Source organism: Pseudoalteromonas sp. SG43-7 (assembly GCF_014164295.1).
Taxonomy (GTDB): domain Bacteria; phylum Pseudomonadota; class Gammaproteobacteria; order Enterobacterales; family Alteromonadaceae; genus Pseudoalteromonas; species Pseudoalteromonas rhizosphaerae.
In genome coordinates, this window is record NZ_JACJEY010000005.1 from 1 (window position 1) to 57,671 (window position 57,671).

General features: G+C 40.8%; 50 protein-coding genes (1 of these 50 running past the window's edge). 24 read left to right on the forward strand and 26 right to left on the reverse strand.

The window, feature by feature from the left end:
• Nucleotides 1-208: 208 nt before the first annotated feature.
• On the reverse strand, nucleotides 209-1,501 hold the full coding sequence (locus tag H5200_RS03085) for a hypothetical protein (protein ID WP_182760923.1): 1,293 nt from the start codon (nucleotides 1,499-1,501) through the stop codon (nucleotides 209-211).
• Nucleotides 1,502-1,959: 458 nt separating this feature from the next.
• Between H5200_RS03085 and H5200_RS03090 the strand changes: the two genes are divergently transcribed.
• Nucleotides 1,960-2,631: an inovirus Gp2 family protein gene (locus tag H5200_RS03090; RefSeq protein ID WP_182760924.1), complete on the forward strand. Its 672-nt coding sequence runs from the start codon at nucleotides 1,960-1,962 to the stop codon at nucleotides 2,629-2,631.
• 174 nt (nucleotides 2,632-2,805) lie between these two features.
• Here the strand turns inward: H5200_RS03090 and H5200_RS03095 are convergent, their stop codons facing one another.
• Genes H5200_RS03095 through radC form a run of 4 tightly spaced genes read right to left on the reverse strand, consistent with a single transcriptional unit; the run spans nucleotide 2,806 to nucleotide 4,577 of the window.
• Entirely contained in the window at nucleotides 2,806-3,045 is a 240-nt protein-coding gene (locus H5200_RS03095) for a hypothetical protein (RefSeq protein ID WP_182760925.1), read from the reverse strand.
• Nucleotides 3,046-3,098: 53 nt separating this feature from the next.
• Complete coding sequence (locus H5200_RS03100; RefSeq protein ID WP_182760926.1) at nucleotides 3,099-3,659, reverse strand: tyrosine-type recombinase/integrase; 561 nt, start codon at nucleotides 3,657-3,659, stop codon at nucleotides 3,099-3,101.
• Between the two features lie 12 nt (nucleotides 3,660-3,671).
• A complete protein-coding gene (locus H5200_RS03105) occupies nucleotides 3,672-4,091 on the reverse strand; it encodes a DUF2787 domain-containing protein (protein WP_182760927.1) in 420 nt (139 codons plus the stop codon).
• Between the two features lie 12 nt (nucleotides 4,092-4,103).
• A complete protein-coding gene (radC, locus tag H5200_RS03110; RefSeq protein WP_024595466.1) occupies nucleotides 4,104-4,577 on the reverse strand; it encodes a DNA repair protein RadC in 474 nt (157 codons plus the stop codon).
• A 124-nt stretch (nucleotides 4,578-4,701) separates the two neighbouring features.
• Between radC and H5200_RS03115 the strand changes: the two genes are divergently transcribed.
• The 7 genes from H5200_RS03115 (at nucleotide 4,702) to H5200_RS03145 (ending at nucleotide 14,165) form a co-directional block, all read left to right on the forward strand.
• Entirely contained in the window at nucleotides 4,702-4,884 is a 183-nt protein-coding gene (locus tag H5200_RS03115; protein WP_024595467.1) for an AlpA family transcriptional regulator, read from the forward strand.
• A 165-nt stretch (nucleotides 4,885-5,049) separates the two neighbouring features.
• Nucleotides 5,050-6,615, forward strand: coding sequence for a type I restriction-modification system subunit M (locus H5200_RS03120; protein WP_182760928.1), 1,566 nt, complete (start codon nucleotides 5,050-5,052; stop codon nucleotides 6,613-6,615).
• Nucleotides 6,612-7,739: a restriction endonuclease subunit S gene (locus tag H5200_RS03125; RefSeq protein ID WP_182760929.1), complete on the forward strand. Its 1,128-nt coding sequence runs from the start codon at nucleotides 6,612-6,614 to the stop codon at nucleotides 7,737-7,739. The genes H5200_RS03120 and H5200_RS03125 overlap by 4 nt, the downstream gene beginning before the upstream one ends.
• Nucleotides 7,739-8,869 (forward strand): AAA family ATPase, encoded by a 1,131-nt coding sequence (locus H5200_RS03130; RefSeq protein WP_182760930.1) that lies wholly within the window; start codon nucleotides 7,739-7,741, stop codon nucleotides 8,867-8,869. Before H5200_RS03125 ends, H5200_RS03130 begins: the two co-directional genes overlap by 1 nt.
• Nucleotides 8,862-9,911 (forward strand): virulence RhuM family protein, encoded by a 1,050-nt coding sequence (locus H5200_RS03135; RefSeq protein ID WP_182760931.1) that lies wholly within the window; start codon nucleotides 8,862-8,864, stop codon nucleotides 9,909-9,911. The genes H5200_RS03130 and H5200_RS03135 overlap by 8 nt, the downstream gene beginning before the upstream one ends.
• The gene (locus H5200_RS03140) at nucleotides 9,908-13,021 is read left to right on the forward strand and encodes an HsdR family type I site-specific deoxyribonuclease (protein ID WP_182760932.1); all 3,114 of its coding nucleotides are present in this window, start codon (nucleotides 9,908-9,910) and stop codon (nucleotides 13,019-13,021) included. The genes H5200_RS03135 and H5200_RS03140 overlap by 4 nt, the downstream gene beginning before the upstream one ends.
• A 76-nt stretch (nucleotides 13,022-13,097) precedes the next feature.
• A complete protein-coding gene (locus H5200_RS03145; protein WP_182760933.1) occupies nucleotides 13,098-14,165 on the forward strand; it encodes a macro domain-containing protein in 1,068 nt (355 codons plus the stop codon).
• An 82-nt stretch (nucleotides 14,166-14,247) separates the two neighbouring features.
• On the opposite strand, the gene H5200_RS23870 is transcribed toward H5200_RS03145, so the two are convergent.
• The 3 genes from H5200_RS23870 to H5200_RS03155 form a co-directional block, all read right to left on the reverse strand.
• Nucleotides 14,248-14,886 (reverse strand): hypothetical protein, encoded by a 639-nt coding sequence (locus H5200_RS23870; RefSeq protein WP_225736606.1) that lies wholly within the window; start codon nucleotides 14,884-14,886, stop codon nucleotides 14,248-14,250.
• Nucleotides 14,843-15,271 (reverse strand): hypothetical protein, encoded by a 429-nt coding sequence (locus H5200_RS23875; protein WP_225736607.1) that lies wholly within the window; start codon nucleotides 15,269-15,271, stop codon nucleotides 14,843-14,845. Before H5200_RS23875 ends, H5200_RS23870 begins: the two co-directional genes overlap by 44 nt.
• 160 nt (nucleotides 15,272-15,431) lie before the next feature.
• Entirely contained in the window at nucleotides 15,432-16,298 is an 867-nt protein-coding gene (locus H5200_RS03155) for a DMT family transporter (protein WP_036973937.1), read from the reverse strand.
• 145 nt (nucleotides 16,299-16,443) lie between these two features.
• Here H5200_RS03155 and H5200_RS03160 point away from each other — a divergent pair, with 145 nt between their 5' ends.
• Nucleotides 16,444-17,349, forward strand: a complete 906-nt coding sequence (locus H5200_RS03160; protein ID WP_036973935.1) for a LysR substrate-binding domain-containing protein — start codon at nucleotides 16,444-16,446, stop codon at nucleotides 17,347-17,349.
• A gap of 104 nt (nucleotides 17,350-17,453) precedes the next feature.
• Here the strand turns inward: H5200_RS03160 and H5200_RS03165 are convergent, their stop codons facing one another.
• Nucleotides 17,454-17,633: a hypothetical protein gene (locus H5200_RS03165; protein ID WP_036973933.1), complete on the reverse strand. Its 180-nt coding sequence runs from the start codon at nucleotides 17,631-17,633 to the stop codon at nucleotides 17,454-17,456.
• Between the two features lie 194 nt (nucleotides 17,634-17,827).
• The gene (locus tag H5200_RS23880) at nucleotides 17,828-17,974 is read right to left on the reverse strand and encodes a hypothetical protein (protein WP_259399165.1); all 147 of its coding nucleotides are present in this window, start codon (nucleotides 17,972-17,974) and stop codon (nucleotides 17,828-17,830) included.
• Between the two features lie 199 nt (nucleotides 17,975-18,173).
• On the opposite strand from H5200_RS23880, the gene ylqF reads away from it, so the two are divergent.
• The gene (ylqF, locus tag H5200_RS03175; RefSeq protein WP_145240293.1) at nucleotides 18,174-19,127 is read left to right on the forward strand and encodes a ribosome biogenesis GTPase YlqF; all 954 of its coding nucleotides are present in this window, start codon (nucleotides 18,174-18,176) and stop codon (nucleotides 19,125-19,127) included.
• A 418-nt stretch (nucleotides 19,128-19,545) separates the two neighbouring features.
• Here the strand turns inward: ylqF and H5200_RS03180 are convergent, their stop codons facing one another.
• Complete coding sequence (locus H5200_RS03180) at nucleotides 19,546-22,494, reverse strand: DUF3857 domain-containing transglutaminase family protein (protein ID WP_182760934.1); 2,949 nt, start codon at nucleotides 22,492-22,494, stop codon at nucleotides 19,546-19,548.
• 88 nt (nucleotides 22,495-22,582) lie between these two features.
• Nucleotides 22,583-23,167 carry an ATP-binding protein gene (locus H5200_RS03185; protein WP_182760935.1) on the reverse strand — a complete coding sequence of 195 codons (585 nt, stop codon included), beginning with the start codon at nucleotides 23,165-23,167 and terminating at the stop codon, nucleotides 22,583-22,585.
• Nucleotides 23,168-23,470: 303 nt separating this feature from the next.
• On the opposite strand from H5200_RS03185, the gene H5200_RS03190 reads away from it, so the two are divergent.
• The 7 genes from H5200_RS03190 to H5200_RS03220 all read left to right on the forward strand — a co-directional run bounded on the left by H5200_RS03190 (nucleotide 23,471) and on the right by H5200_RS03220 (nucleotide 32,108).
• A complete protein-coding gene (locus H5200_RS03190) occupies nucleotides 23,471-25,117 on the forward strand; it encodes a methyl-accepting chemotaxis protein (protein WP_182717510.1) in 1,647 nt (548 codons plus the stop codon).
• Nucleotides 25,118-25,396: 279 nt separating this feature from the next.
• The gene (locus H5200_RS03195; protein WP_145240101.1) at nucleotides 25,397-26,638 is read left to right on the forward strand and encodes an OprO/OprP family phosphate-selective porin; all 1,242 of its coding nucleotides are present in this window, start codon (nucleotides 25,397-25,399) and stop codon (nucleotides 26,636-26,638) included.
• A gap of 12 nt (nucleotides 26,639-26,650) precedes the next feature.
• Nucleotides 26,651-27,634 (forward strand): tripartite tricarboxylate transporter substrate binding protein, encoded by a 984-nt coding sequence (locus H5200_RS03200; protein ID WP_145240099.1) that lies wholly within the window; start codon nucleotides 26,651-26,653, stop codon nucleotides 27,632-27,634.
• A gap of 11 nt (nucleotides 27,635-27,645) precedes the next feature.
• Entirely contained in the window at nucleotides 27,646-28,113 is a 468-nt protein-coding gene (locus tag H5200_RS03205) for a tripartite tricarboxylate transporter TctB family protein (protein ID WP_145240097.1), read from the forward strand.
• A gap of 3 nt (nucleotides 28,114-28,116) precedes the next feature.
• A complete protein-coding gene (locus H5200_RS03210) occupies nucleotides 28,117-29,658 on the forward strand; it encodes a tripartite tricarboxylate transporter permease (protein WP_182757888.1) in 1,542 nt (513 codons plus the stop codon).
• Nucleotides 29,659-29,670: 12 nt separating this feature from the next.
• A complete protein-coding gene (locus H5200_RS03215) occupies nucleotides 29,671-31,293 on the forward strand; it encodes a sensor histidine kinase (RefSeq protein WP_145240093.1) in 1,623 nt (540 codons plus the stop codon).
• A gap of 92 nt (nucleotides 31,294-31,385) precedes the next feature.
• Nucleotides 31,386-32,108, forward strand: a complete 723-nt coding sequence (locus H5200_RS03220; protein ID WP_149982231.1) for a response regulator — start codon at nucleotides 31,386-31,388, stop codon at nucleotides 32,106-32,108.
• On the opposite strand, the gene H5200_RS03225 is transcribed toward H5200_RS03220, so the two are convergent.
• The 3 genes from H5200_RS03225 to H5200_RS03235 form a co-directional block, all read right to left on the reverse strand.
• A complete protein-coding gene (locus H5200_RS03225; RefSeq protein WP_182735022.1) occupies nucleotides 32,105-33,397 on the reverse strand; it encodes a DUF3472 domain-containing protein in 1,293 nt (430 codons plus the stop codon). The two genes, H5200_RS03220 and H5200_RS03225, sit on opposite strands and share 4 nt — an antisense overlap.
• Before the next feature lie 105 nt (nucleotides 33,398-33,502).
• On the reverse strand, nucleotides 33,503-36,340 hold the full coding sequence (locus H5200_RS03230) for a TonB-dependent receptor (RefSeq protein WP_145240087.1): 2,838 nt from the start codon (nucleotides 36,338-36,340) through the stop codon (nucleotides 33,503-33,505).
• A 96-nt stretch (nucleotides 36,341-36,436) separates the two neighbouring features.
• Entirely contained in the window at nucleotides 36,437-37,810 is a 1,374-nt protein-coding gene (locus H5200_RS03235) for a Gfo/Idh/MocA family protein (protein ID WP_182760936.1), read from the reverse strand.
• Between the two features lie 263 nt (nucleotides 37,811-38,073).
• Here H5200_RS03235 and agaR point away from each other — a divergent pair, with 263 nt between their 5' ends.
• The 7 genes from agaR (at nucleotide 38,074) to H5200_RS03270 (ending at nucleotide 46,488) form a co-directional block, all read left to right on the forward strand.
• Nucleotides 38,074-38,844: a transcriptional repressor AgaR gene (gene agaR / locus H5200_RS03240; RefSeq protein WP_145240083.1), complete on the forward strand. Its 771-nt coding sequence runs from the start codon at nucleotides 38,074-38,076 to the stop codon at nucleotides 38,842-38,844.
• Nucleotides 38,845-38,886: 42 nt separating this feature from the next.
• The gene (locus H5200_RS03245; protein WP_182760937.1) at nucleotides 38,887-40,170 is read left to right on the forward strand and encodes a D-tagatose-bisphosphate aldolase, class II, non-catalytic subunit; all 1,284 of its coding nucleotides are present in this window, start codon (nucleotides 38,887-38,889) and stop codon (nucleotides 40,168-40,170) included.
• Between the two features lie 17 nt (nucleotides 40,171-40,187).
• Nucleotides 40,188-41,324, forward strand: coding sequence for an SIS domain-containing protein (locus H5200_RS03250; RefSeq protein WP_182760938.1), 1,137 nt, complete (start codon nucleotides 40,188-40,190; stop codon nucleotides 41,322-41,324).
• Entirely contained in the window at nucleotides 41,317-42,246 is a 930-nt protein-coding gene (locus H5200_RS03255; RefSeq protein WP_145240076.1) for an ROK family protein, read from the forward strand. Before H5200_RS03250 ends, H5200_RS03255 begins: the two co-directional genes overlap by 8 nt.
• On the forward strand, nucleotides 42,243-43,406 hold the full coding sequence (gene nagA / locus H5200_RS03260) for an N-acetylglucosamine-6-phosphate deacetylase (protein ID WP_182760939.1): 1,164 nt from the start codon (nucleotides 42,243-42,245) through the stop codon (nucleotides 43,404-43,406). The genes H5200_RS03255 and nagA overlap by 4 nt, the downstream gene beginning before the upstream one ends.
• Nucleotides 43,407-43,571: 165 nt before the next feature.
• The gene (gene fusA / locus H5200_RS03265; RefSeq protein WP_182760940.1) at nucleotides 43,572-45,656 is read left to right on the forward strand and encodes an elongation factor G; all 2,085 of its coding nucleotides are present in this window, start codon (nucleotides 43,572-43,574) and stop codon (nucleotides 45,654-45,656) included.
• Between the two features lie 400 nt (nucleotides 45,657-46,056).
• Complete coding sequence (locus H5200_RS03270) at nucleotides 46,057-46,488, forward strand: hypothetical protein (RefSeq protein ID WP_182760941.1); 432 nt, start codon at nucleotides 46,057-46,059, stop codon at nucleotides 46,486-46,488.
• A gap of 78 nt (nucleotides 46,489-46,566) precedes the next feature.
• Here the strand turns inward: H5200_RS03270 and H5200_RS03275 are convergent, their stop codons facing one another.
• The 11 genes from H5200_RS03275 to ubiE all read right to left on the reverse strand — a co-directional run.
• The gene (locus H5200_RS03275) at nucleotides 46,567-49,308 is read right to left on the reverse strand and encodes an ExeM/NucH family extracellular endonuclease (RefSeq protein WP_182760942.1); all 2,742 of its coding nucleotides are present in this window, start codon (nucleotides 49,306-49,308) and stop codon (nucleotides 46,567-46,569) included.
• A gap of 142 nt (nucleotides 49,309-49,450) precedes the next feature.
• The gene (gene hemB / locus H5200_RS03280; RefSeq protein ID WP_182717501.1) at nucleotides 49,451-50,458 is read right to left on the reverse strand and encodes a porphobilinogen synthase; all 1,008 of its coding nucleotides are present in this window, start codon (nucleotides 50,456-50,458) and stop codon (nucleotides 49,451-49,453) included.
• Between the two features lie 9 nt (nucleotides 50,459-50,467).
• Nucleotides 50,468-52,318, reverse strand: coding sequence for a diguanylate cyclase (locus H5200_RS03285; RefSeq protein ID WP_182717500.1), 1,851 nt, complete (start codon nucleotides 52,316-52,318; stop codon nucleotides 50,468-50,470).
• A gap of 2 nt (nucleotides 52,319-52,320) precedes the next feature.
• Nucleotides 52,321-53,103, reverse strand: a complete 783-nt coding sequence (locus tag H5200_RS03290; protein WP_182717499.1) for a TatD family hydrolase — start codon at nucleotides 53,101-53,103, stop codon at nucleotides 52,321-52,323.
• Complete coding sequence (locus H5200_RS03295; protein ID WP_182717498.1) at nucleotides 53,103-53,633, reverse strand: hypothetical protein; 531 nt, start codon at nucleotides 53,631-53,633, stop codon at nucleotides 53,103-53,105. The genes H5200_RS03290 and H5200_RS03295 overlap by 1 nt, the downstream gene beginning before the upstream one ends.
• Nucleotides 53,634-54,377: a twin-arginine translocase subunit TatC gene (tatC, locus tag H5200_RS03300; RefSeq protein ID WP_149982219.1), complete on the reverse strand. Its 744-nt coding sequence runs from the start codon at nucleotides 54,375-54,377 to the stop codon at nucleotides 53,634-53,636.
• A gap of 47 nt (nucleotides 54,378-54,424) precedes the next feature.
• Complete coding sequence (gene tatB / locus H5200_RS03305; RefSeq protein WP_145240057.1) at nucleotides 54,425-54,757, reverse strand: Sec-independent protein translocase protein TatB; 333 nt, start codon at nucleotides 54,755-54,757, stop codon at nucleotides 54,425-54,427.
• A gap of 5 nt (nucleotides 54,758-54,762) precedes the next feature.
• Entirely contained in the window at nucleotides 54,763-55,002 is a 240-nt protein-coding gene (tatA, locus tag H5200_RS03310; RefSeq protein WP_064666784.1) for a Sec-independent protein translocase subunit TatA, read from the reverse strand.
• 80 nt (nucleotides 55,003-55,082) lie between these two features.
• Nucleotides 55,083-56,687 (reverse strand): ubiquinone biosynthesis regulatory protein kinase UbiB, encoded by a 1,605-nt coding sequence (ubiB, locus tag H5200_RS03315; RefSeq protein WP_182760943.1) that lies wholly within the window; start codon nucleotides 56,685-56,687, stop codon nucleotides 55,083-55,085.
• A 17-nt stretch (nucleotides 56,688-56,704) separates the two neighbouring features.
• Nucleotides 56,705-57,310, reverse strand: coding sequence for an SCP2 domain-containing protein (locus H5200_RS03320; RefSeq protein ID WP_149982215.1), 606 nt, complete (start codon nucleotides 57,308-57,310; stop codon nucleotides 56,705-56,707).
• A 40-nt stretch (nucleotides 57,311-57,350) separates the two neighbouring features.
• Nucleotides 57,351-57,671, reverse strand: the final stretch of a protein-coding gene (ubiE, locus tag H5200_RS03325; RefSeq protein ID WP_145240051.1) for a bifunctional demethylmenaquinone methyltransferase/2-methoxy-6-polyprenyl-1,4-benzoquinol methylase UbiE. The gene runs 435 nt beyond the window's last position; only the last 321 of its 756 coding nucleotides appear in the window; the start codon falls outside the window, past its right edge; the stop codon is at nucleotides 57,351-57,353.

Consider the following 57,671-nt stretch of genomic DNA (forward strand, 5'->3'; position numbering starts at 1 on the left):
GCGACGGCGAGATTATTTGGAAGGACTAGCCTATTTCGTACAGGTAGTAGTGCAAATCGATTGGAAAAATATGGATGTGAGTGATGTAATTGAAACTTAATAATTATTTTTGGGGATCCCTTAGCGTTCTGACTATTTAGAGCAACGCAGGCCAATAATGGGCTGGTGGAGTGAGTTAATTGAGCAGGCTAGTCTCAAATAAATGTACTTAATCAAGTTTTGCTTTGACTATTTCATTGAGAGCTTTTCTCTCTGTAGTATTTAGTTTTTTAGCGTAGTTGGTTAGTTTTTTTTGGTTGGCTTTGGTTAAACCAAAGAGGTTATTATTCTTTTGGCGAAGTATATTTTGTTTGTGTGCGTTGTATAATGCTGTAGTTAGTTCACTTGTTGTTGGTAGCTTGTCTTTTTTTAAACCAACAAAAACTATATTTAATTTCAATGCATTAGAGTGAACGGGTATATCCTGATAAGTATTTATACCGTCTATTGTAAATCTTATACCGTTATATTTTCTTTCTACATATCCCATGATTGCGCTATTAGGATATGGATTAACTTTGTAATGTGCATATTGATCGCAGTTCAATGATTTTAATGAGGCTTTTTTAAGAGCAGCTTTGTCTTTGTTTTTTAATTCTAGATAATGCGAATATAATTCTAAAAAAGGTGTTTTATTTGTGACCTCAGAGCTGTTTTCTGTGTTCAGGTCGATGAAGGGCGCATTTCTCGCTGTAATATTTACGGTATTATTGTGATTAGAAACCTTCTTTTTAGAAAAGTACTTACTAACTAGAGTAATACTTGTTAGTGGTGCAGTGAAACGCTCTAAGTAGCGACCGTTTAAAAAATTCCAATTACTTATCAACGCAATAACAGACCAATAGATTGTCTCATTATCAATTGGTTTTATGAATTGGAGCGTATCTTTTTTCCCTGAAGCTACCTCTAGTTTCTCTATTAGATAACGCCAAACCCAGATACATGTTTTTTCATCTTTTATATCTAACCATGGAAGTGGTGTTTTACCTGTTACAAACTGTGAATAGCTGCGCTTCATAGTCAGTAAGTAGTCTTGTTTAACTTCTTCGCCGCAAAGTGTAGCATCAAAAATTCTAATGATTAGAGAGTAAATCTCTTTAACGTTACAAGCAAAATCTCGAAAGTACTTATTTGGGGGGGCGTAGTAATAGCGTTTAGGAGGATTAAATTTCAAGTAAAAAAATACCCAGCATAACTGTTTTGGCTCACTATCTGACAGCCAATTGAAACTCTCAATAGGTAGCATATTTGCAAAGTAACTCTTCATTAACTTTCTCAATTCATACTTGAGACGCCACCCTGTTTCATTAATGGATTCATTTTCCCAACACTGAATAATATAGCGAGCTTCTTTAATGTTTTTAGGGAGTTGATTTACCTGAAACAACTCAGTGTGATGAATATATTTAACTAACCACAAGAGTGATCTTTCATCATTTTTGAATGTGTTTAGCCATGACATTTTTGTAATTCCTTATTAAGTGAAGTTCATTTATAGCATAACTAAAGCATAATTTATAAGTGATTTATTCATAAAAAATCAAACTATATATAGTAAAAAATACGTAACTAAGATGCTTTTTATGGGCACGTTTTTACTGGGGTAAGCTGTTCTTTGGTGTTTATTTTCTTAGTTTTGATTTTATGATCTATCGCATGCCAGTTTTGAAAAAGCAAATATTAAGCTTTGTAGGTAGATGAATTGATCCCACATCGGTACTACTTTTCTCTTTTTTCTTTCTGTTAAATTCAACTCAACAGCCTATGGTTTTTTGATTCATACTACACAAATCTGATGGGTTGTTTTTCTGTATAGGTAATATATACACGGCACTATCTCTCCAAACATATTAAGGAATAATGGATAAATAATTACTAAGGAGACACCTCTTATGTGACTAATTAAATTAAGAGGAAATTATGAATAAACGTCATCCAGTTAATAGGAACTTAGTGATAAACAAAGTAGGGTTCTACAAAAATATTCCTGTATGGAATAAAGGAGACTTGATACAAAATTATTTAATATCTATTGAGCAGGTTCTAACTCAAAGCCTGAATGAACATCCTAGGACTTTGGCTATTAGATTTGATTTAAGATTTCCAGTTAGCTTTGGGATTATTGATCAAATCGCAAGTTTACAAACATCGCATATATCGAGCTTTTTTAAGAATCTTGATCTAGAAATAAAGCGTGACATTAAAGATAAAATTAAAAGAAACGGTAATGCTCACCATAGTAGTTTGAGATACATATGGGTTAAAGAGCAAGATAGCTCTTGCATGCCTCATTATCATGTTGCGATTTTTCTGAATAAAGACACTTATTATGGTTTAGGTAATTATCAAGGTAATGGTGATAATATGGCTTCTCGTATAATAAGGGCTTGGGCCAAGTCTATAGGGATTGAAACCTATGATGCAGGTAAGTGTGTAGAATTTCCTGATAATCATACATACAGGCTTAATAGGAACAGTGAAAACTTTGCAGAGGATTTTGAACAGCTATTCTTTAGAGTTAGTTATTTTGCAAAAGTTGATACAAAAGCTTTTGGTAGTAAAGATAATTACTTTGGTTGCAGCAGAAGGTAATCAACTTCCCATTAAGCTACTTAACAGTGTTTTGAGACCTTCAACTAGCTAAATAAGCTCAAACCCTTAGTATATAAGGGATGGCAAGTTCCCAAAATACCATTATGAGAACCTAAAAAATAAACGGTGTTATTACACTTTAAAAGAGTGCTCATATTGAGCACTCGTATTTAACTAATCAAACAAACTAGCAATGCCAGCAACGACTCCACCAGCTACCGCCAAAGGGATTGTAACAGGCGCAGAGGCAACGCCTGCACCAATTACTATTGCGCCAGATGTAAGCGCTCCAGCAGCTGCACCGGAGCCTATAGCCACAGCTGTTCTGCTTACGCTAGCATCAATACTGCCAGTTATCTGTTTAGATAGCTCATTACCAACCAAGCCGCACGAAACAGCTTTATCTAAAGACATAATACCTTCCTTTTAGTTAAGTAAAACAAGCGCCAGAATGACGCTAATAAGGGTTATAGCTCTAGTTCTTCAAAGTCTTTGTCTATTTCCTCCTGTGTTATGCCTATATAACGAAGTGTTGTTGCTTCGGAGCTATGGCGAAGCATTTTCATTACTCGGGCGATGTCGTGGGTTTTCTGATACAAGTGATAACCGCGTGTTTTACGCATTGAGTGAGTCCCCAAATGAATATTTAGTTCTTCACCAACGAGCGCAAATGCTTTTGTAACCGCTCTGCGTGATAGCGGCTTAGGCTTTGAGTTAATTGCTTGTTGATTTCGGTATGATTGAAATAAGTAGATGTGATGTGGATGAGTCAGTTTAATTTCGTTGATTAAGGTAAGCGCCTTATCATTTAGCTTTATTTCAGCTAATTTCGAGGTCTTTGACTCGTAAACAATCAACCTATTGTTACTTATGTCAGTAAACTTCACTGCAAGTAAGTCAGATATTCTAAGTGCGAGGTTTAAGCCAATGTTCCATATTTGGCTCATTTGTCCTGAGCAACGCTTTTCTAGTAAATAGCTAATGAGCCTTACTGTATCAAGATCTTTAACTGCTTGTACTTCAGCCATAAAAACCTCCCTTTATTCAGTTGTAACCGTAACCTGATAACAGCCAGTGTTGTAGTACTCAACAAAGTTTGAAATAAACAAGGCTAACAACACTTCACCTTCCCTAGCATTCAACCAACCAGCTAAAAAGTGATAAACCTGCTTAATACTAAAACACACATCAATTTCTTTTATCAGTTCAGGGGTATAACGGCCCTGATACGAAAAGTCAGTAATATAAACAAGCTGCCAGCTGGTGGCCTGCTTTTCTAACCTAACCTCTACAGGGTGAAAGCCTCCAGCTTCAGGGCTGTAATCTGGATCTCTAAAGTTAAGCGTCACCGCCTTGGCTTCCCCTACAGAATCACTTCGATTAGTAATTGCACTTACAATCACACTAATAAAAGAGTCAGGCACTTTTAAGCCTGATACTTGCTCTATTTTTAACGCCATATCTAATCCCTTTTAAATTAATCCATGTTCAGCAAATGAATACGTGCTTTCGCCAATGATGATGTGATCAAGCACAGATACATCAATTAGATTAAGTGCCTGCTGTAATTTGGTAGTAATAAGCTTGTCTGCTTGAGAGGGCGTAGTAACGCCCGAAGGGTGGTTATGCGCCAATATAACGGATGCCGCATTAAGCTCCAGCACCTCTTTAACAACTTCTCTAGGATAAACGCTAGCAGCGTTAATAGTGCCTCTAAATAGCTCTTTAAACTCCAGTATACGGTTCTGGCTATCTAAAAATAGTACGGCAAATACTTCATGTTCATGTATCGCGAGTTTATGTTTTAAGTACTCTTCGCAATCATTAGGGCTATTTAAAACGCCATCTCTAAACTGCTTCTTAGCGATTATGTATGCAGCAGCTTCAAGTATTTGCTCATCATTTACGGGGTGTTTAAATTCATATAACGACTGTTGACCTTGCATTGTAAATTCCTCTTAAGTGGTTCATGCAAGTTAGTGATGTATATGTGTAAGTTTTTTGTTTGAGGGCATAAAAAAATACTGGCCCCGGAAAGGTTATGTACTAATAGCCAACCGGAGAAATTCCATGCGTTTAATCAAATTAAAAGAAGTAATCGAAAAAACATCACTAGGCCGTTCAACAATTTATGAGTTTATGACTAAAGGCACATTTCCAAAGCAAGTATCGTTAGGTGCCAAATCTGTAGCCTGGCTTGAGTCAGAAGTGGATGATTGGATAATGGAAAGAATTGGTGAAAGGGAAGTGTAAAGACAATAAAACTATTTATAAACTGAAGCAGCAGATTGATTATATAGAATTTGTGGTAGTATTATTTGAATGAAAAGTAAGTCAGATAAAGCTCGTATTGGCTTTATCTGACTTACTAAAATATGCGGCTTAATATTAAATAACGTACTTTACGGGAATAAAGAAATGACAAGTAATCAACAACGTGCTGAGCTTCAACGACAAATATGGGCTATTGCTAACGATGTGCGAGGTTCAGTAGATGGCTGGGACTTCAAGCAGTACGTGTTGGGTACTTTGTTCTATCGTTTTATCAGTGAGAACTTTGAGCTTTACATTACTGGCGGTGATGAGAGTGTTAATTATGCTGCCATGGACGATGATGATGAAAACATTCTAGCTGCAAAAGATGATGCAGTTCGCACTAAAGGGTATTTTATCCTTCCAAGCCAGTTGTTTAGCAATGTGGCGGCTAATGCGCATAAGAACGAAAACTTAAATACTGATTTGGCGGCTATTTTTGCTGCAATCGAAAACTCAGCCAATGGCTATGATTCAGAAAAAGACATCAAAGGCCTGTTTGCTGATTTTGATACCACCAGTAATCGCTTAGGTAATACGGTAGAGGCAAAAAACAAACGCCTTGCTGCTGTATTAAAAGGCGTGGCTGGCTTAAATATCATTCAATTTGAAGACAACGAAAACGATCTGTTTGGTGATGCTTACGAGTTCCTTATTTCAAATTATGCAGCCAATGCGGGTAAATCAGGTGGCGAATTTTTCACGCCTCAGCATGTTTCAAAACTCATCGCGCAGCTGGCCATGCACGGACAAACTAGTGTGAATAAAATCTATGACCCTGCGGCGGGTTCTGGTTCGTTGCTGCTACAAGCCAAAAAGCATTTTGATGCGCATATCATTGAAGATGGTTTTTTTGGCCAAGAACTCAACCACACCACCTACAACTTAGCGCGTATGAACATGTTTTTGCACAACATTAACTACGACAAGTTCAATATTCAGTTGGGTGATACCTTAACCGAACCACACTTTTTAGATGACAAACCCTTTGATGCCATTGTCTCTAACCCGCCTTATTCGGTGAAATGGATTGGCAGTGACGACCCAACCCTAATCAACGATGACCGCTTTGCGCCCGCTGGCGTATTAGCGCCTAAATCAAAAGCCGACTTTGCTTTTGTATTGCATGCGCTGGGTTACCTATCAAGCAAAGGCCGCGCAGCCATTGTTTGCTTCCCCGGTATTTTTTACCGTGGTGGTGCTGAGCAAAAAATTCGCCAGTACTTGGTTGATAACAACTACGTTGAAACCGTGATTTCACTGGCATCAAACTTGTTCTTCGGCACCACTATTGCCGTGAATATTTTGGTGCTATCAAAACACAAGTCCGACACCACCATCCAGTTTATAGACGCTAGCAGCGAAGCCCACTTCAAAAAAGAAACCAATACTAATGTACTGACCGATAAACACATCGAAGACATCATGAAAGTGTTTGTCAATAAAGAGAACGTGGAGCATTTTGCACAATCTGTAGAATTGGATGACATAGCGAAAAATGACTACAACCTTTCGGTAAGCAGTTATGTGGAAGCCAAAGACACGCGCGAAGTGATAGACATCAACACACTCAACGCCGAGCTTAAAACCACTGTTGCAAAGATCGATCAGCTTCGCAGTGATATTGATGCCATAGTCGTGGAAATTGAAGGTGAGGAGGTTGACGCATGAGTCAGTTGAGCTACATGAAGAAACTCTTAGATGGGGTTGAGGTTCAGTGGGAAAGTTTAGGAAACCTTTGTGTCGGAATTTCTTCTGGTAGAAATAAGAAAAAAAGTGAAGGTGGATTGTATCCAGTTTTTGGATCGACTGGAGTGATCGGGAGAACGGATACCCTAATTTATAAACATGAGCAGATTTTAGTTGCAAGAGTAGGCGCTAATGCTGGGCGTGTAAATATTGCTCAAGGAGAGTACGACGTATCTGATAACACATTGATAATCAATACTAAAGAATGTATTAGCTTAAAGTACTTGTATTACTTCTTAGTAAATATAAATCTTAATAAGTTTTCCCAGGGGGCGGGGCAGCCGCTAATTACGGCCAAACAACTTAAATCTCTCCCAGTCCCCATCCCATGCCCAGATAACCCAGAAGAATCGCTGGCAATACAAGCTGAAATTGTGCGTATTCTGGATGGATTTAACGCTTTAATCGCCGAGCTTACTACCGAGCTTAACATGAGGAAAAAGCAATATAGTCATTATCAGTTTGAACTTTTGAAATTTACAGAAACGACTCAACAGATAAGTATCGGAGAATGCTGTGATATCAAAAAAGGTGCTACGCCAATAAAAAAAGCAACGCCGGGCAAATTTCCACTTGTTGCTACAACTGAAGAAAGGCAGTCATCTTCTGAATATCAATTTGATTGTCCTGCTGTATGCGTGCCATTAATATCATCTAGAGGGCATGGTGTAGCAAGTATAGACCGAATATACTACCAAAATGGTAAATTTGCTCTGGGTAATATCTTGTGTGCAATCATCCCGAATGACAGTGAAGTGTTATCTGCGAAGTTTCTAAGGTATTATCTATTTGACAAAAAAGATGTCATGCTAGTCCCTTTGATGAGAGGTGGTGCGAATGTTTCCTTAACGATGGATTCTCTCAAAAAAGTTAAAATCCCAATACCACCTATAGCAGATCAACAACGAATCGTCTGTGCCCTCGATAAGTTCGATGAATTTGTCAAAGCTCTCCCATGCGAAATAGAGCTACGCCAAAAGCAATACGAGTATTATCGTGACATGTTGTTGAGCTTCCCTCAATCTCATTCAGATGAGACCGCTTAATGAGTAAAACGCTAACGGAAATAGCAGAGTTGTTGCAAGCGACCGACAAAAAGGTGCAGTTGATCTATGCCTTTAACGGCACAGGTAAAACGCGTTTGTCGCGTGAATTTAAAGAGATCATTGCGCCGAAAGACGATGGGCAAGATGCGCTTATTGATGCAGAGCAAGCGCCTCTGTCGCGCCACAAGATCTTGTATTACAACGCGTTTACGGAAGACTTATTTTACTGGGATAACGATTTAGATGCTGATGCAGAGCCGAAGTTAAAAATCCAACCCAATACGTTTACCGATTGGATATTAAAAGTACAAGGTCAAGAGGCTAACATCACCAGTTTGTTTCAGCGTTATAGCAACGAGAAGTTGACGCCTCATTTTAATGAAGACTTTACTCAAGTAACGTTTTCATTTGAGCGAGGAAATGCTGAAAGGGCACAGCATGTAAAAATATCTAAGGGCGAAGAAAGTAACTTTGTCTGGAGTATTTTTCATGGGCTTCTAGAGCAAGTTGTTAGGGTCATGAATAACCCTGATGAAGAGGATGATGAGAGCTTCAATCAGCTAGAATATGTGTTCATTGATGACCCCGTCAGCTCATTAGATGAAAACCATTTAATTGAACTTGCAGTTAATTTGGCGGAACTAATCAAGTTAAGCAAATCTGAGAAGCTTAAATTTATCATATCGACACATAATCCACTATTTTACAATGTGTTACACAATGAGCTTAATGCGAAAATTTGTTACTTATTGCAACGATTTGAAGATGGGACCTTTGATCTAAAAGAAAAAAAAGGTGGCGCGAATACCAGTTTTTCATATCACTTGTATATCAAGCAATTGATTGAACAAGCTATTACGAACAATGAAATACAGCGTTTCCACTTCAATTTGCTGCGCAACCTTTATGAGAAAGTCGCAGCATTTTTGGGGTACGCAGATTGGACAGCGTTATTACCCGAAAGCCGCGAGCTATACGCCAAACGAGTGATGCACTTTTATAGTCATCGTTCATTATCAAACGAAGAAGTTGCAGAACCTACCGAACCTGAGAAGCAGATTGTTAAGTTTCTACTTGAACATTTATTAAATAACTATGGTTTCAAACTGCAAGGAGAAGCCAATGCCTAACATCAGCCTACAAGATCAAACCTCTGAATTTTTACTTTATACCGCGCCTAACGGTGATGTGAAAGTAGAAGTATTACTCAGTGGCGAAACCATTTGGCTGACCCAAAAGCGTATTGCTGAATTATTTGGTGTGGGTGTTCCTGCTATTTCTAAGCATTTGAAAAACATTTTTGAAAGTGGTGAATTACAAGAGGAACTGGTTATTTCCATTTTGGAAAATACCACTGCACATGGCGCTATTGCTGACAAAACTCAAACTAAACCGGTGAAATACTACAACCTAGATGCGGTGATTTCAGTTGGTTATCGGGTTAATTCAGCGCAAGCCACCCAGTTTAGGATTTGGGCAACACAGTTGATTAAAGACTACATCATCAAAGGCTTTGCCATGGATGATGAGCGACTTAAAAATGGTCGTTTCTTTGGTAAAGATTATTTTAAAGAGTTACTGGATCGCGTTCGCTCTATTCGTACCAGTGAGCGACGTATTTATCAGCAAATCACTGACATTTTTGCAGAATGTAGTATTGATTACGATGCAAAATCAGAAACTACGCGGCTGTTTTATGCTCATGTACAAGACAAGTTTCACTTTGCGATTACCGGCCATACTGCGGCTGAAATTATTGCACTTAAAGCTGACGCTAATAAGCCATTAATGGGCATGAGCACTTATAAAAATGCACCTGAGGGGCGGATACTTAAATCAGACACTACGGTTGCGAAAAACTATCTGGCAGAAGATGAAATTAAAAAGTTAGAGCGCGCAGTTTCAGCATTTTTTGATTACATAGAAGGTATTATTGAACGCCGTAATACTTTTACCATGGAAGCCTTCGCTGAAAGTGTGAATAAGTTTTTAGCATTTAATGAGTACCAAGTGTTAGAAGGCTATGGCAATGTAACCCGCAAGGCGGCTGAGCTAAAAGCCCATGAAGCTTATGAGCAATTTAACAAACAACAAAAAATAGAATCTGACTTTGACCGCGAGGTTAAAAAGCTACTTGGGCATGGAAGTAAGAAAAAGGATGTAAACGAATGACGACTTATAAAACAGTGGCAGAATCAAATAATTTTATTGTTTTAGATAAATACACTAAAGACTGGCAAGTTAATGAAAACTTTCAGAGCGAAGGTGATTTAGAGCGTGAGCTGATTCAGGATCTAAGCAATCAAGGCTATGAGTATTTACCCGCGATAACCACGCCCGATGCCATGCTGGCGAATGTGCGCAAGCAGCTACAAGCCCTTAATAAGGTCGAGTTTACCGATGCCGAATGGGTTCGCTTTTGCGATCAATACCTGAACACACCAAGCGACAATATTCTCGACAAAACCCGCAAGGTGCATAGTGACTATATCTTCGATTTTGTGTTTGATGATGGCCATATAGAAAACATCTACCTGTTCGACAAGAAGACCATTGCTCGTAACAAAGTGCAGGTGATTAAGCAGTTTGAACAAACGGGAAGCCATGCAAACCGTTATGATGTGACGATTTTGGTCAATGGTTTGCCTTTGGTGCAAATTGAACTGAAAAAACGGGGTGTGGCGATCCGCGAGGCGTTTAACCAATTACATAGGTACAGCAAAGAGAGTTTTAATGCCGATAACTCCTTGTACAAGTTCTTACAGCTGTTCGTGATCTCCAATGGCACCGACACGCGCTATTTTGCCAATACCACGAAACGTGACAAAAACAGCTTCGACTTTACGATGAACTGGGCAAAATCTGACAATACGCTTATTAAGGATTTAAAAGACTTTACCGCCACTTTTTTCCAGAAAGAGACGTTGCTTGAAGTGATATTGCGTTACTCGGTGTTTGATGTCAGCAATACTTTGTTGGTCATGCGCCCCTACCAGATTGCCGCCACTGAGCGCATTTTATGGAAGATAAAGAGCGCGTTTAACGCTAAAGATTGGGCTAAGCCTGAAAGTGGCGGATACATTTGGCACACCACGGGTTCAGGAAAAACACTCACCAGCTTTAAAGCGGCACGTTTAGCCACCGATTTAGACAGTATTGATAAAGTCTTTTTTGTGGTAGACAGAAAAGATCTCGATTTTCAAACTATGAAAGAATATCAGCGATTTTCGCCTGATAGTGTGAATGGTTCAGACAGTACCGCAGGGCTAAAAAGCAACCTGGATAAAGACGATAACAAGATTGTTGTTACCACTATTCAAAAGCTCAACAATTTAATAAAGAATGAGAGCGATTTAGCGATATACAACAAGCAAGTGGTGTTTATTTTTGATGAGTGCCACCGCAGCCAATTCGGTGAGGCGCAAAAAAACCTCAAGAAGAAATTCAAAAAGTACTACCAGTTTGGCTTTACCGGTACGCCAATTTTCCCTGAAAACGCCTTGGGTGCAGAAACCACGGGCGACGTGTTTGGCCAGCAGTTGCATACATATGTTATCACGGATGCCATTCGTGATGAAAAAGTACTTAAATTCAAAGTGGACTATAACGATGTTCGTCCGCAATTTAAGAGCATTGAGACTGAACAAGACGATAAAAAACTCAGTGCCGCTGAGAATAAGAAAGCGTTTTTACATCCCATGCGAATTAGTGAAATCTCGCGGTATATTCTGAGCCATTTTAACCAGAAAACTCATCGAGCCTATTCTGGTGCAAAAGGGTTTAACGCCATGTTTGCGGTAAGTAGTGTTGATGCAGCGAAAGCGTACTATGAAACCTTCAAAACATTGCAGGCCGAGGCAGAAAATAGCCCCACAAGTAAACCTCTGCGCATTGCGACTATCTTCTCATTTGCTGCTAATGAAGAGCAGGACGCCATTGGTGATATTTTAGATGAGAGCTTTGAAGTCAATGCCATGAATAGTAGTGCAAAAGAGTTTTTGAGCGCCGCGATTAACGATTACAACGCCATGTTTAAATCTAACTACGGCGTAGACAGTAATGGCTTTCAGAACTACTACCGTGACCTTGCCCAACGAGTTAAGAACCAAGAAATAGACTTGCTCATCGTGGTGGGTATGTTTTTAACGGGCTTTGATGCACCGACGCTCAACACCTTGTTTGTTGATAAGAATTTGCGTTATCACGGTTTGATGCAGGCGTTTTCTCGCACTAACCGCATTTATGATGCGACTAAGACCTTTGGCAATATTGTTACCTTTCGTGACTTGGAACAGGCGACCATTGATGCCATAACCCTGTTTGGTGACAAAAACACCAAAAACGTGGTGCTGGAGAAGAGCTACAAAGAATACATGGAAGGCTTTAACGATATTGCTACTGGCCAAGCGCGTCGAGGTTTTGTTGATATCGTAAAAGAGTTGCAAGAACGTTTTCCAAACCCAGAAAATATTGAAAAAGAACAAGATAAAAAAGAGTTTGCCAAGCTGTTTGGTGAATACCTAAAAGCAGAAAATATTTTACAAAACTACGATGAGTTTGCTGGATTAAAAGCACTGCAAAGCTTAGATATCAGTGATGAACAAGCTGTTAAAGAGTTCAAGTCAAAGTACTATCTGGATGATGCAGACATCGAGGCAATGCAAACCATCGATATGCCGAGCGAACGTGCTATTCAAGATTATCGCTCTACTTACAATGATACCCGTGACTGGTTGCGACGCGATAAAGAAGGTCAGGACAAAGATAAGTCAACGGTAGACTGGGACGATGTGGTTTTTGAAATTGATTTGCTTAAATCTCAAGAAATTAACCTTGATTACATTCTTGAACTGATTTTTGATCACAATAAGAAGAACAAGAGTAAAGAAGGCTTGATTGAAGAAGTTCGTCGCATGATTCGCGGTAGCCTTGGCAATAGAGCGAAAGAGAGCTTGGTGGTTGATTTTATTAACCAGACAAACCTAGATGAGATCAATGACAAAGCCAGCATTATCGACGCCTTCTTCAAGTTCGCCCAAGCGGAGCAGAAGCGCGAAGCCGATGTCATTATTGCCTCTGAAAAGCTCAATATCGATGCTGCCAAACGCTATATTGCGTCATCACTCAAACGTGAGTACGCCTCTGAAAATGGCACTGCACTGAATGAGGCGCTGCCCAAACTTAGCCCATTAAACCCACAGTACCGAACCCAGAAGCAAACGGTTTTTCAGAAAATTGCCGCTTTTGTTGAAAAATTCAAAGGTGTGGGTGGGCAGGTTTAGGGGCGTAAATATATACAAACCGTACAGCATAAACCTGAGGTCGTAGTTAGGCCGCAGTGGTACTACTGAGGTTAAGATGATTACTTATCAAACTGGCAATATTTTACATGATCAAGCTGATGCTATTATCAATACAGTTAACACTGTAGGGGTAATGGGTAAAGGGCTTGCTTTGCAATTTAAAAAGGCTTTTCCTGATAACTTTAAGGTATACAAAAAAGCCTGTGACGATAAAGAGCTGGTAACAGGTGAAGTGTTAACTGTTGAGCTTAACTCTATTAATGCACCATTTTATATTATTAACTTCCCCACTAAAGCGCATTGGAAAGGTAAGTCTAAGCTTGAATATATAGAGAAAGGGCTTAACAGCTTAAAAGCTGAGGTAAAACGATTAGGTCTTAAATCAGTTGCTTTACCAGCACTGGGAAGTGGCTTAGGTGGCTTAGATTGGAATGCTGTCGATTCATTAATACAGCGTTCTTTAAATGAATTGCCATACGTTGAGTGGCATGTATATCCACCACAAAATGCACCAACTGCCCAGGCGATGCCTAATAAAACTAAAAGACCTGAAATGACGCTAGGCAGAGCCGCAGTGCTGGGCTTGATAGAGCGTTATACCTCTACAGGGTTTGGTTATCGCTTATCGCTACTAGAAGTGCAAAAGCTTGTGTATTTTTTAACGGCAGCAGGTGAACCTTTAAACAAAGTGATATTCCAAAAACATCATTATGGCCCTTATGCCGATGTACTTCGCCATGTGTTAGATAAAATGGAAGGCCACTTTATTACTGGTTATGCAGATGGCATAAATAAGCCAGATACGCCAATTGAGCTTAAAGATGATGCGGCTATTGAGGCGCTAAACTATTTGCAAGCATGCCCAGAAACAAAACAACGATTTGATAAAGTAGCGAGGCTAATAGAAGGCTTTGAGTCGCAAAACGGTATGGAGTTACTTTCAACTGTACATTGGGTTGCAACGAATGAGCTAGAAGGCAATAACATTACTGATGAAGAGCTTGTTAATACAGTACATAGCTGGAATGCTAGAAAGTCGGAAATGAAGCCCGCTCATATTCTTGCTGCTTGGAACAAGCTAAAACAAGAAGACTGGCTAAATTTAAAAGCACAAACAGCTTAAAACTATTTTAAAGGGAAGCGCGATGCTTCCCTTTTGTGCCGTGCTTTGGCTAGGCTTTGAATATCAGATTAACTTACTTAGGTTATTCTTCGAAGAACTGATTACTTTGCGGATCTTTGTAAAAATACTTCAATTTTAAGTTTACATGTTTTTTAATTTCATTGAACCATGTTAACTCGTCAGTGAGTGGATAATTACCACCAACAACCCATATTTCACTACAATCTTCCGTGTTTGGATATAAAGCATATCGAAGTAACTGTCCTATCGCGGCTTCAATATCCTCTTTGGCATTTGATTTAAATTTTAGCTCAGCAATTAAAGTTGTGTTTGTTTCTTTACTTTTTAAAACTACATCACGAATGTGAGCTCGCCCTAGATCTTCGCTTTGACTTGAAATCGCATAGTGGCAATATTCAGAGTTATGCAACCACTGGATAAATTGCCTCTCTAACTCCGCTTCTCTAAATTGTATCTCTATAGACTCAACTTGCTTCCTAATAGCTGTTTTTAGAGTTATGTCACTTTCTCTCGATGCTAAATCACTTAAGTGTTTTTCTTCGTAAATTACCCAAAGTACTATATTTATTAGTAACTCATCGTAGTCATCGCCTAAGTTAGCATGGATAAATTCTTTTAATTTAATATTAGCGTCGAACCAGTTAGAGTATTTATATTTAACCCCCCCATTTTTGGGTGAAATATGAGCATATGTACTCAAATGCATCTTTGGTAACGGTAGTGGAAAAATGTTGGGGAGCAGCGACCGCAAAAACACGATTGAGTAGAGCTTTATGCAAATATTTTACCTTGCCATCGTCTTTCAGCTTTTGTAAGTCTTCTACACATTCTTGGTAAGTGACTAAAGATTGGCTACTAATTATTTTTTTAGTAATATTTTTTAAAGTACTCTTAGATAATTCAAACTCCTCTTTAGATAGTGCACCCTGTTTTAAGCTTGAGATATAATTGTCTCGGCTATACCAAAGATCCCATAATAGCTGTTCGCTTATATCAGTCTCGTTTTTAGCGTTTGCTACAGTGCTAACAATTTTTTGATAGCCTATGTACCAATCATTACGATCAATTTGGCATGACGAAATCATTGCACTGAAAAAGCTATCAAGGTGCGGCGTTTCTGTATTAGTGTAATCAGTAGGGATATGCGGTAAGCGGGAGAGAGTTATTATTTATCCCACTTGGGAGTGCAGTTAAGCGCTCGTTCCCAAACGCGGTCACGTTGGAAAGTTAGATTAACTTTATCATTTATATTATTTTACTTATTTGCTTTATCTTTGCTTCTACCTTGGCTAACCAAATCAGCGGAATAATAATTAAAGAAGATCCTATAGCTAAGCTCAGGTCCGGTATTTCATCGAACCACAGCACCCCTACAACTACAGCACCTAATAAGCCAGTGTATTCGGCACTGGAAATTTTACTGGCTTCGATTGCTCTATATACCAATACACATATACCAGCATAAATTAGGATAAAAGTGTTGGAGCCTGTTGCCGTTAACATTGGAGTCCAGTCCCAAGGTTTGCCTTCCCATAACGCCAACCCAAGTGCGGCTGGGATACCTACTAGGTTGGTGAGCATTAAAGTTTGGAACACATTATGATGCTGAGGTAATTTACGAACCAATAAATTATTTACAGCCATAGTCAATGCGACGACAAGGGCGGCAATCGCTGCCCAATTAATTTGTGTTGGTTTAACCACGATAAGTACGCCGATAAAGCCCAAAACAGCAGCAGCAATTGAGTGGCTAGTCAGCTTTTCCTGAAACAATATCATGGCTAACGGCAGCATAAGCAAAGGCGCTGTATAGAAAATAGCATTTACGGTAGCTAACGGCAGAGCGCCCAGAGCGAATACCATAAATATTGCCCCTAATAACCAAATGTGGCCACGTATAAAGTGCCATTTGAGGCCAGCGAAGAGGCTTTGTTTATTACTGAGTAGACAAAATGGAAGTAAAATCAGCACTGCGGTCAATTGACGAAATAATACAAATTGGTATGTGGCAGTATCTGCTGGCAGAGTTTTTATCAAAGCGTCAGAAAAAACACCAATTATATTTCCGATGATAAGTAATGTCATCGCGAGTCCGACAGTTATTTTGGGCATTTCATTACTCCTGCTACATTCTAGAAAATGTCAATGGAACTGAATTAATAGAGTTACGTTTGTAAAACGGTTATATGATTAGCGTATTCCATACCTTATATGATGTATAATGTTTAAAATTTTTTTAGTATGAGCTAAATTTATAATGAAGTTGCCTCCTTTACGTGCTCTGCAATGCTTTGAAGCTGTTGCGCGACTTAATAGCTTTTCCAAAGCTGCTGAGCACCTCAATGTGACTCAAAGTGCGGTTAGTCACCAAGTTCGATTACTCGAAGACTATTTGGGTGAAACTCTGTTTAACCGACAGGGGCGTTCTTTTTCCTTGACTAAGGTCGGGGAACGTTACTTTGAAGAAGTGACTAACTCATTAGGAAATCTATCAAATGCCAGTCAAATGATACGTCACGGGGAATCAGGCAATCTTCGTTTGGCTTTATATAGCTCTGTGGCGGTGAACTGGTTGATACCGAAGTTAGAAGATTTTAGAAATCAGCACCCAGAAATAGAAATAACTTTAAATATGGTCGGGGATCAACCGGATTATAATGACCAATTTGCGGATTGTTTTATTACAGTGAATCCACCGGAACGTAACTTTGTCAATCAATTCATGTTTACTGAAAAACTTTATCCAGTGTGTGGAAAAAAGCTTTGGCAGCAGTTAAGAAATAAGCCTCTACCTGAATCATTATGGCAACATCCGTTATTATCAGTACAATACTCAGATACCAATGAAAGTCTTGGTGACGACTGGTTACGTTGGTGTATGAGTGGTAAATTTGAATTACCTAAAGACGTCAAAATTAATCAATTTAGTCATGTCTTACTTGCCGCTGAAGCGGCTCGATATAATTTGGGAATTACCCTCATTAGTAATTACATGATAGATGATCAGGATCGCCAGCATAGTCTTGTGCGCATACCTATGCACGAGCTTATTACCGGAGATAACTTCTATTTTGTCTATAAGGAAACACGAGCTAGGCAACCTGATATTATGAAATTAGGTCGTTGGCTTAAACAGCAGTGTTATGAACTGGAATCAGCTTAGCTATTTAAATCAGAGTTGAAGGTGAATACTAGCTACTTAGAGGTAGCTGTCAGCGTCCGTTTAGTTTTGTTAGTTGCCAGTCAAAATGAGTTTGCCAGAGGCCTTTATTGGTACACCTGATTATTGTTTATCCATAGATCCCGTATTTCTAACTTTCCATCAATAAAACGCATTTGCATATGACCTAATTGATAGTTATGGCTGATGCTTTCTATTTTTAAATACTTTGAGTCGCAGCGAAGCTTAATGCGATAATTACGCTCTATGTACTCTTCTTCTTTCATATATCCACCCTTGGGTTGCTTGTCTGATATAACTTTAGCCATTCTTCCAATTCAGTAAAAAAATCACATTGAAAAGCTATTTTACCTCCACCAGCATAAACTTCCGGTTCTTCATTACTTCCCTCATTAAGAGCTTCGACAATTACATATCTAGACGTATCTTCCTCTCTTCGCTCTTCGTCAGCATAATCCACTCATAGAACATAGTACTGTTCATCTACTTTGAAATAGAAGTTTGGGCAAAGGTCATTGTGCCAGCTTTTATCAATTAGATATGGATGCTCTTTTAAATCAAATCCTAAGTCGAAGTCTTGACCAAATTCTTGCTTGTATAAACTCACTTGCGAACTCCTTAAAATATAAATGAGATTCTTATTTATTTTTTGTTGTTGGGTTTAGGAATAAAGTAAACTTTTAAATAATCCTGCTCAATGTAGTAAACTACCCATATTAGCTAAGTACTAATAGCATATCTTTACTTTTAGTACCCACATTAGTACCCATGGCCAAAGGCCTGAAAATAAAGGTAATACAAATCAAATGAGTAGAGCAGGAATACAGTGGTTCCCTGGGCATATGAATAAAGCCCGTAATGAAATTAAAGAAATAATGCCACAAATGGATGTGATCATTGAAGTGCTTGATGCGCGCATTCCTTACAGTAGTGAAAACCCGATGGTGGCGACGTTGCGTGAAGGTAAGCCGGTCATCAAAATTTTGAATAAAGCTGATTTAGCCGATCCTAAAATGACGCAAACGTGGAAGGATTACTTTGAGCAAGAAAATGGCGTAAAAGCGATTGCGTTTGGTAATGATAAAGCGGCTGAAGTTCATCGTATTAATGAACTGTGTAAAAAATTAGTGCCGCATAAAGTTGGTGCTGATAAACAAATTAAAGCCATGATCATGGGTATTCCTAACGTGGGTAAATCTACGTTAATTAATGTGTTAGCGGGTCGTATTGTTGCGAAAACAGGCAACGAACCGGCGGTTACTAAAGCGCAGCAACGTATTAAGCTAGAAGACGGCATCATGCTTTACGACACACCGGGTATGTTGTGGCCAAAAGTTGAAAATGAAAACTCAGGCTACCGTTTAGGTGCTACAGGTGCGATACGTGATACCGCACTTGAATATGAAGAAGTCGCTAGTTACACCGCTGAATATCTATTGCGGGCGTATCCTGAACTTTTAAAAGCGCGTTATAAAATTGATGAATTACCTGAAAATGATTGGGAATTTGTTGAAATGGCGGGTAAAAAGCGTGGTTGTATTCGTGGTGGTAACCAAATTGATACTTATAAAATGTCAGAAATTCTAATTAATGAATTACGCGATGGCATAATTGGTCGTATCACTATGGAAACTCCAGCTATGCGTGAAGAAGAAGAAGTGATGGTTGCAGGGCTTCGTGCTGCGGCTGAGGCTAAAAAAGCCGCTAAAGAAGAAGAGAAAAAACAACGTCGAGCACGAGCACGTAAAAACCGCCGGTAATTGTTTTTCCACTGGTTAGTTCGCTAAATTACAGACATAAAAAAAGCCCGTAAGGGCTTTTTTAGTTTCATATCTACCGTCACCGATATGAGCAATGTAGCAAGTAAAATAGTAGGGCGGTTACCTGTCACCAACATCAAGGGGCGTTGCGGTTAGTAACAGGTAACCTTAGCTGTTTACGTGCGCCACACGTGTTTCAGGGTCGAGAAACAAATCAGTTTATTCCGTACAAGTCGTTGTGCTTTGCGTCTTGTTGATATTGATTATCAGTTAGATCTTATGATCTGTCAACACCCATTTGCAAATAATTCTCATTTATTTTATTTGCTGATAAAAACAACAAATAAAGCACTTTGTTGGCATTAATATTACACAGCCCGATTTCTTGCTGATATTAGATTATTTTGCTTGCTAATGCTTATGGCGTCTTATTACTTGCAATGCGGTTATTTATTTGTTCTACCAATTCTTTATCTTTGCTTCCTTCGCTATTAACTATAAGTAAAAAGTGCTCGCCTTGTTTGTCGATAACTTTAATCACTGTATTATCAAGTTGTGTTCTGCCATAAGTGACTTCGACGCTAGTAACATCCTTAAAGTGTTTTAAGTTTGATTCAAGTTGGCCTTGTTCATTTTGCCAATAGCTAAAAATGTAGTTGTCGCTTATACCATTGCCGTCGTTACGAAAATCTACCCACGCATCGCTGTAAAAATATAAAACATCTTCATCAATAGGTACTAATTGATGGCGTTTTAAGAATTGCATTTGAAATGACCACAATTTATCGCCTTTTACGATAGCGGTACTCGGTAATAAATAGACTTCTTCCAGTAAGCTTAAAAATAAAATAGGTACCCAGATTGTGGCGATAACTATATTTCTTACTCGCCATTTAGAATTGTATGCAAGTGCGTCAGATGATTGGTTTAGGTGTTGAATGTAATTAACTAATGGCAGCCATAAAAATGGCAGGATACAAATAGCTATAGTAGTTGCTTCGTCAATACGGGTCATGAGACTTGCCAAAATAACCAGTAACCACGCAATAATTGCCAAGACGTTTGGCATGATTTTATTTTTATTGTGCTGCGTTTGGCTGTGTGCAACTAGCTCTAAATATAAAGAGTAATAAAAAAATATCGCGAAAATCCCGCGAGCAATCGGCATGATATGACTATTTTGCTGTATTTTAATTGCTTTCCAGTTGCGATAACTCCAGTAGTTAATAAAAAGTCCTAAAGTAAAAATACTATAAAGAATAAACTTTGCATTAGTAACTGGGTAAAACTGCGCATCACTAAATGTTGGGCGCTTTGCTGACTCGATACGCCATGCCACAATAAAAAATATCAGTGCGAGCAGGTAAGCAAGTAATACTACAATGATCCAATTATCGTTTAAATCAAAACTGCTAGTGGTATCTGCAGTTACATATTTAACAATGCCAAACTGCGCATTGTCGATTAGCTTGTCTCGTTCGCTCAGGTACAGTTTAATCTGATCAGCTGGAATATGATCTTGTTTGGCGCTAAATGAAAAATCGAGTGTTAATATATTGTCCGTAAAGTGGATATTCTTTTTGAAATTAAAGAACGCATTATCAATTTCACTTTGCTTATTATCAAAGTGCCAATTTGGTTCTTCAAATTTTATTTTAATAGTTGTTTCAATATTATTTGGGTACTTAAAATACAGCGGCGTTGTGCGATTAATTTGATCGGGTTCGTAAACGCTATTTTGTATCTCTGAGGCATAAAAGTCAGCTCTGAGTCCTTCGTCGTCAGGTTGCCAAAAATCATTAATAAGGTAAAACTCGTCACTTAACAGCTCGCCGTTATTTGTATTCTCAGTTACCGTCATCGGCTTATCAATGGCTATGCCTTGAAAATAGCCTTGGTAATATTCTAGGTAATCTTTCGCTATTTTATCGAGTCCATTGCGGGCTAATGAACTGCGTCTATTTACAGCATCAAACTGGCTATATATGTAACTAGTTTGAAATGTTGTTGGCTGTTCAGGTTTAAGAGCTATGGTGTAGTTATCATGTGTTTTAATTGTAATACCATCTACAGGGGGACTCATTTTTGTAAGCTGTTGCTCAAAAGGTTTAACAATCAAGGCATAACCATAATTTGGTTGTGCTAAATGCGCTAAAGTTCCGGTTTGATAGTTTATTGTTGGATCTAGCCAATAACGTTGACCTGCATGCTCAAGCGTGACAATGACATGATCAAATATTTGTGCTGAGGCTGGTAGTTCAATTAACCGTTTACCTTCGTCAGTGTTCACTAATGCAGGATAGGCTTTGATCCCCATTGCTTTAAGTAATGAAATTAGCAGTACGGTTTTGTCTTTACAATCACCATAACGAAGTGCCAGAGTTTCAGATGCCGACGTTGGTTGGTGGGAGTTAGTACCCATCTCCAAGCCTAAATAACGAACCTCGTCTTGACTGAATTTTAATGCAGCGGCGATACGATCGGAGGCTTGTGGATTATGCATGGCTATTTCATCGGCAATGAGTGTTACAGGATCTGTTACTTCTATTGCGGATTGATATAAAGGGGCTGCCCAGTTAGCAACTTCCTGCCATGATTTTAATTCAGAGAAAAAAACCTGTTTATACGGGTTATACCAATATGGTGTTTGGCTTGAAGATGTGATTGTTGCTTGATTGTGTAAGCTGATTTGATAGTCATGACCAACAGCGAGCGGGGTGTCTTTTATGTCAACCTCGCCGTTAATTGTATTGATATAAAGTGGTGTGGGTTTTTGCCATAACACACGCATAAATTGTTGCGCCACCGGTACCGACCAGTTTAATGTGCGAGACGCGCTAAAATGTTGGTAAATAGGGTTGCGGCCAGTAATCGTAAAGCTGTAATCGAGCTGGTCGTTAATGCGCATATCATCAACAATAATATTTAAACTTAGGCTGCCGTTGTAAATTCCATTGGCTAATTCGGTTTCTCGTTGTAAGACCTTAAATTGTGCGCTAGCGAGTTTATTTATGTATTGCCCATCTCGGATAAGGCCAAGACTATTGAGTGTGAGGGTTTGATAACTGGGATCAAAGTCTAAATTAAGTTGGCTAATGTAATCGATGCCAGTTTGGTTCACCGCCTGCATCACAGTACGCGTGTAGCGCTGCTGAGGATGTTGAGCAGATACTTTTATTTGGGTATCAAGTAATCGGTAATAAGTACCATCGACGATTTGGTTGACTGGGATTTCCGTTTTAATCAGTGGCTGTTGTTTCACCCAATCATCTGCAGCTTGGATTTGGTATTCTTGGCTGGTGCTATAAAAACTTATAACTAAAAAACACACACTGAGTGTGAGGCTCGTTAATTGAGTCCATTTCATTATTGTTCTTCTTTTTGGCTGGTTTTAAGTGTCCCTATTGTTGTTAGATTACCAAGCTATGGCTTATAAGCCAATAAAATACAGGGCATTATCTTGGTAAGGTAACTAATACACGAGTACCTTGACCTTCAGGATTGGCTAATAATTGTAACTGACCACCTTGATTACGAATGAGTTCGCGGCTGATCACTAAACCGATCCCCGCGCCTTGCGCTTTTGTTGAATAAAAAGGCACGAATAGGTTATCAGGATTTGTAATACCAGTGCCGCTATCGAGCAGCTTAATAACAACTTTATCTTTATGTTGTTGCCAGCTAAGAGTAGGTGCGCTTCTACCTCCGGCTTCAAAGGCATTTTTAATTAGATTGATCAGTGCTTGTTCTAACTGGCCTAAATCTACATTGAAGTGCTGAGGTTCGACCATGGCGCTATCGGTATTGGTTAAATAACGCTGATACTTTGATTTTAAACGGCCAAAGCCACGTATTTTTATTACAAAATCAGCTTGAGTTACGGTGGCTATTTGCAGTTGATTAGCCGCCAATGTGGTAGGTGCTAGCCATGAGTAAATCAGCCAAATAATAAGCGCTATGCTAATAAGTAAGGTACCAAATATGAGTTTTTTACGCTGACTCGGTTTGGTGCTGCGTTTTAAGGTGCTATCTATATCCATGGCATTGGTAATTTGTTGTTAAGGCAATTGAATAGCCTAAAGCGAATAACATGCCAAACTATAAGTGATTGAAATTCCTTGGTTTGCTTTTTTATTGTTAGAAGCAGTTTCCCAGCTTTGGGAAAATAAAATTAAAAGTGGGAGTGTGGCTTATAGGGCTTAATAAATATACTTGGAATGGTCGTGGCTATTAGTTTTTTTAATTCTTTTTGTTCATTTAGTTTATTTGTTTTTTCAGGTACATAGCGCTATTTTTCTTTTAAACACATCCTCCCATTGCCCGCAAACTGATAAGTGATAAAAATGAGCCAATTTATAAATAACCTTAGCTTTCGAGTTAAATTTGCTATTCCTGTCGTCGTCGCCTTAGTTATTTTTTCGGTGTTGTCGGGTTACGTGTTGTATACGTTTAAAGAGCAAGCTCGACTTAACAGTTTTATAAGTTTAGAGGTGCGAACGGTGCTGGACGATCTTGAAGACGGCTATCGTGATCTCTTTCAGGTGAAAACGGCAGGTTTGAGCATGGTGCTAGGACAAGGCGACAAACAAAACTATATAGTACAGCTTGCAGAGTACCGAGATAATATAGTCCGTATCGACGCGCGCCTTTCTAGCCCATTAAAGCTGGTGAAGTCTGGCTACATTGATGCGATCAATGCACAGCGGGTTACGAATATCAAAGCCGATGTCGCTATTTGGTCTCGTTACTACCAAGCACTTTTTAGTGATCACCAGCTTGCGGCTAGTTACTTAGCTGAGCATAAACAAGATATGGAAGCAGTGTTAGCGCGTATTCGCAAAAATGTTACTAGCATGCGTGATGAAATAGATGCCAAACTTACAAATTCTTTAATTGAAGTAACCGCTAATCAAGAGTCTGCTAGCTTTGCTTTGCAGTTTGGTATTGTATTGAGCTTTGTTTTATCAATAGCTGCAACTTGGCTGCTGTCTACCGTTATTTTGGCGCCGTTAAAGAAAATGCAGTTAGCATTAGAAAACATAGCTAGTGGCCAAGGCGATCTCACGCAACGGTTAAACAGTGAGTCAAACGATGAAATGGGTGCGCTTGCGCGTTCGTTTAATACCTTTATCAGTAAAATTCATAACACAGTATTGGCGGTTGTCGGCTCGGCTGAACAGGTGCGCAATGAAACTGAAAGTTTGCGCATTATTACTGCAAGTGTATTAAGTGAAGCCAGTAATCAGCAAATAGAAAGTGAGCAAGTGGCAGCTGCGGTAAATGAAATGAGCACGACCAGTGATAACGTAAGCCAAAACGCTAATGATGCGGCCAGTGCCACAAGTACTGCTAATAATGATGCCAATGTAGCAAAAGCCACAATTGAAGAAACCATTTCGTTAATTAATCAACTGGTGACCGACATTTCGGCATCGAGCGACGTAATAAACACCTTAGAGCAAGATGTAATGAATATCGCCACTGTGCTTGATGTTATCCGTGGTATTGCTGATCAAACAAACTTGTTAGCGTTAAATGCGGCCATTGAAGCCGCGCGCGCGGGTGAGCAGGGGCGAGGCTTTGCGGTCGTTGCTGACGAGGTGCGTTCATTAGCGAGTCGCACGCAAGATAGTACCGGAGAGATCAACGCTATGATTGAAAAGCTCCAACAAGGTACCAATCAAGCGGTTGGTGCAATGCAAGCCAGTACCAAAAGCGGTCAACAAACGATTGAGCACTCTCGCGGTGCCGCGCAATCGGTGCAGCGTATTAATGACGCAGTTACCATTATTAACGATATGAACATGCAAATTGCCACCGCTGCCACGCAGCAAAGCCAAGTGAGTGAAGATGTGAATATCAATGTGCAACGTATTGCGACATCAAGTGGCAATATGCTAGACAAAGTGGATCAGGCTGAGCGTGCATGCCAAGCATTGGCACAGCAGTGTCAACAGTTAGACAACCTAGTAAGCAACTTTAAAGTATAAGTATTATCAAGGGGGTGAATTATTTATCACCCCTTAAGATGCCTCTTTTAGCTAAACCTCAATAAATAATCAATTACTATCAACGAGTTATTAAACTGTAGTTTTGTGCATATTGTGCGTGATTTTTATGCGCTAAATGCATTTTAAGCAGATCAATGCAGCTTAAATTCTAAACATTTCGTTAATCTGACGTTAACACTATGCTCGAAGACAGATAGCAGTGTGTAGTCGCTCATCTAACGACAACAAAATCATCAACAGGTGTGGAGAGAACAACCAATGAAAGCAAGTAACACACAATTGGCTTTAGCCATTGCAGCAGCACTAGCAAGTACCTCAGCATTCGCTGCCAATGACACTGAAAAATTACAGCAGCAACTAGACGAACTACAAAAAGAAGTCGCTGCGCTGAAGAAGTCTAGCGGCTTTAATTTGGAATTTGGTGGTCGAGTGCAACTTGATTACAACTATTTTGATGGTGCATATAACGCGAATAATGACGGTGATGCGGGCGGTGATTTTTTTGCGCGTCGTATCCGTACTTATGTTGAAAGTGAGCATGGTAACTGGGATCACAAGTTACTGCTTGAGTTTGCCGAAGGCACAGCAGAAATCGTGATGGCGCGAGTTCGTTATAATTTCGATAATGGTCTAAAAATTAAAGCGGGTAAAATCCGTGAAGACATCACCTTAAATGGCTTAACGAGCTCTAAGCATACCAATACTATAGAGCGTAGTACGCTAGCCAATACTTTTTCGCCGTTCTTCCGTTGGGGAGCGTCAGCGTCTCAATACTTTAAAGACAGTGGTTTTCGTTATGCCGTTGGTGTTTATAAAAATGATGCCTTTGGTGCTACGGGTCATGACGAAGATGATCAACTAACACTCGCTGCAACGGGACGTGTTACTTGGTCAAGCGCAGCCCCAGGCGATGTGATTCATTTAGGTGCGTGGCATTCATACCGTGATATGGGTGGTAACGAGTTAGGTGCGCGCTTTGCCCGTGGCGAAATACGTGAAGCCAATGTACGTCTTGTTGATTACGCGGTGGGTGGTAATGCCGTGGCATTGGATAGTTTGTCGCAAAGTGGTCTTGAGTTTGCGTATCAAGCTGATGCATTAACGCTAGAGGCTGAATACGCAAGCCGCACACTCGATGCTGTTAATGGCGCCGACCCGCTTGATGGCGAGCGTTATGACGGTTTTCATGTATCAGCGAGCTACTTCTTAGGTGGTGAGCAACGCAGGTACAAAGCCGGTTCAGCATTATTTGTACAACCTAAAGGCATTAAAGATGCGTGGGAGCTTGTCGCCCGAGTATCACAAATGGATGCAACAAGTAGCACACAAGGTACTGAAGTAACTACTTATACCCTAGGCACATCCTATTATATCAGCAGCGATATCAAATTTATGGGCAACTTGATCTACAGCGATGTAGAGGGCCCAGGCGCAACTGCGTTAGTGGGTGATGAAGACTCAGGTATGGGCTTTAGTGCGCGCATGCAGTATTTATTTTAGGAGTAAATTGAGATGAACTTACTTAAAAAATCATTTAAATCATTTAAAACTACGGTACTTGCGGCATCGTTAGTACTAAGCAGTCCGTTTGCTATGGCTGACATTCACTTTTTAGTACCGGGCGGCCCTGGTGGCGGCTGGGATACCACAGCACGCGGTGTGGGTGAAGGTTTAGTGAAAGCGGGTATTGAAGATAATGCGTCTTTTCAAAATATGTCGGGCGGCGGCGGTGGCCGTGCAATCGCTTATCTGATTGAGTCTGGTACTAAAAAAGGCGATATCTTAATGGTTAACTCAACACCTATCGTGTTGCGGGCACTAACCGGTAAAATTCCTTACAGCTACCGTGATTTAACTCCCGTTGCCAGTATGATTGCCGACTACGGTGCATTTGTAGTACGTAACGATTCGCCATTTAAAACCTGGCAGGATGTGATCGCAGCAATGAAAGAAGATTCAGGCTCTGTAAAAGTAGCTGGTGGCTCTGCACGTGGCAGCATGGATCACTTAGTTGCAGCGCAAGCAGTTAAAGCGGCAGGCCTTGACGGACGTCGTTTGCGTTATATCCCTTATGACGCGGGTGGTAAAGCCAAAGCAGGGTTGTTATCTGGCGAGGTTAACTTACTTTCTACCGGACTTAGCGAAGCGTTAGAAGTCGCTAATGGCGGTCAAGCGCGCATTCTAGCTGTGACCTCTGGTGAGGCACTACCAGATTATCCACAAATTCCAACCTTAAAATCACTTGGTTATGATATGGAGTTTGTTAATTGGCGTGGTTTCTTCGCGGCACCTAATTTACCGGCTGATAAACTTGCAGAATACACCGAGAAGTTACGTAAATTACAAACCACTCCAGAGTGGGAAGTAGTCCGTGCACGTAACGGTTGGTTAAACCTATTCCAAGAAAAAGATCAATTTATAAAGTCACTTGAACAGCAAGAAGCACAGCTTAAAGTTGTTATGGAAGAACTCGGCTTTATTCGTACGTCACGTTAATCGAGGCTTTTATGTTGAATCGCGAACTACTAGGGCCAAGTTTATTCTTGGCGCTATTTACCCTCTACGCCATTGTTGCATGGCAAATTCCGTTACTCCCATTTGAAGAGTATGAAACGGTTACTTCTGCCACCTTACCTAAAGTATATGCGGCATTTGGTATTATCGTTTGTCTGCTTTCTATCGGGGCTACTTTACTTAAACCAACTGCAGCCGTTGATGAAGATAATGCGCTCGAAAAGTCACATGTATTGCGAACAATCGGGTTGCTTATATTGATGGTGATATATAGCGCAGCGCTTGAGCCTATTGGCTTTTTAATCTCAACCAGTGCGTTTTTATTAGTTGGCTTTTTTGTTATGGGTGAGCGCCGCAAGGCTATTCTCTTATTGGCCTCTATCCCTGTTGCTGTAGTGTTTTGGTTTTTAATGACCCAAGTGCTCGGTATTTATTTGGTTCCTGGCAACCTGTGGAGTTAAATTATGTTTGATGGAATTATGCTGGGCTTGTCGACCGTACTCGACTGGAACAATTTATTGTATGTCATAGTGGGTTGTTTTGTTGGTACCTTTATCGGCATGCTTCCGGGGCTTGGGCCAATTACTGCTATTGCGTTAATGATCCCAATTACTTATAGCATAGGTGCCGATTCAGGGATGATTCTGATGGCGGGGGTGTATTACGGTGCAATTTTTGGCGGTTCAACATCATCTATTTTAATTAATGCCCCAGGGGTGGCGGGTACAGTTGCGTCCTCTTTTGATGGCTATCCGCTGGCTAAACAAGGTCATGCTGGCAAAGCATTGGCGATAGCCGCTTACTCCTCCTTTATCGGCGGAACCATAGGCGCAATTTTATTGATGGTTGCAGCCCCCTTGTTGGCAAAAGTATCGCTGAGTTTTCAATCTCCAGATTACGTTGTACTGATGTTTTTAGGTTTAACAGCGATCGCGGCGTTTTCTAATAAAGGGCAATTTTTAAAAGCCATGATGATGACAGTATTTGGCTTAATGCTCGCGACTGTGGGGATTGATCCATCATCTGGTACTGAGCGTTTTACGTTAGGCCAAGCTGACTTACTTGATGGCATTAGCTTTTTATTAGTGGCAATGGCTACTTTTGCACTGGCTGAGGCGCTTATTAATGTAGTGCGTCCAGAGAAAAAAGAAACTAAAAGTATTAATGATTCAGACACACCGCAAATCGGTTCAACTAAATTGACCAAAGAAGAGATCAAAGACATTGCGCCAGTTATTGGCCGCTCGTCTATACTTGGTTTTATTGTTGGCGTATTGCCGGGTGCAGGTGCCACTATCGCTAGCTTTATGGCGTATGCGACGGAACGTAACTTAGCGCCTAAAGGCTTAAAAGAAAAGTTTGGTAAAGGTTCATTACGAGGCTTGGCAGCACCGGAGTCAGCTAACAATGCTGCGTGTACCGGTTCATTTGTACCATTACTTACATTAGGTATTCCAGGCTCGGGTACGACTGCTATTATGTTAGGTGCCTTAATTGCTTACGGTATTCAGCCAGGTCCAATGCTGATGCAAGAAAACCCAAGTGTATTTTGGGCGGTTATCGTTAGCATGTATTTTGGTAACATCGTATTGCTGATTTTGAATCTTCCTTTGATACCATATTTTGCAAAAGTATTAGCGATGCCAAAATCAGTATTAACGATAATGATTTTGTTCTTCAGCTTAATTGGCGTGTATTTAGTTTCCTTTAATACTTTTGATTTATTTATGATGGTTGGCTTTGCTGTGGTGGCGTTGGTATTACGATTACTGGCTTTCCCAATGGCACCATTACTATTAGGCTTTATTTTAGGCGACATGATTGAGCGTAACTTCCGTCGTTCAATGATGATCTCGGATGGTTCATTAAGCTTCTTATGGGAACGCCCACTAACATTGAGCATTTTTGTTATCTCAATATTAGTGTTGTTATTTCCATTAAAAGACTTTATAACCCAACGCCGGGCAGATAAAGCGGCGCTCAAAGTGAAGCAAGAGCATGCATAATTGAGGTAAAAAATGAGCTACACCAAGACGCAAAATCCGCTGCAAAACATAGTTAAAAAGCCTAAGCGTTTAGAAACGCGGTTAATAATTTGGGTTACAGGGCTGTGTGTATTACAAGCGGTGTTATTTGGCGGTTTGGTGTATCGAATTACCGCACAAAGTTTGCATGATCACATTGGTGACAAAGCACTCGCTGTGGCGACGAGTATTGCATCAAGCGATGATGTCGTTAAAGCTTTAAAGAACCCTAGTAACTTGGTGGCAATCAACCAAGAAATAGAAAATCTGCGCCAGCTAACTGGCGCAGATTTTATTGTTATTGGTGATAAAAATGCGCATCGAATCGTCCATCCAGATAGCAATAAACTCGGTAAAAAAATGGTTGGCGGTGATAGCCAAGACGCGTTACACGGCGAGCGTTATATTTCAGTGGCGCAGGGCAGCTTAGGTGAATCCATTCGCGGTAAAGTGCCGGTATACGATGAGCAACAAAATATTATTGGTTTGGTCTCGGTCGGTTTTTTAGTGCAATCGGTTGAGCCGTTGATCCGTGAGCGGATTGTTGAAATTATGATTTGGGGTTTGTTGTTAGTTGCTTTGAGTATTATTGCCGCTATCTTTATTGGTCAGCGAGTAAGAAATGCCATCTTTGGTTTGCAACCAGATGAAATAGCGAGGTTGTTTTCAGAGCAGGACGCTATTTTAAATACCATGCGTAGCGGTGTTATTGCACTTGATCCCGACGGACGAGTACGCAAACTGACTCAGCGTGCTTGCGAAATTTTAGATAAACCAGTCGCCTGTATTAATCAGTCATTAACTCTGAAAGATTTACTGCCAGAGCATGCTGAGTTTTTATTACGAAATCAGCGTCGTAAAATGGTTGGCTTTGAGTTGTTTGCTGCGGATAAACGTTTGGTGTTGTCGCGTTTTTCATTGCAAGTGCAAGGGCAGGCGGATGGTATTTTACTCACTCTGCGCCCAGCTGATGAGCTTGAATACTTGAGCCAGCAACTTACTAAAGTACAAGCATTTGCCGAGTTGTTGAGGGTGCAAACCCATGACTATTCGAATAAGCTAAATCTAATTGGGGCGCTTATTCAAATGGGTAAAAATGAGCAAGCAATCGAATTGATCGGCCAAGAAAGCCAAGGTTCACAAGCACAGATCCACCATTTATTAGAACGTATTCAAGATCCTGTGTTAGCCGGTTTGCTGGTGGGTAAATACCATAAAGCCCGCGAGTTAAACGTAGTATTGGAATTAAACCCAGAAAGTTTACTTGGTGCCATCGCACGTACTGAAATGTTAGAACGAGTAGTATCAATCTTGGGCAACTTAATTGATAACGCCATTGATGCGGCGATCAGAGCCAGTAAAGATCGAGAACCTCATGTACGAGTCACGGTTGATGAAACGAGTAAGACATTATTGTTTGATGTCGAAGACAGTGGTTTTGGCTTGGGTAACGACCATGAAGTGATATTTACCCCACAATACAGTTCAAAAGCAGGGGCAGAGCATGGCATTGGTTTATATTTAGTGAAAACTAATTTAGATTCGTGTGGTGGTAGTTTAGAAATTGGTGAGTCAGATTTAAAAGGCGCGCGATTAAGCGTCTATATTCCTAAATAACCCTAAGGTAATTTAGGCTAATAAGCAGTGGCCAAGCAAACAACAATAAAAGTAAATGGGCTAACATTGCAACGCTAAAATGAGTAATAAAAATGACATATTCAGTAGTTATCATCGAAGATGAGCTCGAAGTTGCACAACTTCTTGCTCAATACCTGCTTTTACCGAATGGGGTTGCGGGGAACCAAACTGCGCGACAAAGCTTGCGTCAAGGTCAGTATCAGGTAGTTGGTATTGCAGCAAACTTAAGTACTGCTACCGCGCTATTACAGGCGATAGAGCCCGATTTGATCTTACTTGATATCCATCTACCAGATGGCAATGGCCTTGAGTTATTAACAGACTTGCGTCGGCGCTCAATTAAAAGCGAAGTGATGCTACTGACTGCCGCCAAAGAAGTCGAAACTCTTGAAAAGGCAATGCAGTTAGGGGCCTGTGATTTTTTGGTTAAACCTTTGATGCTTAATCGACTTGATCAGGCGTTAGCGCGATTTGAGTCACGCCAGCAGTGTTTGTCTGATGCTAACGAGGTGACCCAATCTATGGTCGACACTTTATTTGGCTCAAGCGAACAAAGTAAAGCACCGGTTAGACTGCCGAAAGGGGTTGATCAGCTTACTTTAAAAAAGATTATTGATGCATTTAAAGAGCACAAAAAAACGCCTTTTACAGCACAGCAAATGGGCGATCTTGTAGGAGTAAGTCGCTCAACTGCACGCCGTTACTTAGAATATTTACTAGAGGCAGAGCAAGTCAGTGCCGACCAAAGCTATGGCAGCATAGGTCGGCCAGAGCGCTGTTATAAAATGGCTTAGTTATCTGGCAAAGCGCTTAAGTCTACCTCAGGCGCTTGACCAACTGGGCGTTCAAATTCACTGTGTAATTTAGTAGGGCCTGTAAAAAAGCCAGTATTGCGTAAGTAAAAACCTGCGTTTTCAGTGCCTCCTTGATAATCCATTCTCGATTGCTTGGCAGCCGTTGCATCATAAGTAAATTGTGCTTTATCAAGAGAGTGCCATTGGCCTTGAGTATCTCTGAGCCACTGATTACTGTATAACGCTTTGCGCTCGAATTGCCCTGCATCAGGGATGAAGTTTTCTAAGAAGCTGTGTGGCCTTGCCACATATGTATCTGTACTAGGGCGTCTAAATGAAGCAATGAACAGCCACTTTGCGGCGATAGGGTCATAAAAATATGCGCTGTAGTCGGTATGATTAGCAAGGTTTTCAGTCGGATTTACTTTCAATAAAAAGCGGTAGGTTTGTTCTGCTTGCCAAGGGAATACTAAATAGCTTTGCCCGCCAGAACCTTCATTACCAAACTTACCGGTATACACATCATGTCCTTTAGCTAATTGCTGAATACGCATTTCCACAGGAATAGCAGCTGGATCATCGGTCTGAAAAGGACTCCATACTGAAAATAATACTCGGCGTTCAGTGTCAGAGTTTACTTGCATACCAAAGTAACCCTCTGCAAAACCATTGGCCATAAAATACGAGCCTTGATGATCATACCCTTGTGGTACGCTCAGCTCTGAATAGAACCATTGATAGTTTTTAGTCTTGTCAGGTATGGGATAGTTTAAATGCACGGAAGGCCCGCGACGACCCCAATAAATATCATCTTTTACATATAAAGGCGCCGCCGACTCTTTATCTAGCGTGACAATAAGACCTTGAATATCAGCAAAGGTGTCAGCTGTTTTAGCGATACCGGTAAGTTGCAACTGTTGGTATCCGATTTGATCTGGCAGAAACTCGCCAAGATCGATATCTTGAAATTGCTGATTAGTGAGCGTAATTAACTGACTCTGTTGATTAAAGTCGACTTTAAGCTGGCTGCGATCGCCTGCAACTTTTACGCGCAACTTTAAATTAAAAGCCGCTTTTGTTGGCAGGTAAAAGTAGTGATTAACTGGTATTGCAGAGTCTTGCCAGTGCGTGATCCCCACATCACTAATCAGTTTTTTATTTGCTGCGATACTATGGCTAGTAGCACTATTACCATAACTGGGAATAAAGTAATCCGTGGTTTGGTTTGCCACTGCAAATGGCGAAAATGAAGTCCATAATAATGAACCAATAAATAGTAAAACTCTCATAGTGAGCTCCATAAAAAGCGCCGACAAACGGCGCTAATATAAGAGGGTATACCCAAGCCTCCTTAAGATGTGAATTCTGCATCTTGAGGTGGTGTGGGTATAAGCTTAAAATGATGCTGAAAAGCCAAGGCTAATCGAGCGACCATAGCGCGCTAAGCGACGAATTTGTTCTTCTGTTTTTACGTATGACCACTGTCTTTCATTGGTTAAGTTGGTTACGCTTAAATCAACTCGCACTTTCTCAGTGATATTGTAACTGGCACTGAAATCGTATTGGCCGTAGTCTGCCGCCCATTCTGGTCCGCCCCATGCATCAGGATAGACTAAGTAGTCGTCGCGCCAGTTATAAGCAATACGGGTTTGATAATCACCTTTTTCATAATAAATAACCGCGTTATACGAGTGCTCAGACATCCCCACAAATGGCAGATCATTTAGCTCTTCGTCGTCATAGCTGCTGTCTGTGAAAGTATAGTTTATTTGTACACCCAGGCCATCGAATGGTGCTGGAAGTATTTCGTCAAAAGACTGCTGATAAGCTGTTTCAAAGCCTAAAATTGTTGCGCCTTTTTCCGATGTAGGTGAGATTTTTGTAAAAACTGGGCCTTCTACAGCCACTCCATCTTTAAAATAATTACCCACTTGCGCAGTGCCTACTCGGCCGCGGGCAATCACTGATTCTATGTCTTTATAGTAGGCTGCAAAGGTTAGTGCACCATAGTCAGAGAAATACCATTCAATCGTCGTATCTATTTGATTGGCTCTTAGTGGCTTAATACCCGGGTTTGAGGCATGGTATTCGGCATTATTAAAATCTAAGTAGCTATAAGGCGATAGATAATCTAAGTTTGGCCGTGTGATTACTTTAGCCGCACTAAAACGATAGAGTAAGTCATCACGTAGATGCAATTTAAAGTTTAAGCTCGGTAGTACGTCGGTGTAGCTTTCTTCAGTGGTGGAGCGGGTGTAATAATCTTCAATTTCACCCTCAACGCGATAGCTTAATGCGCCATCTTTTTCGGTTATATTGTAACGAACATTATCAACATCAAAGATGTAACCATCTGATGTGACATCGGTTTGTATTACACGGACGCCCATGTTTAGTGCAAAAGGCAGTTTAGCAATATCGCCTTGTAGATTTGCTTCAACAAAAGCCGCTAAGGTCTGCTCAGTAAGGGCGAATGAATCCTTTGGGCTGTTCTTTGCGACAATTTTATCTTGCGCCGCTTGTGGATTAATTGATTCATAAAAAGCATACAGTTTGTCGTAATTAAAGCTTGCCCATGGATCCGGATGTTTACCAGGCTCACCATCTAAGAAGTTATCAAAGTTAGCTGGCACGAGTACATCTGCTGGTAAACGAAATAGGTTTAAGCCGCCTAGCTCTTCAACACTTGAGTCGTCAAAACTGTCGTATTCTGAGTTTTTAAAATAAGCGCCACCATTACTGAACATTGATGCATTTTTTGATTTATAAACACTGCGTTCTTTGGTTTGTTTGCCGTAATGAACGCCAAATTGAATATCTTTCACTAGTTCAAAAGAGGGAATATAGGTTGCTGCTAAGCGCACCTCTTCTATTTGGTCTTTCACATCGGTGCCTGAATTGTAGCTGTAATGCGCACCAAAAGGTTGTTCTGCACTCAGTGCTGGGGTCATGGTCACATCTGGCAGCATATTACTACCGGTTTGGTCGATAGTGATACCATCAACAAAACCACGTGCAACAATAAAACGATTGTTACCATTGCTGACATTTTTAGCTTGTGACTGTGAAATATCTAAATCAACCGTTAAGCTCTCTGTGGCATACCAAACCGTATTAAAACCCCATTGCCAAGTATCTGTATTACGTGGCACAGACACATTTAACAGCTCAGCCATTGCGCCATCAACTAGTTCTACATAATTAGCATTACCATCTTCATTGAACTTTACTTCACCGATAGCGGGGATCCCCGGTGTCCAAGATTCATCATAGGTTACAAATGAAATTTGATATTGCTCACCATTGGTTTCGTATTGTGAGTACATGCTGTCAAAGTTAACATCTATACTATCTGACGGGCGCCATTGCAGCGCTAAGCTTGCACCCAGTCGCTCACGCGTATCCTGCCAATTTGAATAACGTACATAGCCTGGAATAATCGATGGGTATGATTGCTCATTATCTTCAAGCTTGCCGTTACCGTTACTATCGATTGGGATACGTACATCAACATTCTCGTCTGGATCATAAAAACCTTCACCTTCATAAGAGTCTTCACGCTGTGTACGTTCAGAATATACCGCTGTAAACAGCGCTCCAAAGGTATTATCAAAAAAGGTATCACTAATTAAAAACGAAGCTTGTGGATTGGTGTCGCCAGTACGTTCTTCATAAATGCCTTTGGCACTGCCTGATAAAGTGAAACCATCTAAATCCAAAGGTTTGCGGGTTTTGATATTGATAACTGAGCCAATGCCGCCTTCTTGTGTTTTACTTTGTGGGGATTTGTATACTTCGAGGGATTGGACTATTTCGGGGGCGATTAAATCAAAATTAAAGTTACGGCTAGAATGCTCTGATGCCATGCGTCGGCCATTAACGGTGGTAACGTTGTAGTCACCACCTAAACCTCGCACGGTAACATTTTGGCCCTCGCCGCCGTTACGCGTAATTGCAATCCCCGTCATCCGTTGCAATGCCTCGGCAATGTTTTGGTCGGGAAACTTACCGATATCTTCAGCAACGATAGCATCCATAACCCCCACAGCTTGTTGTTTTAAATACAGGGATTCTTTAATACTCGAGCGAACACCTCTAACTTCAATTACTTCGACTTGCTCTGCTTCGGCTTCTTTTTCTTTTTTTTTGTCTTCATCAGCTGCCAGCGAGGTGCCACTGAAGATGGCGCTCATAGACAAAAACAGTGTGGACAGTTTTAGTTGTGCTTTCATAATAGTTACCTGTATTTTACTTGTTGATGGTTGTTTTTTTATTGAGTTATTGCCACGCGTGTTGAGTGTATTTTTCTCCAACACGCGTGAGGTTAATTACGAAATAATGCCAAGTGGTTTTGCTTGCTGCCAAAGACCACGGGTGAAATCTGGGAAGTCTTTGCTGTTACTTCTATCGGCTACAGAATCAACAGATAGCGGGAAAACAGCTGACCATGCGGCTGCGTCATACACATCTTGATCAAGTGGTTCGCCATTGCGTAGGCAAAAAATAATCCGCCAAAACATCAAGAAGTCCATGCCACCATGGCCGCCGTTGCGTTCAGCCTCAGCGCCCATTTTTTGCCAGAGCGGATGATCGTATTTGTTATACCAATCAGCCATGTCGTAATCCCACTCGTGATAGCTTTTACTGCCACCTTGCTCAAGTGCGATCCTATTTGGAAAGCCAGCAAACACACCGTTAGTGCCTTGAATTAAGTTATGACGAGAATAAGGGCGAGGGGTGGTGGTATCGTGTTGCACCATAATGCTGCGACCTTTAACCGTTTTAATAATGCTGGTATTCATATCACCCGCAATATAGTTAAGTTTGTTGCGGCTATGATCTGCGGGGAATTCTTTTTTAGCGTAGGCTGCACGGCCTAATGATGGCGAGCTCATCGAGCTTATATAGTCAAAACGATCGCCACGATTGATATTCATGTATTGTGAAACAGGGCCTAAGCCATGAGTTGGGTATAAATTACCATTAACTGCTGCATGCCATGGTGTACGCCAAGAACCTGTTTTATGGTCAATTTCTTTCATTTGCCAGCGTAGCTCATGGATATATGCTGCTTCACCATGCAACAATTCACCAAAAACGCCTTGGCGAACCATATTAAGAACCATTAATTCGTCGCGTCCGTAGCAAACATTTTCCAACATCATGCAGTTTTTCTGAGTTCGCTCAGAGGTGTTTACTAGTTGCCATGCCTCTTCTACAGTCACTGCTGCTGGTACTTCAACAAAAGCATGCTTGCCGCTTTCCATGGTATCGACAGCCATCGGCGTATGCCACTGCCATGGTGTTGAAATAATAACAATATCAATATCTTGGCGTTCTAGCATACGGCGGTAATCGTGATCGTTTTTGCCATAGGTGTCTGGTTTTTTTAAACCTTTATCAACAACAATCTTCACGGCCCTGTCTACAACGGCCTGATGGGTATCACAAATTGCTTTAATTTCAACGCCATCGAGATGACAAAAATGCTTAACAGCACCAACACCACGTTCACCCACGCCAATAAAACCAACCCTTACTACGTCCATTTTTGGCACAGTTAAGCCAAGGGTTGAACGTCCTTGTTGTGCGGTTCTTAATATCGATTTGGAATTGGTGGTAGAAGCACAACCCAAAGCCGCGCTGGTTGCTGCAATTGCGGCCATTGATTGTAAAAATCGTCTACGGTTGAGATCGCCCATAACATTGCCCTTATTGTTTATTATTTGTAAATTTGTTTTCGCAGGCTTTTATTTGTACACACAACAAAATGTCAATGCAAGATAAAAATCTTTCGTTTGCTTTCATTTTAAAGGGTGTTGTTTTTATTTTTTATTTTAAAGTCTTTATTTACAGTGGCTTAATTGCGTTTTTTAATGTTTAAAGATAAATGTAAAAAAATTGAATTGAAAGTAAACGAAAGCTGCGTACAATGAATGAAAGTTAACAATGAAAGAGAGCGGACATGCTTAACACTATCGAAAGGCGTCATGAGATTGTGCAATTGGTCTACAAACAAGAGCGGGTGCAGGTTCCTGAGTTGGCTCAGTTGTTTGGTGTTTCAACGGTAACTATCCGTAACGACTTAAATGAGTTGGATGAAAAAGGATTGTTGGTACGGTCCCGTGGTGGTGCAGTTGCCAGTAATCGCTTAACTCAAGAATTATCATTAAAAGAAAAACACGATGCAAATCGCGGTATTAAAGAGCGCTTAGGTAAATTTGCAGCGAGTCTAATTAAGGATGGTGAATCGATTATTTTAGACTCAGGGACAACAACTGAAGAAGTCGCTAAAAATCTAACCAGCCACCACGGCGTAGTTGTCATGACCAATGGCTTAAATGTGGCGCACTCACTACTTAATGCGCCATCGGTTGAAGTGTTAATGACTGGTGGCACGCTACGTAAAAAATCACTGTCATTTTATGGCCGCCAAGCTGAACAGCACTTACAACAATATCACTTTGATAAGTTAATTTTGGGTGTTGATGGCTTTGAAAAAGATATTGGTATTACAACGCACTTTGAGCTTGAAGCTCTGCTAAATCGGGTGATGTGTGAAGTATCGCGAGAGATCATAGTAGTAACAGATTCTAGTAAATTTAATCGTAAAGGCGTGCATAAAATTATTGCCGCCAGTGAAATAAACGTACTGGTTACAGACAGTGGAATTCCAGCAGAGATAAAAACCGCGCTCGAAGATGCAGGTGTGCGGTTACATATTCTCGATCTTTAACTTTCATAACTAAACAAAGATTATCTAACGAAGAGGCTTGCAATGACGATATTACAGCAATTAATCGCAGCGAATAAACGCGGTGAAAAACAGGGTATTTATGCCGTTTGTTCGGCTCATCCATTGGTGCTAGAAGCTGCCATATTGCAAGCCAAACAAGATAATAGTTATTTATTAATCGAAGCAACCGCTAATCAGGTCAATCAGTTTGGTGGTTATACGGGTATGTTACCTGCTGATTTTATGGCATTTATTGAGCAGCTGGCGACAAAGCAAGAGTTTGCAATTGATAAGCTGATCCTTGGCGGTGACCATTTAGGCCCTGTGTGTTGGTGTGATGAAAGCGCTGAATCGGCGATGCAAAAAGCTGAGCAGTTGATCGCCAGTTATGTTGGTGCAGGATTCAAAAAAATTCACTTAGACACCAGTATGCGCTGCGCCGATGATGAATTAATTTTAGCAGATGAAACAGTTGCAACACGTGCGGCGCAGTTGTGTGCAGTGGCTGAACAAACAGCATTAGATACCTTTGGTCGCAGTGACTTAGTTTATGTTATTGGTACTGAGGTGCCGCCGCCCGGTGGTGCCGATGAGCAAATAGATACGCTTGCAGTCACAGAAACTGACCATGTTGCTAGTACATTGGCATTGCATCACGATGCATTTTTACAGCAGGGGTTATCATCGGCATGGCAGCGAGTAGTTGGCTTGGTTGTACAGCCAGGTGTGGAATTCGATAACACGCAAGTATTTGATTATGATAGCACTAAAGCGCAACAGCTAAAGCAATATATAAAGGCCGTTGATGGCATTGCCTTTGAAGCACATTCAACTGATTATCAAACGCCCATCGCGTATCAACAATTAGTAAATGATCATTTTGCGATTTTGAAAGTGGGCCCAGAGCTTACCTTTGCTTTGCGTGAGGCATTATTTGCATTAAGCCATATTGAAGATGCGCTAATAGACACTGAGCAATGTTCACATATACGCACTGTTATTGATGCTGATATGCAGCAGTTTCCGAAAAATTGGCAGCGTTTTTATCAAGTTGATAAATCAGTGCAGCAACTTTATCGTCGCTTTAGTTTTAGTGACCGAATCCGTTATTACTGGGGACAACAAGGCAATCAAGCTGCCGTTGATAAGCTATTTAGTAATTTACAAAAACAACCGATACCACTGCCGTTACTAAGCCAATATATGCCATTGCAGTATCTTGCAGTGCGAAATAACACCCTGCAAAACAGCCCTAAATCTTTGGTACTTCATCACATAATGCAAGTAACCAGTCGCTACGCAGATGCGTGTTTTAAACAACAATAGACGTAAGTGAGGTAGTAATGTCTAGTTATTTAGCAATTGATGAAACCCTTTTAGAAGCTAAAAATAGTTTATGGACTGCAAAAGAAATTATGCAGCAGCCCGATTGTTGGCGAGCAACGCTCAGTATTGTAAAAGCTGCACGAGCGCAGCTAGATAGTTGGCTTGCGGGCATATTAGATAAGCCAAATGCGCAAATAATTTTTACCGGTGCCGGTACCTCAGCTTATGTTGGTGAGGCGGTTGTTGGTTACTTGAATCAACAATTGGATATTGCTTGTCGAAGTGTTAGTAGTACAGAGCTTGTTGCCTGCCCAGAGCAGTATTTACAGCCAAATAAGTCAACTTTATTAGTGTCATTTGCACGCTCTGGCAATAGTCCTGAAAGTGTTGCCGCTGTTGATGTAGTGAATAACTATGTAAAACACTGCGCGCATCTATTTATTACTTGTAACCCCGATGGAGCACTGCATAAACAAGCAGCGCAAGATGAAAACTATTTCTCGTTATTGATGCCTACGCAAACACTTGATCACAGCTTCGCTATGACCAGTAGTTTTACCTCAATGTTGGTGGCAAGTGTGGCAATATTTAGTGATGCAGATAACGCTGTTTTAACTATTGCAGAAGCGGTTGAAAAAAATATTGCTGGAAAATTAGCTGAACTAAAAGCATTGGCTGAACTGCCTATGCATCGCTTAGTGTATTTAGGCGCAGGATCCTTAAAAGGCTATGCGCAAGAATCAGCATTAAAATTATTAGAATTAAGTGCGGGTCAAGTTATGGGGTATTTTGAATCCCCGCTTGGTTTTCGTCACGGCCCAAAATCATTGGTTGATGATAAAACCTTAATTATTTTATTTGGCTCAACTAATACCTATACCAAGCAGTACGATATTGATTTGTTGAATGAGTTACGTAGCGATAATAAAGCTATTGATGTTCATGCCTTGGCGCTGCCAGATGACGCGGTGATGCAGCAATTAGACGATGTATTTAATGGCTTATATTATATGGTCTGCGCGCAAATAATGTCGTTCTATAAAGCGTGGCAATTAGGCATTACAGTAGATAACCCATGCCCAACTGGTGAAGTAAACCGAGTGGTGCAAGGGGTGACGATTTACCCGCTAAAACAAGGTGATATTAATGACTAAGCAGTATATTTATGGCATTGATATTGGCGGTAGTAAAATTGAACTTGCTGTATTTGACGCATCATTAAAGCAACTTGAATCATGGCGCATTGCGACTCCGCAAAATAGTTATCAAGACTTTCTAAATGCGTTAGTAGGTATGATTTTAAGTGCCGATCATAAATATCAATGTCACGGTGCGGTCGGTATTGGTATGCCTGGCATTGTTAATGCGAACCAACAAGTACTGTCGGCTAACGTGCCTCATGCGACCGGTAAAAATGCCGCGCAAGATTTAGCTCAGTTAATAAATCGCCCGGTTGCGATCGAAAACGATTGCCGCTGTTTTGCACTCTCAGAAGCGCGCAGCAGCGTTGGCTTGCAACATACCCGGGTGTTCGGTGCAATTCTTGGTACTGGTGCGGGTGGTGGGCTGTGTATTGATGGTCAATTGTATAAAAGCGCCCAGGGAATTGCAGGTGAATACGGTCATTACGCACTTTCTGCAGTGTTACAGCAGAAGTACCAGTTACCTATTTTAAAATGTGGCTGTGGTTTAACAGGGTGCATTGAAAGTTATATTGCAGGCCCTGGCTTGGCGAGAATTTACCAGCACTTTTCTGGCGAAGTATTAACTACTTTTGAAATTGTTGAAGGGTTGAGAAAAGGCGACGTATTTTGCCAACAAAGCTTTGCCTGTTATTTGGATTTAATTGGCAGTACTTTTGCGGCAATTATTATGGCCTATGACCCTGAGGTGATTGTAGTTGGTGGCGGTATGTCTTTAGTTGATGAACTAATGAGCAAGCTTGAAGAGGCAATCGTACCGTATGTATTTGCTGATATTCGGGTGCCAAAAATAGTGCTTGCTGAATTTGGCGATGCCAGTGGCGCTCGCGGTGCCGCTATTTTGGCCAAAGAACAAGTGGGAGCGCTGGCATGATTGGATCCGTGTTTTACGTCAAAGCTGATGTAATTTATTGTCAAGAACGAGTACTTAAAAATCACTTCATGTTAGTTGAAAATGGCATTATTAGTCATTTTACGCAAAACCCTACAGCCGGTGTGCCTATTGATGATTATGGTAATGCTGCAATTATTCCAGGCTTAATTGATTTACACATTCATGGTCGCGAAGGTTGTGATGTGATTGATTGTAAAATGAGTAGTATTGAAACGATTTCATGCTCACTTGCAGAGCATGGCGTGACAGGCTTTTTAGCAACGACTGTGACCACCGATTGGCAACAAACACTTAATGCTATGAGTGTAATTGGTCAGGCATACACGCAGCAACCTAGCGGTGCACAGGTGCTAGGTGGCTATAGTGAGGGCCTGTTTTTCAGTGAAGTTCATAAAGGCGCGCACAATCAAGATTACTTTTTAGAGCTATCGCAGTCGCATCTAGAAGCGATGATTAATGCAGCCAATGGCAGCTTAAAAGTGGTTGCGTTGGCGCCAGAAAAGCCCGGAGCCAATGCGTTAATCAAGTTTCTTACCGAGCAAGGTATTAGAGTGATGTTGGGGCATTGTGATGCCAATTATGAACAAACTCAAAGCGCGCTTGAGCATGGCGCATGCGGTGGGGTGCATGTTTTTAATGGGATGCGTGGCATTCATCATCGTGATCCAGGTTGTGCCGGCGCGGTATTGATGAATGATGACGCATTTGTTGAAGTGATTGCAGATGGTGTACATCTTCATCCTACAATTTTAAAGCTGATCTATAAGCTAAAAGGTCCACAAAAAATAGCTTTGATCAGTGATTGTATCAATGCCGGTGGACTAAATGATGGTGAGTATAAATTGGGTAAAATGGATGTTGTTGTGCAACAAGGTGTGGCGAGAACTGCCTCCGGCTCGTTAGCTGGCAGCACTTTAACGCTTGAGCAAGCAGTTAAAAATATGCATCAATTAGGCAGTGTAGAGCTACGTGAGGCGATAAATATGGCCAGCATTGTGCCCGCGCAATTTCTTAATATTGCCAGCCAAGTTGGTTCTTTAGCGGAAGGTAAGCATGCGAATTTTGCTATTTTAAACAGCGATTTTAGTATTCAGGCGACTTATGTGAAGGGTCAGCGGTGCTTTTTTAAAAGTGCATAAAATGGCTAAAGCGCTCGGCTTTAGTGTGGCTATGCGCTTCAAAACCCATAGAAAGTAAAATATTATAAAATTGATTGCATTTTAAGCGACTTCTATGGTGATGTTCGCATTAAGTAATGCTATACTCCCGCCGAATAATTTTTCGACTTTATTAAGAGTAAAATAATGGCAGATTTATCGAAGTACAGAAACATTGGTATTTTCGCGCACGTTGATGCGGGTAAGACCACGACTACTGAGCGTATCCTAAAGCTTACTGGTCAAATCCATAAAACTGGTGAGGTTCATGATGGTGAATCAACAACTGACTTCATGGAACAAGAAGCTGAGCGCGGTATTACTATCCAGTCTGCGGCTGTAAGCTGTTTCTGGAAAGATCACCGTTTTAACGTTATCGATACTCCTGGACACGTTGACTTCACTGTTGAAGTTTACCGTTCACTTAAAGTACTTGATGGCGGCATCGGTGTATTCTGTGGTTCTGGTGGTGTTGAGCCACAATCAGAAACTAACTGGCGTTATGCTAACGAATCAGAAGTTGCACGTGTTATTTTCGTAAATAAATTAGACCGTATGGGTGCTGATTTTTATCGTGTAACTGAGCAAGTACGTAAAGTACTTGGCGCAAACCCACTAATCATGACTCTTCCAATCGGTATTGAAGATGAATTCTGTGGTGTTGTTGATGTTTTAACCAAAAAAGCATACATCTGGGATGAAACTGGTCTTCCAGAAAACTATGAAATCACAGACGTTCCTGCAGACATGGTAGACAAAGTAGACGAATACTATGAAATGCTTGTTGAAACTGCTGTAGAGCAAGACGACGACCTAATGGAAGCGTACATGGAAGGTGAAGCACCTTCTTTAGAAGATATCAAGCGTTGTATCCGTAAAGGTACTCGTGACCTTGCTTTCTTCCCTACATACTGTGGTTCTGCTTTCAAGAACAAAGGTATGCAATTAGTACTTGACGCTGTTGTTGACTACTTACCATCTCCTACAGAAGTTGATCCTCAACCGCTTATGGATGAAGAAGGTAACGAAAACGGCGAGTTTGCAGTTGTATCTGTAGATGAACCATTCAAAGCGTTAGCGTTTAAGATCATGGATGACCGTTTTGGTGCATTAACTTTCGTACGTATTTACTCAGGTAAACTTAATAAGGGTGACACTATCCTTAACGCGTTTACTGGTAAAACTGAGCGTGTTGGCCGTATGGTTGAGATGCAAGCAGACGACCGTAACGAATTAACTAGCGCACAAGCTGGTGACATCATTGCAATCGTAGGTATGAAAAACGTGCAAACTGGTCACACTCTTTGTGATCCTAAGCACCCAGTAACACTTGAGCCAATGGTATTCCCAACTCCAGTAATCTCGATTGCTGTACAGCCTAAAGATAAAGGCGGTAATGAGAAAATGGGTGTTGCTATCGGTAAAATGGTTGCAGAAGATCCATCTTTCCAAGTTGAGACTGATGAAGATTCAGGCGAAACTATCCTTAAAGGTATGGGTGAGCTTCACTTAGATATCAAAGTTGATATCCTTAAGCGTACTTACGGCGTAGACCTTATCGTTGGTCAACCACAGGTTGCTTACCGTGAAACTATCACTCGTGAAATCGAAGATAGCTACACGCATAAGAAACAATCTGGTGGTTCTGGTCAGTTCGGTAAAATCGACTACCGTATCAAGCCAGGCGAAGTTGCTTCAGGCTTCACGTTTAAATCATCAGTTGTTGGTGGTAACGTACCTAAAGAATTCTGGCCTGCAGTTGAGAAAGGCTTCAAGTCAATGATGAGCGAAGGTGTGCTAGCTGGCTTCCCAGTGCTTGACGTTGAAGTTGAACTTTTCGACGGTGGCTTCCATGCCGTGGATTCATCTGCAATCGCATTCGAAATCGCTGCTAAAGGCGCTTTCCGTCAATCGATCCCTAAAGCGGGCGCACAACTTCTTGAGCCAATCATGAAAGTTGACGTGTTCACGCCAGAAGATCACGTTGGTGATGTAATCGGTGACCTTAACCGTCGTCGTGGTATGATGAAAGACCAAGAAGCTGGTTTAACAGGCGTTCGTATTAAAGCTGACGTTCCGTTATCAGAAATGTTCGGTTACATCGGTTCATTACGTACAATGACATCAGGTCGTGGTCAGTTCTCTATGGAGTTCTCACACTATGCACCATGTCCACAAAACGTAGCTGAAACTGTAATCGCTGCAGAAAAAGAGAAAAAAGCTGCTAAGTAATTAGCCTTTAAACTCTTAAAAAAACCCGCACCTGTTGCGGGTTTTTTATTGCCAGAAATATTATCCCTCCAACAATCGAATACTTTTTTGTTGTTATGCTAGCAATGAGTCGTTAGCACTCTTAGTCGCTATTGAAGCAAAGAGTTAAATAATAGAAAAAGAATCAACTATTTATTACTGCAGCTTAAACGTTATTCCACTCATAAGTTGTAGTTTAAAAGCTGGCTGTTTTACTAATTAAACTAGTTATTTATAACTAGGTAAAAAGTAGTGCAATTACTTGAATCTTAGTTACTAATACAGGTAGAATACCCGCTTATGCCACCCATATACGCATATTAGAGAAATGGAAGTCTCTCGAATAAAGAGACATATATGTGTACTTTTTTAGGACGTTTATATGAATGCAATTAAATTGAGCCCAAACTGGCTGTTGCAGTTAGTTATGATACTAACCCTTTGTGCAGTTGCTTTTTTGCTAACAATCATGTTTGCTGTTAATCAGACTTTTTTAGCCCTAATTATTGTTCCTGTTATTTTTATTATCTCAATTTTAAGTATCGCCAACTTGCGTTTTATGCATTGTTATAAAGCGGGTATTTACTACTCTCAAGGGTTAAGTAAAAAATATATTAATGCAGATGAAATTGTTGATATTCAATTTAACTCATTAAAATTACTGACTGTATTATCGGTTTCTTTAGAAAATAACAAAGTAATCCACTTTTATAACTGGCAGTTTGACGAGCAAGCTCAGCAGTCAATTAGGTGTTGGTATAGCAAAAAGAAGAATCGCTGTAATAATTCACAGCATACTGAATGTAATGCATAGAAAAGGCCGCAGTTTAGCGGCCTTTTTACTAATCTGAACTCTGCTGAATAAAGCTATTCAAGCAGAGTTTAGTTTATACTACGCTTTTTTACGGCGCAGGAGTGTTAGTGGTAACGCCAGTAACGTTAACCAAAATAATGAACCTGAGTCATCGTCTTCGTCTTCGTCATCAGTTTCATCATTAGCGATATTAATGTACACAAGCTGCGCATTTGATAAATTACCAGCACTGTCTTTTGCTTGTACCATTAATGTGATTTTTCTTTCAAACTCATAGTCTAAATCACCAGCAACGATTAGTTGTCCTTGCTCATTTATAGTTACTGCATCGTGGCCAGATACAATGAAGCCAATAACGGGTGTGTACTGTGCATCGGCATCACTAAAGCTCAATTGACCAATGACAGTGCCAATATGGCTATTTTCACTGATGTTAAAGCTCTGCTCAGGCTCTAGCACTGGAGCTTGTGGCTCAGGCGTTGGCTCTACAGCAGGGGTAGATTGAATATCAATAATTACAGGGTCATGATCAGAGGCACGATAAGCACTCTCTGAATACAAGCTAGCAACTTGAGAATCAGATTTGAACTCTACGTTATAATCCAGACTAATCGGCTCATCAGCATTGATATGCCAGTCTGTCGCTGCGACAACTTTAGCAAGTAAACTTGGACTAGCAACAGCATGATCTAAGCTACCCATGCGGCCAGAAAAGCTATACGAATAACCAAGAGTGTTACCATCTAATTCTGCGACGACATTTTTAAATCCTTTATCTGCAAATGCACGTATTGGATCTTCCATCGCATAGGCATTCATATCGCCGACTAAAATGATATCTTCATCGTCTACACCGGTTGGCTTGCTATCAAGCCAGTCAGCATAAGCATTGGCACCCGCTACACGGATCTCATTCCAACATGCTTGGCCATCACCTAAATCAGCATTGTTGCCATCAGCACTGCCACAGCTACCTTTGGATTTTAAATGCGCTACAGCAACAGTAAATACTTCTTCTGATTCAAGTGATTTGAAGCTTTGTGCAATAGGTGGGCGGTTACTGTAGTCAAATGGATATTGGGTTGTGATAGCTGCGGTGCCAACTTGTGCGACTTTATTTGCACGGTAGATCAGTGCGGTGGTAATTTCATCAGTACCAATTTTATCTACGTTAAAATTAACAAAGGCGTATTCATTATTGCTATCTTCATCGTTTAACGCATTAACTAGACTAGCAATAGCGCTATTTGCACTGAAACCATCGTTTTCGATTTCCATTAAACCGATAACATCAGCTTCTATAGCAACAAGTGCACTGACAATTTTCGCTTGTTGGCGAATAAATTCAGCTTCACTATCAGCCCCACGACTGGTTGGGAAACCAGCACCTTGGCCATCACCATTGAAGTAGTTAAGCACATTAAAGCTTGCAATCCGAAGATCTGCATCAGCGTGCAGTTCTGGTGCATCTGTACGTGGATTAGTTGCAACAAAAGTTGGTTGTACTGTTGGGTGAATGCGATAGCGATCAAAGCTGTAACCCATTACACCAGTGATTGCGTTCACAGAATCACCTAAACGTAATGTGTTATAAGCGTCTAAGCCAGTACCTGGGTAAGAAACTGGGTCAAGATTTTGTTTCGTTGAACCATCATCAAGTAAGATTTGTTTCTTGATGTTTTCGGCTTCAACAGCGTTAGCAGCATCACCGGGAAGGGCTATTTGTGTACCTTGATATAAACGTTCTGTGGCAAGACCTACTTCACCATAACGGCCTAAACCATAGTTGTTGCTAACGACCAGCGGTTGTTCTAGTGAAACCAGCATGCCTTCATAAGCTTCTAAATCGGCTACATTATTAACAGGGAGAGTGATGCTTGTTGCTGTTGGCGTTAAGCCTGTAGCACATACTTCCACTTGACTAACATCACCAATTTGGGTGGCATTAAAGTATTCAGCAACACTGCCTTTGACGCGCACATGGTCACCAACATTGACATCGGTATCAGCAAAATAAACAAAGACACCTTCAGAAGTAAGTGGGTTTGTATCAATATCTGCATCAAGTGATGTAATAAAGAAGCCACTTAATTGCTCACTACCTTGAAAATCAGCAGTTACCACGCCTTCCAGCTCAATTTCTGTGTTTAATAGAGGGCTATCACCGCCTTCACCTTGTACAGCGCTGATCAAGGTTTTAGCTGCGCCGCATTCTAATGGTACTAACGGCTCCGGTTCTGGCTCGGGATCTGGTTGGTTGTTTTCACCGTGGAAGCCTAGGCCAGAAAAGTCATTTTTATCAAATTGTAGCCATTGTTCACTAGGATCAAACGCGCTAGTTGCATCAGTGCGACCAGAGGTGACATCTGCCTTACGACGTAGAGTCTTATCTTTAGTAGTTACCCCTCCCGCTGTCCAAACTTCTTGCACACCTACCTGTCCAAAACTATCAATAACAGTATCACCGAGCGTAAGTGTGAAAGCGTCATCACCATTAAAGTTAACAGCACCGCTACGTAAATCTGCTTTAGTTGTTAAGTCATCTAAAGCACGGGTGTCCGTTGTTACAATAACAAAAGTACTATCAGCAGCAAGAGAGCCTGACAATTCTTCACTTGTTGAAACTGTATCACTGCCATTTGAATATAAATTAAGGGTATAGCCGTCGAGAGATATAGCTGTTGATGAGGTGTTGTAGATTTCAATTGCTTTATTGTAACCGCCACCTTCAACATATTCTGAAATAATTAGATTAGCTGAGGCTGGTGCACTGAGGCTTGCAATAACAAGCGCCAATGGCGTTATTTTTGTTTTGAACATTATTATTTTTTCCCGTGTATTGTGTCCCGAATGGGACAAACAGTTTAAGGAAAATTTATGACAAAGAAAATACAAAATGTTAATAATATGAAAATAAAAAGGGCGGTGAATCGCCCTTTTCTAAATTAAATATCTATGAGGCTTATCTTTTAAGCAGTTGTGCAGCTTGTTTTGCAAAATAGGTAAGAATACCGTCAGCGCCAGCACGCTTGAAAGCAAGCAATGACTCCATAATCGTGGCTTCTTCAGCAAGCCAGCCATTATCTATCGCCGCTTTATGCATAGCGTATTCGCCACTCACTTGGTAAGCAAAAGTAGGTACACCAAACTCATCTTTAACCCGGCGTACAATATCTAAATAAGGCATACCAGGTTTGACCATCACCATGTCAGCACCTTCTTGTAAATCCAGCGCTACTTCACGAATGGCTTCATCAGAATTAGCAGGGTCCATTTGGTAGGTTTTTTTGTCCGCACCTTTTAAGTTACCAGCAGAGCCGACGGCATCACGAAATGGTCCATAGTAACTTGAGGCATATTTAGCTGAATAAGCCATAATGCGTGTATGAATGTGACCTTCGGCCTCGAGCGCTTCGCGGATCGCGCCAATGCGGCCATCCATCATATCTGAAGGGGCAACAATATCTGCACCCGCTTGTGCATGAGATATCGCTTGTTTAACTAATATTTCAGTCGTGATGTCGTTAATTACATAGCCATTATCGTCGATAATGCCGTCTTGTCCATGCACAGTAAATGGATCAAGCGCCACATCGGTGATTACCCCTAATTCTGGATAGGCTTCTTTGAGTGCGCGTACAGTGCGTTGTGCCAGTGCATCATCATTGTAAGCTTCTTCAGCAAGCAATGATTTTTTGTCCGCAGGGGTGACCGGAAAAATAGCGATTGCAGGAATACCTAATTCAACCAACTCTTTTGCTTCAATCAGCAGTAAGTCAATCGATAAGCGATCTATGCCTGGCATCGATGCAATGGCTTCACGGCGATTGTTACCTTCAAGTACAAATACTGGATAAATTAAGTCATTTACACTGAGTTGATTTTCGGCCATCAAGCGGCGCGAAAAATCATTGCGGCGCATTCTGCGCATGCGAGTATAAGGGAAAAGGTCGAGACCTGATTGGGCCATTATTTGCTCCTAGTCTAAAATTGGAAAACTAACTACACGATTACGCCCACTTTGCTTGGCATGATAAAGTGCTTTGTCGGCGCAGTCGGTGAATAATCCCGGATTATGAATGTCTTCTGCAATGGCGCTATATACACCAGCACTAATGGTAAACTTTATCTGGGTGTTTGCCACTGTAATTGTGGCATCCATGATTGCTTGGCGGATTTGCTCTGCTATTTCTACTGCACCGCCGAGGATGGTGTTAGGTAGTAAGATCACAAACTCTTCGCCACCATAACGGGCTACTTCGTCAAGTGGGCGTTTTAAATGGCTTTTTATAATGTCAGCCACAGCACGGATAGTTTGGTCGCCAATTAAGTGCCCGTAGGTGTCGTTAATGCTCTTAAAGTGATCAATATCGAGCATGACCACACTTAAAGGCGTTTGCTCTCGACGAGAGCGACGCAAGTCCATTACTAGCTTTTTATCGAAATAGCGGCGATTTTTTATTTGTGTTAATGGATCTTCCATATTGATTTGTTCAAGTGCGCGATTCTTTTCTTCAAGCTCTCGCAGGGTGACCTGAAGTTCAAACGTTCGCTCTTCTATATTTGCTTCTAAATCTAACCTAGCTTGTTCTTGTAGTGCTAAACGCTCTTGCAATAAAGCATCTTGTGCTTCACTTTGGGCTATTTTACTCTGCTGTGCAGTAACTTGAGCATCGCGTTCGATTAAAAAGTGTTTGATGGTAGCAAAGCTTAAACTGAGTGAGCAGATTAAAAAGCTAAAAAATACAAACGGTAAACCACGGGTATTAAAATCATAGATGTCAAATACGACAATTATTAGATAGATCTGCGCAGTTAAGAACATTAACATACTACATAAAAGCGCACTCAGAGGCTGCGTTCGCTGTTGCTTAATATCGATCCCTAACGCAGTTATGTGTAACAACATAATCAGCACCGGTGCAATTAGGCTGTAATAAAGCATGATATTTGTAGGGAGCAACCAGATAAAAAATAAGCTGATAAAAAGTAACCAGTTACTCCATTTGTGTAAGGGTTGCAGCGCTGTTTTTGTGGGCAGGCGCAATTGTTCAAATAATAGCTTGAATAAGCAAGTGGTTAATATCAGCATGCTAGGCACGGCTAGCTGCTGCAAACTAGGCAAAGACGGGTGGAAATAGCGATAACCAAAGCCATATAAGTAAATCAGTAATAACCATAACGTGATTAAAATACTGCCACTGAGTGCAAAGTAACGTTTTCGTGAAAAGCCAAACATGACCAAGCAAGTGACTGCCAACGATAAAATAAATCCGACGAGCAGGCCGTACATTAAATTAAACTTACTTTTATCTTTTAAATATTCGTCATGCTGCCAAAGACTTAACGGCACTCTAACACCATCTAGACTTTCAACTCGAAGCAGTAATGTTGACTGACTTGCCGGTGGCAGTGTTAGCTTTACTAATAATGATTCTGTATTAATTTGTCGGTTATTGAGTGGTAATACATCACCAATTTCTTTAAACAATAATCTGTTTTGCTTAAAGTAATGGTATACAGCAACTTTATCTAATAACGGATTATCAATGGACAATAAAATTGGTAGCTCTGAATTCTCAGCGTTAACCAGTTGCAGGCGTAGCCATACGGCTTGATTAGTGAGTCCTAAATTGAGCGATTGCTCTGAAAGCTGTTGCCATTGCTGATTTGAAGTGAGCTTGGCTTGCTCTGCTGTGAAAGGCTGCAGGGAATATTCGAAAGGTATATTCACAAGGTGTTTGAAGTGCTTATCTAAGGTGATCTGCGTTGCGTTGGCCGTAAATGAAATAAATACAAAGCTATAAAGCAGCAACCAAACACGCTTCATTATCAGCCCTTGTGGTTGAATAACTGTTGGAAGTTAAGTGTAGTTTGCTTTGCAACAGTTGCAAACTCTAGGCCTTTTAAGGACGCGATAGTTTGGCATATATGTGGTAAATAGCTTGGCTCATTGCGATGCGATTTAGGTTTTGGTGTTAACGAGCGAGGGATCAAAAACGGTGCATCCGTTTCTATTAATAGGCGCTCTAATGGCAGCATAGGCATCAGTTGTTGCAGTGATTTACCGCGACGTTCGTCACAGACCCAACCGGTAATACCAATGTATAAACCGAGCGATAAATACTGTTCTAAGGCGTGCTGATCACCAGTAAAACAATGTAATACTCCACGCACCGAATATTGTTGCAATATTGCCAGCATATCTTCGCTCGCATCGCGCTCATGTAAATATACCGGAAGGTTTAACTCTACTGCCAAAGTGAGTTGTCGGTGCAACACGGAACGTTGAGTCTCGCGGGGAGAAAAGTCGCGATTGTAATCTAATCCACATTCGCCAATCGCAACAACCTCAGGGTGTGCAGCGAGAGTGCGCAGTTGTGTTTCTAGTTTTCCATCGGCTGATTTTGCGTCATGGGGGTGAACACCGGCGGTAGCAAGTAGCTTGTACTGTTGTGCTAAGTTAATCGCTTGCTGACTGGAGTTTATATCGCAGCCAATTAACAGCATTTGGCTAACATTTTGCGCTTTTGCGCGAGCAATGATAGCCGAATGTTGAGCATCAAATTGATGATTGGTAAGATTTACGCCTGCATCAATGAGTGATGTGGTCATTAATTAGTGCGCTTAACGCGGATCGAACGATTCTGGCCTGCTTTTTTTAATAAAAAGGAGTTGAACATACCACGTTCAATAATCACGGTATCATTTTGGTCGATACGCAAGCTATCTGAGCCAATTTGACGCCATTGTTGACCGTTGTCTAAACTAATAATTAATTCACCGTATGGCGCTTCTTTGACGTTGCTAACGACGGCTGATATTTCATTGTCATTATCTCTTGCTACTTCTTTGTGTTCTAAACCAAAATCGTCATTTTTAGTCTTAGCTATTTGCTCATTGGCTACTGCTGCAGCTGTTGGTGCGCCAACGTTAGGGGCTGCTGAGTTGGTAGGTGGGGTTAAGGTTTTTGTTGTTGCTGGCTTACTTAATGATTTACCCGCCATAGTGTTGTCATAACAAAGCAGACGATTGAAGTCATTTTCTACAAATGTACATGCTTGTAAAGCTTGTAAGTTAACTTCATTGGCATGAACAGTAGGAATGCTTAATAAGGCAAGTATTGGTAGTAGTTGTTTTTTCATTTATTCCTCAGACTCATTTTGCTGGGGTTTAGCGCTATAAAAGGATGCTAAGATTAAACCCAATTCAAATAACAGTAGCATGGGAAATGCTAATAATGTTTGTGATAGTACATCCGGTGGCGTTAAAAACATAGCTACAACAAAAACACCGACCACAATATAAGGACGTTTTTCTTTTAAACTTTGTGTTGTGGTAGCGCCACTAAAACACAGCAGCATTATCGCTACTGGAATCTCAAAAGCGACCCCAAAAGCAAAAAATAGCTTCAACGCAAAACTTAAGTAGCTACTAATATCTGGTGCCAACGTCATCATTTCTGGGCCAACGCTAGTAAAAAAGCCAAGAATTATGGGTAGTACTACAAAGTAACAAAATGCGATACCGCTATAAAAAAGTATAATGCTAGATGCTAAAACAGGCATTAGCATGCGTTTTTCATGTTGGTATAACCCTGGCGCAATAAAGCCCCATATTTGGTGTAATATTAATGGAAACGCTGCAAATAAAGCGACAAATAAGGTTAACTTAAACGGCGCAAAAAATGGTGCTGTTACATCAGTAGCGATCATGGTTGCTGTACTTGGTAAGTGCGCAACTAATGGGGCCGCTACAAAACCGTAAATATCGTTCGCAAAGTAAACCAGCGCAATAAAAAATACCAATATAGCTAATAAGGCTTTCATAAGCCTATTTCGCAATTCAATTAAATGACTTACAAAGCCTGATTTAACTTGTTCAGTCATAATTTAACTCGTTACCGATATATAGACCATAGCTAACAAAAATAATTTCATTTTTGTTCATCAACATTCACTTTATCTGCTTGCTCAGGAGGATTTCTTTTATAACTATGGGTGACCGAGTCCGCAGCCTTTTGCAATTCGCTGACTGAATCTTTTATTGCAGGACTTAAGTCCTGCATGCCTTGTTGTTCGGCTTTTTTTAAATTTTGGTGTAACTCATGCACTCTTAATTCTTCATTAACTTCAGCCTTAACCGAATTAGCCAGCGATTTTATAGTTTTTATCCAACGGCTAACAGTACGAATAGCAACTGGCAACCGCTCAGGGCCAAGTACCACTAAGCCGACGATTAACACCACAACAAGTTCCCACATACCCATGCTAATTAAGCCTTATGGTCTTCTTTACTTTTATCAACAGACTCTTTGTTTTGTATTGGGTTATTTGCTTGTTCAATTGGTTCTGCTGGTTTATTTTGCTCATCTTCAGAGACTGCTTTTTTAAACCCTTTTACAGCGTTACCTAAATCACCGCCAATGCCACGCAATTTTTTTGTGCCAAAAAGTAACACTATGATTGCTAAAACAATTAACAATTGCCAAATACTAATGCCGCCAAAACCCATGATGTTCTCCACTTATTTAAATACTGTGAATTAAAATTATTGTACTGATTATACTCACCGAGCACTAAATAGCACTTAGTTTATGTTGCACTGCGCCAAGCAAGTATAAAGCCGCTTAAAGAGCATATCCCAGCAATACCTGCAGCGACAAGGTCATGCTGCAAATAACATAACCCAGAGACTATCATTGCTGAAGCAGCAAAAAGACCAAGTAATAATGGCTTGTATGATGGCTGTGGCAGTGGTGCAGGGCTGTTGCGCTGTTGTTTTAGGTTGTGATAAATCAAATCAGGTAACTCAGGCATTTTTTCTGCCCAAAATGGCAAGTTTGCGTATACCTGTTTCAATACCGACCAAGGACCAACCTGTTGCTTTACCCAGTCTTCTAAAAAGGGTTTAGCTGTTTTCCATAAATCTAATTGTGGATATAGCTGACGCCCAAGGCCTTCAACATACAACAAGGTTTTTTGTAGTAGAACTAATTGGGGTTGAACTTGCATATTAAAGCGACGAGCGGTATTAAATAGATTAACTAAGACGTGGCCAAATGAAATCTCTGCTAATGGCTTATTAAAAATCGGCTCGCAGACAGTGCGAATGGCAAACTCAAATTCTTCCACGCTGGTGTCTTTAGGTACCCAGCCAGAATCGACATGTAATTGTGCGACTTGACGATAATCGCGATTAAAAAAGGCAATAAAGTTTTCGGCTAAGTAACGTTTGTCTTCTTTGTTTAGCGTGCCCACGATGCCACAATCAATACCGATAAATTTAGGGTTTTCAGGGCTCTCATAGGATACAAATACGTTACCAGGGTGCATATCAGCATGAAAAAAACTATCACGGAACACTTGGGTGAAAAACACCTCCACACCGCGTTCGGCCAGTAGTTTCATATTGGTGTTTTGCGCAACTAATGCCTCAGTATCAGACACTGGAATACCGTAGATTCGCTCCATGACTAGTACATTTACGCGACTATAGTCACTGTAAACATAGGGAATATAAAGCGAATCAGAACCCTCAAAATTACGCTTTAATTGAATGGCGTTTGCGCCTTCACGCATCAGATCAAGTTCATCAAGTAAGGTTTTTTTATACTCTTTGACTACTTCAACTGGGCGTAACCTTTTCGCTTCATTGATTAACTTGGCCACTACTTTGGAAAATTGTTCCATTAATGCTAAATCAGCGTCAATTTGTTCTCTGATATCAGGGCGAATAACTTTAATAACCACCTTTTGTGGTTGATTATGTTCATCCACTAAAGTAGCAGTATGTACTTGGGCAATGGATGCTGAAGCTAAAGGGGTTTGCTCAAAATCGCTAAAGTATTCACTGATATCATCGATTTCAAGTGCATTTTCAATTAGTTGTTGTGCTAACACACCATCAAATGGCTGTACTTGATCTTGCAGTAAGGCCAGCTCTAAAGCGATGTCTAGTGGTAATAAATCGCGCCGAGTAGATAACATCTGGCCAAACTTGATCCACACTGGCCCCAATTGTTGTAATGCTAAACGCAGTCTTAACCCTGCTGGTTTTTCTGGGTGTTTATTGGTTAGCCAAAATAGACATGCACGGCCAACTTTGCCATACCAAGGTATTTTTTGTGATGGGATCAGTTCATCCAAACCATAGCTAAGGAGGGTTTTTGTGATGTTATAAAGCCGAGCAGCTGACACAGATAATCCTTACTGATTCATTTTGCTTGAAGTAGTTGGTTGATACGTAACTCAAGTTGCGCAACATGTGCTTTGAGTTGACGCGTGTGTTGCTTAAATTGCTCAAGCTCTAAAGGATGAATAGTCACTTTGAGCTCGTCTTGGCATAAAGTAGTGAGCGTTGTAGAGAGTTTCTTGTTGGCTTTTTGACCTTGCTGTTGAGTTTGTTTAACTAACTGCCATAGTTGCTGTGCCGCTGCGTCACCAAGATAATCAGATAAGTGTTCAGGCCAATCGATATTAAGCGCAGCGAAAGCATTACTAAACCCTTGTGCAATATTTAGATCACCTTGCAAATCGAGTTTATCTTGGCGGATTAACTGAGTCAGCATCGCAGGGTTTTTAAGTGCCATTAACGTATTAATATCGGCGCTTATCATGCAGTCATATTGCGTTTCGGTAGTGTTGTATAAATGCAGTTGCTGGCCAGTAAACACCACTAAAAACTGCTGTTGCCAATCGCGTATATCAATTAATAAGCGTTGTTGGGCAATTGATGACAGCCTATCGCCAAGAGTGGGGTCGAGCTTAAGTGCCGTATTTAAAATACCTTCGACTAGTGCGACTATGAAATTATTTAACATACAATACCTTAGCAATAAACGTTACTAGCTGGTGTGACGCTTAATATTTGAAGCCACGATGTAATGCTACAATACCACCGGTGAGGTTTTGATAGGTGGTTTGCTCAAATCCAGCCTCGTTCATCATTGCTTTTAGTGTTTCTTGATCTGGGTGCATACGAATTGATTCAGCTAAATATTTGTATGATTCACCGTCGTTAGCAACTAACTCACCCATTTTAGGTAGTAAGTTAAATGAGTAAAAATCATAGGCTTTACTTAACACTTGATGCTCTGGTTTGGAGAACTCCAATACCAGCAGACGACCCCCAGGCTTTAAGATTCGGTACATCGAGCGAAGTGCTTTATTTTGATCTGTAAC

Excerpts from the sequence above, each read along its gene's own strand:
- tatB (WP_145240057.1), bottom strand. The coding sequence starts at position 54,757 with ATGGGTATGTGGGAACTTGTTGTGGTGTTAATCGTCGGCTTAGTGGTA.
- fusA (WP_182760940.1), top strand. The coding sequence starts at position 43,572 with ATGGCAGATTTATCGAAGTACAGAAACATTGGTATTTTCGCGCACGTT.
- H5200_RS03270 (WP_182760941.1), top strand. The coding sequence starts at position 46,057 with ATGAATGCAATTAAATTGAGCCCAAACTGGCTGTTGCAGTTAGTTATG.
- tatA (WP_064666784.1), bottom strand. The coding sequence starts at position 55,002 with ATGGGTTTTGGCGGCATTAGTATTTGGCAATTGTTAATTGTTTTAGCA.
- tatC (WP_149982219.1), bottom strand. The coding sequence starts at position 54,377 with ATGACTGAACAAGTTAAATCAGGCTTTGTAAGTCATTTAATTGAATTG.
- H5200_RS03180 (WP_182760934.1), bottom strand. The coding sequence starts at position 22,494 with ATGAAATGGACTCAATTAACGAGCCTCACACTCAGTGTGTGTTTTTTA.
- H5200_RS03140 (WP_182760932.1), top strand. The coding sequence starts at position 9,908 with ATGACGACTTATAAAACAGTGGCAGAATCAAATAATTTTATTGTTTTA.
- ylqF (WP_145240293.1), top strand. The coding sequence starts at position 18,174 with ATGAGTAGAGCAGGAATACAGTGGTTCCCTGGGCATATGAATAAAGCC.
- H5200_RS03155 (WP_036973937.1), bottom strand. The coding sequence starts at position 16,298 with ATGCCCAAAATAACTGTCGGACTCGCGATGACATTACTTATCATCGGA.
- H5200_RS03120 (WP_182760928.1), top strand. The coding sequence starts at position 5,050 with ATGACAAGTAATCAACAACGTGCTGAGCTTCAACGACAAATATGGGCT.
- H5200_RS03255 (WP_145240076.1), top strand. The coding sequence starts at position 41,317 with ATGACTAAGCAGTATATTTATGGCATTGATATTGGCGGTAGTAAAATT.
- H5200_RS03145 (WP_182760933.1), top strand. The coding sequence starts at position 13,098 with ATGATTACTTATCAAACTGGCAATATTTTACATGATCAAGCTGATGCT.
- agaR (WP_145240083.1), top strand. The coding sequence starts at position 38,074 with ATGCTTAACACTATCGAAAGGCGTCATGAGATTGTGCAATTGGTCTAC.
- H5200_RS03105 (WP_182760927.1), bottom strand. The coding sequence starts at position 4,091 with ATGGCGTTAAAAATAGAGCAAGTATCAGGCTTAAAAGTGCCTGACTCT.
- H5200_RS03165 (WP_036973933.1), bottom strand. The coding sequence starts at position 17,633 with ATGAAAGAAGAAGAGTACATAGAGCGTAATTATCGCATTAAGCTTCGC.
- H5200_RS03115 (WP_024595467.1), top strand. The coding sequence starts at position 4,702 with ATGCGTTTAATCAAATTAAAAGAAGTAATCGAAAAAACATCACTAGGC.
- H5200_RS03290 (WP_182717499.1), bottom strand. The coding sequence starts at position 53,103 with ATGACCACATCACTCATTGATGCAGGCGTAAATCTTACCAATCATCAA.
- H5200_RS03135 (WP_182760931.1), top strand. The coding sequence starts at position 8,862 with ATGCCTAACATCAGCCTACAAGATCAAACCTCTGAATTTTTACTTTAT.
- nagA (WP_182760939.1), top strand. The coding sequence starts at position 42,243 with ATGATTGGATCCGTGTTTTACGTCAAAGCTGATGTAATTTATTGTCAA.
- H5200_RS03230 (WP_145240087.1), bottom strand. The coding sequence starts at position 36,340 with ATGAAAGCACAACTAAAACTGTCCACACTGTTTTTGTCTATGAGCGCC.
- H5200_RS03245 (WP_182760937.1), top strand. The coding sequence starts at position 38,887 with ATGACGATATTACAGCAATTAATCGCAGCGAATAAACGCGGTGAAAAA.
- H5200_RS03185 (WP_182760935.1), bottom strand. The coding sequence starts at position 23,167 with ATGGATATAGATAGCACCTTAAAACGCAGCACCAAACCGAGTCAGCGT.
- H5200_RS03125 (WP_182760929.1), top strand. The coding sequence starts at position 6,612 with ATGAGTCAGTTGAGCTACATGAAGAAACTCTTAGATGGGGTTGAGGTT.
- H5200_RS03090 (WP_182760924.1), top strand. The coding sequence starts at position 1,960 with ATGAATAAACGTCATCCAGTTAATAGGAACTTAGTGATAAACAAAGTA.
- H5200_RS03085 (WP_182760923.1), bottom strand. The coding sequence starts at position 1,501 with ATGTCATGGCTAAACACATTCAAAAATGATGAAAGATCACTCTTGTGG.
- H5200_RS03320 (WP_149982215.1), bottom strand. The coding sequence starts at position 57,310 with ATGTTAAATAATTTCATAGTCGCACTAGTCGAAGGTATTTTAAATACG.
- H5200_RS03195 (WP_145240101.1), top strand. The coding sequence starts at position 25,397 with ATGAAAGCAAGTAACACACAATTGGCTTTAGCCATTGCAGCAGCACTA.
- H5200_RS03200 (WP_145240099.1), top strand. The coding sequence starts at position 26,651 with ATGAACTTACTTAAAAAATCATTTAAATCATTTAAAACTACGGTACTT.
- H5200_RS03190 (WP_182717510.1), top strand. The coding sequence starts at position 23,471 with ATGAGCCAATTTATAAATAACCTTAGCTTTCGAGTTAAATTTGCTATT.
- H5200_RS03225 (WP_182735022.1), bottom strand. The coding sequence starts at position 33,397 with ATGAGAGTTTTACTATTTATTGGTTCATTATTATGGACTTCATTTTCG.
- radC (WP_024595466.1), bottom strand. The coding sequence starts at position 4,577 with ATGCAAGGTCAACAGTCGTTATATGAATTTAAACACCCCGTAAATGAT.
- H5200_RS03285 (WP_182717500.1), bottom strand. The coding sequence starts at position 52,318 with ATGAAGCGTGTTTGGTTGCTGCTTTATAGCTTTGTATTTATTTCATTT.
- H5200_RS03220 (WP_149982231.1), top strand. The coding sequence starts at position 31,386 with ATGACATATTCAGTAGTTATCATCGAAGATGAGCTCGAAGTTGCACAA.
- H5200_RS03295 (WP_182717498.1), bottom strand. The coding sequence starts at position 53,633 with ATGAAAAAACAACTACTACCAATACTTGCCTTATTAAGCATTCCTACT.
- H5200_RS03130 (WP_182760930.1), top strand. The coding sequence starts at position 7,739 with ATGAGTAAAACGCTAACGGAAATAGCAGAGTTGTTGCAAGCGACCGAC.
- H5200_RS23875 (WP_225736607.1), bottom strand. The coding sequence starts at position 15,271 with ATGATTTCGTCATGCCAAATTGATCGTAATGATTGGTACATAGGCTAT.
- H5200_RS03100 (WP_182760926.1), bottom strand. The coding sequence starts at position 3,659 with ATGGCTGAAGTACAAGCAGTTAAAGATCTTGATACAGTAAGGCTCATT.
- H5200_RS03215 (WP_145240093.1), top strand. The coding sequence starts at position 29,671 with ATGAGCTACACCAAGACGCAAAATCCGCTGCAAAACATAGTTAAAAAG.
- H5200_RS03250 (WP_182760938.1), top strand. The coding sequence starts at position 40,188 with ATGTCTAGTTATTTAGCAATTGATGAAACCCTTTTAGAAGCTAAAAAT.
- H5200_RS03235 (WP_182760936.1), bottom strand. The coding sequence starts at position 37,810 with ATGGGCGATCTCAACCGTAGACGATTTTTACAATCAATGGCCGCAATT.
- H5200_RS03205 (WP_145240097.1), top strand. The coding sequence starts at position 27,646 with ATGTTGAATCGCGAACTACTAGGGCCAAGTTTATTCTTGGCGCTATTT.
- H5200_RS03160 (WP_036973935.1), top strand. The coding sequence starts at position 16,444 with ATGAAGTTGCCTCCTTTACGTGCTCTGCAATGCTTTGAAGCTGTTGCG.
- H5200_RS03095 (WP_182760925.1), bottom strand. The coding sequence starts at position 3,045 with ATGTCTTTAGATAAAGCTGTTTCGTGCGGCTTGGTTGGTAATGAGCTA.
- H5200_RS03210 (WP_182757888.1), top strand. The coding sequence starts at position 28,117 with ATGTTTGATGGAATTATGCTGGGCTTGTCGACCGTACTCGACTGGAAC.
- hemB (WP_182717501.1), bottom strand. The coding sequence starts at position 50,458 with ATGGCCCAATCAGGTCTCGACCTTTTCCCTTATACTCGCATGCGCAGA.
- H5200_RS03275 (WP_182760942.1), bottom strand. The coding sequence starts at position 49,308 with ATGTTCAAAACAAAAATAACGCCATTGGCGCTTGTTATTGCAAGCCTC.